The following is a 56,316-nucleotide window of genomic DNA, read 5'->3' on the forward strand; positions in this document are numbered from 1 at the left end:
AGATCGACTGGTCGGAGTCTCCGACCACGGTGAGCGAGGCACCGGGCTCCCCCGCATCCGCCGTGGGAGCGGGGTCGGGCTCGAAGATCATCATGCCGTTCGAGGCATACGGATCGGGGGCAGAGCCCGCAGCACCCGACACGGGGCGGGTCAGCTCATGGATCAGCGAGTACTGCGCGTGGTTCGTGTCCTGGTACTCGTCGACCAGGATGTGCCGGAACCGGCGGCGGTAGGTGTCGGCGACCTGCGGGAACGCTCGGAACAGGTACACGGTCTGTCCGATGAGGTCGTCGAAGTCGAAGGCGTTGGCCTTCTGCAGCTGCCGCTGATAGTCGGCGAAGACCTCGACGAAGACCCGCTCTGCCGGATCGCTCATGTTGGCCTGACGCGCATAGGACTCGGCATCGGAGAGCTCGTTCTTGAGCTTGGAGATGCGCGACTGCACGGCTGCCGGGGTGAGCCCGTAGGCGTCGGCCTCGTGCTCCTTGACCAGGCGCTTCAGCAGCGCACGCGAGTCGCCGGAGTCGTAGATGGTGAACGACTTCGTGTAGCCGAACTGCTGGGCCTCGCGGCGCAGGATGCGGACGCAGGCGGAGTGGAACGTCGAGATCCACATGCCGCGCGCGGCGTCGCCGATCAGCCCCTCGACGCGCTCGCGCATCTCGCCGGCCGCCTTGTTCGTGAAGGTGATCGCGAGGATCTGACTCGGCCAGGCCTCGCGCCCGCGCAGGAGGGAGGCGATACGGCGCGTGAGCACGCTGGTCTTGCCCGATCCCGCGCCCGCGACGATGAGCAGCGCCGGGCCGCGGTAGGTGACGGCCTCGAGCTGCTGCGGGTTCAGGCCGGCGAGGAGATCGTCCTGTCCTTCCGCCCCGGAGGAGCGGGGGCCGACGGATCCGGGGACGATGAGAGGAGCTTCGGTCATGGCCTTATGAGTCTAGGCGGCGGCACCGACACCGCGGCACGGGATGCTGCGTGAGGGAGGGGTGCGCGACCGCTCGCGCACCCCTCCCCGCTCAGGCGGTGCGCGTGCGGCGCCGCACGGCCACGGCGCCCGCGGCCAGCAGCATCAGCGCCAGCGCGATCGCGGCCACCGGCAGCTCGGCGCCGGTCGCGGCGAGCCCGCCCGCGCCGTCTGCGGCGGCGATGCGGATGTCCGCCCAGCCGAGGAGTGCACCGCTGTCGTCGAACACCGCGATGCGGTGCACTCCGAGCGGGGCGTCCGTGGGGATCGTCACGGCGATGGCCCCGGCGGCGTCGAGCGTGCCGGTTGCGATCCTTGACGGGTCGGAGTACATCCAGACCCCGACACCCTCGCCGGCCGCGTCCGCTCCGACCGTGACGGTCACCTTCTGCCCGCGGGTCGCGATGGACGGGTCGACGGTCAGACCGTTGCGGTTGCCGTCGACGAGGTCCGTGCCGGGCAGCGGCGGGTTTCCGCCGCCCGGGTTCTCGCCTCCCGGATTCTCGCCGTCGACACCCGGGAGGGTGCCGGTGCGCAGCGCCTCCGAGGCGAATCCGTCGGCGAACCACCACACCGGCCGCTCGCCGTCGACCGACAGCGAGGCCGGCGCGGTCGCGAAGCCCTCGTTGTTGATGTCGGGCATGCCCGCCGGACGCGCGTAGTGGGCGATGCCCGGCTGCACCGTGCCGTTCAGCGTGATCTCCGCGGAACGCCCCTGGCAGCCGTCGTCGCACACGGCCCACAGGGTGTTCCGCACGCCGTCGTAGTCGAGCGCCATGACGCCGGTGAGACCGGGAGCGATCTCCGACACGAGGGTGGCCGAGCCGTCGCCGCCGAGGGCGAAGGCGTACACGTGGCCGTCGTCCTCGACCGCGACCAGGAACAGCCCGCCGCCGTGACCGGCGTAGTCCGTCGGGTCGTACGCGGCGCCCGTGTTGTCGTCGAAGAGCTTCCCGGCGAGCGCGGCATCCGGCACCCACTGCACGGCCTCCATACCGAGGTTTGCACCGACGGCGGGCAGCAGCGCGGTGAGGTCCCATTCCTGCTGGGCGACCAGATCCCCGTTCGAGGCGTCCGGGTCGACCTTCAGGACGACGTTCTGGTTCACGCCCTTGGCGCCGTTGTCGCGCTCCGAGGCGACGTAGACGAACCCGTCCCCGTCGACCGTGATGCCCTCGGTGTCGGGGCCGGCCGCGCCCGGAGCCGCGGCATCCTTCTGGAAGCGGACGCGCTTGCCCGCATCCCAGCCGTCGACCTTCTCGACCGAGCCGTCGGCGTGCGCCTCGAGCTTCCAGATGCGGCCCTCGCCGTTGTCCACGGCCCAGAGGAACGCGCCGTTCTCGGTCTCCTGCACATCCAGGCCCGAGCTGTCCTCGAGGAAGGTCGGGACGTCGTCGAGCACGCGGACCTCCGCCGACCCCGGCCACGGAGAGACCGCGACCTCGCCGGCGCAGACGTTCGCGGTGCCCTTCGTGGACTCGGCCGTGACGGCGAAGGCGCCCGTCGTGTCGGGGCAGCGCCCCCAGGTGACGGCCGCGTGGCCTTCGCCCCAGGTCGTCTCGTCTATGAGCAGGTCGCCGTCGAACAGTCGCACCGCGTCGCCGCCGCCCAGGCCGAAGCCGAGCTGCGCCCGCTCGATCACCAGGTGCTCCCCCGCGCCGATGCTGGTGCCGGTCGGGATCGAGTACGCGTGGGTGTCGTCGTCGTCCTTCACCACGATGCCCGAGACGTCGAGGGCGGCATCGGTCGGGTTCACGAGCTCCACCCAGTCGTCCGGCGAGCCGCCGTCGGATTCGACCTCGTTGATCCGCACCGGGTTGCCGCACGCGTTGCGCAGACCCTTGGTCGAGACCGCGATGTCGACGAAGTCGCCGGTGGCATCGGCGCAGCGGGCGAGGACTCCTGCGGCGTGCGCGGCGTACACGTGCTCGTCGACGGTGTTGCCGTTCGCATCGCGGATCGTCACGGTGTCGCCGTTGCCGAGACCGAAGATGAAGTTCGCCGGCTGGTCGAAGACGAAGTAGGCGCCCGGGGGCAGCATCGTGCCGGCCGGCAGCGGAGTGGTCTCGGCCGCGTGACCTGCCGGGTCGCTGTCCATCACGGTCCAGCCGGAGAGGTCGACCGCCGTGCTGCCGGTGTTCACGACCTCGACCCAGTCGGTGGTGTCGCCGTTGGACTCGATCTCGTTGATGACGACGTCGGGCATCACGCACGAGTTCGCGGCATCCGGGGTCGGGTGCGCCAGCACGAACGCGCCGACGCCGTCGGGGCAGCGCGCCAGCGTGGCTGCGGCGAAGTCGCCGTCGATCGCGGCGTGCCCCTGCCACGGGAGTGTGTCGTCGATCTGGACTCCGGCGGCGTCGAAGAGTCGGATGCGGTCGGCGCTCCCGATGCCGATCGGCTCGCGGAACGCGGCCTCGACACCAGCGACGAGGCCGACCGTGCTCTCCGTGACGACGAGGAACCCGCCGGCGGCGATCTGCGTCCCGGCCAGGAACTGCCAGCGGTGGTCATCGGAGTTGTCGCGGATCTCATAGCCCGAGATGTCGAGCGCCTCGGTACCGGGGTTGTGGAACTCGACCCAGTCGGCGGGCTGCGAGTCGACCTCGTTGATCACGATGGATCCCGCGACGGGTGCGACCGAGCAGTCGTTGGCCGCGCCCGGGGTCGCTGCCGTCGCGTGCGCCCAGTCGCCCGTGCCGTCGGGGCAGCGCGCCCAGACCGAGAGCGGCGCGGTGTTCTCGTACGCATAGGAGTCGATCTCGGTGCCGCTGGGGTCGAAGAGCACGACCTCGTCGCCCTTGCCCAGGCCGAAGTCGAAGTCGACGTCCTTCACGAGTACGACGAACCCCCCGGGCTCGAGCGTGGTTCCCTCCGGCGCTGCGCCGAAGCTGTCGCGCTTCTCGTCGGCGATGGTCCAGCCGGCGAGGTCCACCGGCTCGGTGCCGAAGTTGTAGAGCTCGACCTGATCGGCGAGGCCGGTGGTCGCGTCGTCGTAGACGATCTCGTTCAGCACGAGACTCGGGGCGGCCGGACCCGCCGGCGCGGCCGAGGCGTCCTCGGCGGGGTGGATGCCGGGATCGGCGCCGATCGCGGCGAGGGGTGCGGCGAGCAGGGCGGCGGCGCTCAGTGCGCACACCGCCGCGACCGCTGCTGCGGACTGCAGGCGGGACATGGAGGACTCCTGGGTGGCTCGGTCGGAGGGTCGCCCCTCCCGGGGGACTCAGTCGGGTACCAGCCCAGACCAGCGACCCCGCATGGCCACCGGGAATCCCCCCGGTGCACGGCAGATGAACGGGAGTTGGCCGTTGCGCGTTCCGGCCGCACCTCCCGTCGGCTGCAACAACTCGGAACGACAGAAGGTGCGACCGGAGCATCCCGGCGAACGACGTCAGGCGATGCGGGTGCCCGGAGGCAGGCGACGGGCGGGCGTCCGCGTTCGCGCCCACGCCCCGGCGAACAGCGATCCGGCGATGACGACCTGCACCCCGAGTCCGACGAACCAACTGGGCACCGACGATTCCATGACCTCTTCCGGCGTACGGTAGCCGCCGTTCGGGTCGCACTCGTCCCAGCGCTGCTCGAGCGGCGACTGCTGCGCGCTGCGGACGCCGAGCTTGACCTGGCCGAACAGGTCGACCGGATATCCGTCGGGCGAGAACTCCGTGGGCGTCGCATCCGCGAGCACGACGAACGGGTTGGCCGACAGCGCCCACCAGACCAGGTCGAACCGCGGCACCTCGTAGGTGGTCGTCACGTCCCAGCGCTCGCAGTCGGGGGCGCCGTTCGCGTCGTACGGCCGCGAATAGCTGGTTGCCTCGCTGCGCACGGCCATGCCGCCGAGCCCGAACGCGATGAGCGTGCCGAACACGAAGGCGGCGACCACGAGATACGTCGCCGCGACCGAGAACAGCGGGCGGGCGATGAGGCCGCTCAGCCCGACGCCGATCGCCGCGACCACGATGATCACGGCCGCGAGCACCAGCAGCGAGACGAGCAGCACCAGCGGATTCGCTCCCCCGCCCAGCAACGACAGGGCGAGGAACGGCACCGCGACGAGGAGGAAGGCGCCGCCGGTCGCGACGGCTGCGACGAGCTTGCCGAGCATGATGTCGCCGGTGGACGCGGCGGTCACCTGGATCGCGGCGAGGGTCGCGGCATCCCGGTCGCCGTTGATCGCGTTCCCGCTGAGCGTCGGCGACACCAGGACCACGAGCAGCAGCACGACGTTGACGACGATCGAGTAGACGCCGGCGCCGACGAAATCGCCCCAGGAGTACACGGCGAACGCGAGCCCGGTCACCCCGAGCAGGATGAGGGCGAAGACGCCGAGCAGGACGTACCAGCCCACGCTCCGCAGCCGCTGGGTCAGTTCGAGTCGGGCGATGATCCCGATGTTCGCGAGGCTCATGCTCCCGCCTCCGTTCCGGTGGGCGCCGAAGGCGCCGAAGGCGCCGGGGGCGCGGGTGGGGGTGACGCCGGGGAGAGCGGTGCGTGCGAGAGGTTCAGGAACGTGTGCTCCAGGTCGCTCTGCGCGGGAGCGAACTCCGAGATCGGGAGCCCCGCCTCGACGAGCCGTCGCAGGGCATGCGCCGCGGAATCCTCCCCCGTGAAGCCGACGAGTACGGCGCCGCGGTCGTCGGCGAGGGCTTCGGGGGCGAGTCCGAGATTGGAGGCGACCTGCCACGTATCGGCGCTCATCCGCTCCGGGGTCGCACCTGCCAGACGGATCCGCCAGGGGCGCACCGCGGCCTGCGCAGGAGCCGCGTCGACGACCGCGCCTGCGACGAGGAAGACCGCGTCGTCGACGACCTCCTCCAACTCCGACAGGATGTGGCTCGAGATCAGCACGGTGCGCCCTTCGGCGGCGAGGCGACGCAGCAGCAGCCGGAGCTGCACGCGTGCCTCCGGATCCAGCCCGGACGCCGGTTCGTCGAGGAGCAGCACCTGCGGGTCGTGCACGAGGGCGCGGGCGAGTCCGAGCTTCTGCTTCTGCCCGCGGGAGAGCACCTTCGCCGGAGAGTCGGCGAGTTCGGCGAGCCCGACGAGCTCGAGCAGCTGCTGTGCCCGGGAGGCGGCATCCGGCTTCTCGATGCCGTAGAGACGAGCGGTCGTGACGATCGTCTCCCGCGCCGTGAGAGAGGGCCAGGCACCGAGCGCATCCGGCATCCAGCCCAGCAGACGTCGCGCGGCGAGCGGATCGACGGCGGGGTCGACTCCTCCGATGCGGATCGTCCCGGTGTCCGGCGCGAGCAAGGAGGCGAGCATCAGGAGCAGGGTGGTCTTGCCCGCACCGTTCGGTCCGACGAGGCCGGTCACTCGACCGGGCTCCGCACGGAGGGTCGCCGCCCGCACGGCCTGAACCGTCCCGAATGCTCTACTGACGTCTTGCACCACGATTCCGGTCATGCGGTCAGTCTGGCATCGCGGGCCGGTCGCGTCCGGGAGCTCGGGGCGGATGCTCAGGCAGCGCGTCGCGCGGGTGACACAATCTCCCCATGCGCACGATCCTCAACATCATCTGGGTCATCCTGGCCGGATGGGCCCTGTTCCTCGGGTACGTCCTGGCCGGCATCCTGCTGTGCATCCCGATCATCACGATCCCGTGGGCGATCGCTTCGTTCCGCATCGCCGCATACGCCATCTGGCCGTTCGGCCGAGAAGTCATCGCCAAGCCGACCGCCGGCGTGGGTTCGTTCCTCGGCAACGTGCTGTGGGTCGTCCTCGCCGGATGGTGGCTCGCGATCGGCCACATCGTCTCGGGCGTCCTGCTGTGCATCACGATCATCGGCATCCCGATGGGCATCGCCGATTTCAAGATGGTCCCGATCTCGCTCATGCCCCTCGGCAAGGAGATCGTCTCGACGCGCAGGGGCGCGTTCGACCGCACCCTCTGACTCGCAGCCCGCCTACACTGAGGCGATGGATGTCGCTCGCCTGATCGCCTGGGATCAGGAGCTCCGCTCGGCCCACTCCCGTCTGCGCGCCGCCCTCGCCGCGACTCACGAGGCGCTCTCCGAGGGCGAAGACGCTCCGCAGGCCACGTCCGAGCTCGTGCTCTACTGCATCGGCTTCTGCACGGCGCTGGACGGCCACCACGGAGCCGAAGACCGCATGCTCTTCCCGGCGCTGCGCGAGGAGCACCCCGAGCTCGGCGGGATCATCGACAAGCTCATGCAGGACCACTCGATGCTCGCGCACCTGCTCGCTTCGCTGCGGACCGCAGCTGAGAGGGGCGACGATGCCGCATCGATCGGCCGGCACCTCGACGGGATCGCCGCGATCATGGAGTCGCACTTCCGCTTCGAGGAGCGCGAGATCCTCGAACCGCTTCGCGCGATCGTGGTCGACGGCGACGTGAAGAGCGTTCTCGGACCGCTCTGACTCGCGGGAGTTCAGCCTCGGAAGAAGGCGACGCCCAGATCCGGATGGTCGACGAAGACCCCGTCGATGCCCTGACGCGCGATGACGCCCCACTCCGCCTCATAGTCGCCGTAGGCGCCGCGTCCGCCCCCACCGCGGAACTCGGCCGCGAGGAACGCGTTCTCGGGTCGGCAGGTCCAGGTGAACACCTTGAGGCCCCGCGCATGCGCGTCGGCCACGATGGTGTTGCCGCGCGCAAGCAGCATCTTCTTGCTCACGCTGATGCCGTCGACGCGGCCGACGAGACCGTCGAGGCCCTGCGGGGTCACGGTCGCTTTGTAGGTGAGCGCCTGCTTGCCTTCGGCCACCAGCCGGTCGTACGGCCGTCCGGTCGCCTCGATCAGGTAGATGTACGAGGCGACGATCCCGCGCTCGCGCAGCTCGCCGAGCACCGTCGACTCGAAGCACTCGATCACCAGGGGCAGCTCGCCCTCCGCCCATCCGGCCTCGCGGAGTTCGCGGTCGATGAGCGGGGCGAGGTCGAGACCGATGCCCGCGAAGTACGTGGCGTGCTTGACCTCGAGCACGACGCCGATCTCGCGACCGTACTCCGTCGATCCGTCGCGCACGATGTCGAGGACGTCGCGGAGGCGGAGGATCCCCTGGGCGTCGTCGAAGCTCGCGCTCGACACGCGCACCTCCGGCAGCCGCTCGCGTCCGCGGAGCGTCGACAGCTCCGCCCAGGTGAAGTCCTCGGTGAACCAGCCGGTCAGCGCCTGTCCGTCGACGCGCTTGGTCGTCTTGCGGTCGGCGAACTCCGGATGCGTCGCGACGTCGGTCGTGCCGGAGATCTCGTTCTCGTGCCGGACGACCAGGATCCCGTCCTTCGTGGCGACGACGTCGGGTTCCACGGCATCCACCCCCATGGCGAGCGCGAGCTCGTAGGAGGAGCGACTGTGCTCAGGTCGGTAGCCGGGCGCACCGCGATGCCCGATGACGAGGGGCGTTTTCCTGGGCACGCTCTCAGCGTAGAACACCCCGGCACCGCCGCCTCCCGAGTATCGTGGAGGAAAGAGACCTACTACCCCCCTTTGGAGTGAGGCCCACCAATGAGCAACTTCGCTTTCAACAACCCTGCATTCAAGCAGCAGGACCCGCGCAACGTCGCGACGTACCCGGGCGGACCTCAGGCTGCCCAGGGCGCGCAGAACGCCTCGCTCCAGCACGGGGCGATGGATGCCGCGGCCAACGCGCAGCTCGAGGGCATGTACGCAGCGCCCCCCGCCGGCGCCATCGAGACCGACCGGATGTCGGTCGAGGACACCGTCTGGAAGACGGCCGGCCTGTTCGGCATCCTGCTGGTCACCGCGGCCGTCGGCTGGGTGATGACCCTCGGCGGTCTCGCCGCACCGGCGTACAACCCGGCGAGCACCTTCCAGCCCAACATGCTTCCGTGGATCGTCGGCGCGCTCGGCGGTTTCGTGCTCGCGATGGTCATCACCTTCACGTCGCGCAAGAAGGTGCGTCCGGCGCTGATCTTCGCGTACGCGGCATTCGAGGGCCTCTTCATCGGAGGCATCTCGGCATTCTTCGAGGTCATCTACCCCGGCATCGTCTTCCAGGCGACGCTCGCGACCGTCTCGGTCGTCGGCGTGACTCTGGCTCTCTTCGCGAGCGGGAAGATCCGCGCGTCGAAGAAGGCGACCAAGATCTTCATGATCGCGATGATCGGCTACCTGGTCTTCTCGCTCCTGAACCTCGTCCTCATGTGGACCGGTGTGCTGCCCCAGGACCAGGCGTTCGGCATGCTCAGCGCGTCGATCATGGGCATCCCGCTCGGTCTCATCATCGGAGTGCTCGTCGTCATCATGGCCGCGTACTCGCTGGTGCTCGACTTCGACCAGATCCAGCAGGGCGTGCGCAACGGCGCCCCGCGCAAGTACGGCTGGCTCGGCGCGTTCGGCATCATGGTCACGGTCGTCTGGCTCTACGTCGAGATCCTCCGGATCATCGCGATCGTCCGCGGCAGCAACTGACCGCCGACGTCTCTCGAACAGCGACGAGGCCCGTCTCCCTGGGGAGGCGGGCCTCGTTGCATACCCGGGGACATGCGCGCAAGGGGTTGGCACGCGACCCGCGAAGTCGGCAGTGTGGTGGTCACGAAGCCCTGGCACCCCGGGGCTCCCGACACATAGGAGCTGACCATGAGTTTTCTCGGCTTTCTTCTTCTCGGCCTCATCGCCGGGGCCATCGCGAAGCTGATCCTGCCCGGGAAGCAGGGCGGCGGTTGGTTCATCACCCTGCTGCTCGGCGTCGTCGGAGCGCTGCTCGGCGGCTGGCTCGGCAGCCTGATCCTCAACCGCCCGCTCACCGAGTTCTGGGACCTGGGCACCTGGCTCCTCGCGATCGCCGGCTCGATCATCGTGCTGCTGATCTACGGTCTGATCGTCAACCGCGGTCAGAAGGTCAACGACTGACGCGCACGCCCCCGGGCGCTCCCGCGTCACCCCCGCCCGTCCCCTTCGGAAGCCTCGCTCCCGAAGGGGGCGGGTCATTTCTCTGCCCCGCGCGCCTTCCGCTCCAGCAGCGACCGTTCGCGATCGTTTCCGGCGAGTGCGGCGGCGACGACGAACTCGCTCCGTGCCTCGTCCTCGCGCCCGAGTCGACGCAGCAGTTCTCCCCTGGTCGCGGCCAGCAAGTGGTAGCCGCGCAGCGCTCCTGACGCCGACAACCGGTCGATGATGCGCAGTGCCGATGCCGGCCCGGTCGCCATCGCGACAGCCGCTGCGCGGTTGAGTTCGACGACGGGCGAAGGGGAGATCCGTCCGAGCGCCTCGTAGAGCAGCACGATGCGGTCCCAGTCGGTCTCGTCGACGGATGCCGCGACCGCATGGCATTCGGCGATCGCGGCCTGCAGGCAGTACGCCCCACGTCCGCGTCCGAGCGCATCGGCAGTCGCCAACGATGTGCGACCGCGGGCGATGCGCCCCCGATCCCACCGTCGACGGTCCTGGTCGGCGAGCAGCACGGGGTCGCCGTTGCGGTCCACACGCGCGGGGAAGCGCGCCGCCGTCAGCTCCATCAGCGCCAGCAGACCGTGCACCTCCGGCTCTCTCGGCATCAGGGCGGCGAGCACCCTGCCGATGCGGATGGCCTCGTCACTCAGCTCGGGCCTCATCCACTCCGGCCCGCTGCTCGCCGCATGGGCCTCGTTGAAGATCAGATAAAGCACCCCGAGGATGGCGCCGATGCGCTGCGTGCGCTCCTCACGGGGCGGCAGGTCGAAGGGGGCGTTCGCGGCAGCGAGGGTCTTCTTCGCCCGCACGATCCGCTGCTGCACGGTCGCGGTCGGCACCAGGAACGCGCGGGCGATCTCCTCGCTCGAAAGCCCGCCGACCACCCGCAGCGTGAGTGCTACCTGCGCCTCCTTCGAGAGCACGGGATGGCAGGCGATGAAGATCAGCCGCAGGACGTCGTCGTCGACCGCATCCGGATCCCACAGCAGCTCCGGCGATTCGGCCTGTTCCCGCTCCAGATCGTGCGCCAGCAGGGCCACACGCTCGTCGAGACGCTCCTGCCTGCGCCAGCGATCGACGGCCTTGCGCTTCGCGACCGTCGTCAGCCACGCCCCTGCGTTACGCGGAACTCCCTCGACGGGCCACTGCCGGAGCGCATCGACCAGCGCCTCCTGGGCGAGGTCCTCCGCGAGGCCGAAGTCGCCGACCATCCGTGTGAGGGCCCCCACGATCCGCGCGGACTCGATGCGCCACACCGCCGCGACGGCGCGCTCCGCCGACCCGTCATCGGGGGCGGAACGCGCCGTCTCGCCGTGTGCGGAGGCGTCCATCACTGCTGTGCGCGCTGGGCCTGCTCCTCGCGCCAGCCGGCTTCCTTCTCGATCCACTCGTTGTCGGCGGGGAAGTCCTCCACACCGGTGACCCGACGCACCTCGAGGAACGACCCGGCACCGAGGGGTGCGCGGCTCGCCCATTCGGCGGCCTCTTCGCGGGACGACACCTCGAGGATCCAGAAGCCGTTGAAGAGCTCCTTCGTCTCGCCGTAGGGGCCGTCGGTGATGAGCGGCTTCTCTGCGCTGAAGTCGACGACGAAGCCCTCGGCGGCGTCGGTCAGACCTTCGCCCGCGACCAGGACGCCGGCCTTGATCATCGACTCGTTGTACTTGCCCATGGCCTCGATGACCTGCTCGAACGGCATCTCCTTGTAGGCCTCGACGGCGTCGTCGGTCGCGCGCATGATGAGCATGAACTTCATGATGTTCTCCTTGTTCGTGGGCCGTCTCTCGACCCTCTCATCTCTGACGTCGAACGGGAACGCCTCGGATCGACATCACCGACGGACTTTCTTCGAGATCTCTCACCCGGTCCCCTCCACCGATCCTCCGGGAGCGGGAGCGCGGGTCAGCGACGAGGAGGAGCGGAGGCTGCCGCCGCGATCACGGCGGTGAGGGCGTCGAGCGAACGCTGAGGGCTCCAGGCCGCGGCGACCGATGGTGCCTCGATACTCAGCGCCTCGAGCCGGTCGCTGTCGGTCAGCAGCTGGCGCATCGCCACACCCAGCGCGTCGACGTCGCCGCTCGGCACCAGCACGCCGCCGCCCTGTTCCAGCACGTCGCGGATGCCGTAGCGCACGTCGTACGACAGCACAGGGGTTCCGTGCAGCAGCGCCTCGACCACGCCGAGCGGCTGCCCCTCGAACGCGGTCGACGTGACGAGGAGAGACGCCCGATCCAGCACCGTCCCCGGGGAGTCGGAGTATCCGGCCAGGACGACGCGGTCCCCCGCGCCGAGCTCTTCGATCACGGCCGTCAGGCGCTGCTGCTCAGGACCCCCACCCCAGATCTCCATCCGGGAGCCGGGGACATCGGCAGCGAGGAAGGCGCGGATCGCGTGGTCGACACGCTTGCCGGGGGCGAGGCGCCCGAGCACGACGACGAGTCCGTCCTCTCGCAGCTCGGCGCGGGGCACGACCGGCGCGATCGGATTCGGGACGACGCTGTGGAACGCCGCAGATCCGAACCGGGCGACCACGTCGTCGCGCTGAGTGGCCGTCGGCCAGATCACCGCGTCGAAGCGGTCGGCGAGTCGGAACCAGCGCGTCCAGAGCGTGTTCATCGACGCATCCGGAGTGTACGGCGCCTCGACGTGCATCGTGTGGATCGTGTGGAGGATGCGCACCCGGGGATCGGACCAATCAGCGATGAGCTCGCCGAGCTGGCGAGACTCGCAGATCACGATGATCCTGCGATCGCCGAATGCTGCGGTCACGTGCTCGAGCCAGGCTCGGTACAGTCCTCGGAATCCGTGCAGGGCTCCCGCGACCTCGCCCGCGGCGTCGTAGACGAGGACGGGCTCCTCGGTCAGGTGCCAGTCGGGGTTGCCCGGGATCACCGGGAGTGCTGCGAACGGTCGCCCCTCGGCATCCGTGAGCACCCGGTACTCGATATCGGGATCGGGGCTCACCGCACGGTCGGCGGTGGCACGCAGCCAGTCGGCCGCTCCCCCGCCCGGCGCCGCGGCCTCGTCGAACAGGTTGCGCATCCGGGACGGGTCGACGAGCGCGCCCTGCTCCGCGAACGTCCGTCGGTGCTCGGCGTGCTCAGCCGGCGTACCGGGGTCGAACGTCAGGAGCTGCGGACCCACTCCTTCCGCCACGCCGGCACCCGCCAGCTGCCGGGCGCGCGCGAGCGTCGCGATCGTGTACCCGCCGTCCAGCCCCGGGATCAACCGGCTGGAGAGCACCAGGTACTCGGCATCGGGCAGGCCCGACGCCGCATCGGGGAGCAACGCGCTCCCTACTCCCACTCGATCGCTGGCGCGATCGAGTGCCACGCTGTGCCCGTCACGAGCGCGAGCGCCGGTCACTTCGTGCCCGTCACTCCCACTCGATGGTCCCCGGCGGCTTCGACGTGACGTCGAGCACGACCCGGTTCACGTCGCGCACGCCGTTCGTGATGCGGTTGGAGATCTTCGACAGCACGTCGTACGGCAGACGCGTCCAGTCGGCCGTCATGGCGTCTTCGCTCGACACCGGACGCAGCACGATCGGATGACCGTAGGTGCGGCCGTCGCCCTGCACGCCCACCGAGCGCACGTCGGCCAGCAGCACGACCGGGCACTGCCAGATCTCCTGGTCGAGCCCGGCCTTCGTCAGCTCTTCGCGGGCGATGGCGTCGGCCTCACGCAGAATCTCGAGACGGTCAGCGGTGACCTCACCGATGATCCGGATGCCGAGACCGGGCCCCGGAAACGGCTGCCGGCCGACGATCGCCTCGGGGATGCCGAGCTCGCGGCCGATCGCGCGGACCTCGTCCTTGAACAGGGCGCGCAGCGGCTCGATCAGCTCGAAGTCGAGGTCGTCGGGAAGGCCGCCCACGTTGTGGTGCGACTTGATGTTCGCGGTGCCCGCACCGCCGCCGGACTCCACCACGTCCGGGTAGAGCGTGCCCTGCACGAGGAACTTCACCGGAGCGCCGCCGGAGGCCTTCGCCTCGGCGACGAGGTCGAGCTGCACCTTCTCGAACGCGCGGATGAACTCGCGTCCGATGATCTTGCGCTTCTCCTCGGGGTCGGTGACACCCTTCAGGTGACCGAGGAACGTGTCTGCGGCATCGACGGTGATGAGACGCACGCCGGTGGACTCGACGTAGTCCTTCTCGACCTGTTCGCGCTCGCCCTTGCGGAGGAGGCCGTGGTCGACGAAGACCGCGGTGAGCTGGTCGCCGATCGCCTTGTGCACGAGGGCCGTGGACACCGCGGAGTCGACACCGCCGGAGAGCGCGGAGATGACGCGGGCGTCGCCGACCTGCTCGCGGATGCGCTCGATCTGCTCGGCGATCACGTTGCCGCTGTTCCAGTCGGACGCGAGACCCGCGCCCTTGTGCAGGAAGTTCTCGAGCACGCGCTGACCGTGGTCGGAGTGCTTGACCTCGGGGTGCCACTGCACACCGTAGAAGCCGCGTTCCTCGTTCGAGAACGCCGCGACCTTGGTCGCATCCGTCGTCGCGAGCACGTCGAAGCCCTCCGGTGCCTTGGCGACCTGGTCGCCGTGGCTCATCCAGACGTTCTGCTCCGCGGGCTGGCCGCCGAGCAGCGTTCCACCGTCACCGGTGATGACGGCATCCGTCGCCCCGTACTCGCGCAGGCCGGTGTTCGCGACCTCGCCGCCCAGTGTCTGGGCCATGTACTGGAAGCCGTAGCAGATGCCCAGCGTGGGGACGCCGAGATCGAAGACGGCCGGGTCGAGCTTCGGCGCGCCCTCCTCGTACACCGACGAGGGACCGCCCGAGAGGATGATCGCGACCGGGTTCTTGGCGGCGATCTCGGCGGCAGTGGCGGTGTGCGGCACGATCTCGCTGTACACGCCCGCTTCGCGGACTCGACGGGCGATCAGCTGCGCGTACTGCGCGCCGAAGTCGACGACGAGCGCAGGACGCTGCTGGGTCTCGGACTGTTCGGTCAACGGACACCTTCCGGGGCGGGGGCGGAGGCCTCGGCGGCCTCTCGGGTGGCGAGATAGGTCTTGACCTCACGGGCGACGACCGCCTCCATGAAGAACGACAGCAGCGGGATGACACCGCCGAGCGCGAGGAGGATGAAGCGCGGGAAGCGCCAGCGCATCAGGCTCCACATGCGGAAGCACGCGAAGAGGTACACGACGTAGAACCAGCCGTGCGCCACCAGGATGAACAGCGAGAGGTTGAACCCGTCGCCCAGCGAGGTCATCTCGCAGGAGTTGGTCATCGGGGCGAACAGCGACCACCACTGGCAGTCGGGTCCGGCGAGCACGCCCGCGAACCAGAGCGGTCCTCCGGAGCCTCCCATGAAGAGCTCGAGGTGGATCGGCGTGTACTTCAGCACCATCTCGGTCAGCAGCAGGAGGAGCATGACTCCTGTGATGATCGACGCGATCTGGTAGAACTTCAGCGCACCGCGGATCGCCGGAAAGCTGGCGACTTTCGGTTCGGGCATGCGTCCAGTCTAGCCGCCGCGAAATCACGTCGAATCCGCCCGCAGACGCATCGGTCAGGAATCGAGAAGCACGTCGAGACACACCTCCGTAGCGTCGTCGACATGAACACCACAATCGATTCCCTCACCCTCGACGTCCCGGATGTGGACGCCGCCCGCTCCTTCTACGCACAGGCGTTCGACCTCGGCGATCGTCTGCACTTCCGCACCGCGGATGCCGAGACCTCCGGCTTCCGCGGCTACACCCTGTCGCTCGTCGTCTCGCAGCCCGCGAACGTGCACGCGCTCGTCGACGCGGCCGTCGCCGGGGGCGCCACCGTGATCAAACCGGTCTCGAAGTCGCTGTGGGGCGTCGGCGGGACGATCCAGGCGCCCGACGGCGCGATCTGGAAGGTGGCCACCTCGACGAAGAAGGACACCGCTCCCCCGAGCCGCGCGGTCGACGAGATCATCCTGCTGCTCGGCGCCGATGACGTGGTCGCCTCGAAGACCTTCTACGCGGACCGCGGGATCCCGGTGGGCAAGAGCTTCGGCCGCAGCTACGTGCAGTTCGAGACCGGAGCGAGCCCGATCGGACTGGGACTGTATCGGCACGTCTCCCTCGCCAAGGATGCGGGGGTGCCCGCGGAGGGATCCGGCTCGCACCGGCTCACGGTGAACGGCGTGCTCGGTGCGGCCGTCGACCCCGACGGCTTCGTATGGGCTCCGGTCGCGGTGTCCGCCTGAGACGGAGAGACGACGACGAAGGCCGCCGGGATCGCTCCCGACGGCCTTCGCCTGTGTCACCCGCTATCGGATCAGAACCATCGGGTCAGGAGGTCCCAGAGCCAGTCGAGGATCGCACCGATGATGCCGCCGGCGCGGTTGACCGTGACCGTGGCCGTGGCCGAATCCCCATCGGCCTGAGACGCCGCGACGGTGTACTTGCCCGACGGAGCGCTCTTGGGCACGGTGACGGAGGTGCTGAACGTGCCGTCGGCGCCGACCTGGACGGTACCGATCTGGACCGGCTTGCCCTTCTTCGGACGCAGCTCGATGCTCACGCTCTCGCCGGGGACGTAACCCTCACCGGTGACCTTGAGGCTCTTGCCCGCAGTCACCTTGGACGAGCCGAGGGCGATCGTGCCGGCGAACTCCTCCTCCCCGGCGATCGTGAACGGTACCTGCACGGTGGTCCCGGTTCCGGCGACCGCGACGGTGAGCGACTGCTCGCCGAAGACGCCCGAGGGAACCGTGAACGTCAGGCTCGCGCGTCCGCCCTCATCGGTCGTGTCGACCACCGTCGGGTCGACGGCTCCGGTGGCGAGCACGGTGTCGCCCAATGCGAGCGTCACCTCGCCCGGCGCCGGCTCGCCCGCGCTGAACGCCAGCGAGGAGAGCGACACCGTCACCTGGTCGCCGGCGCTGTAGCCGTCGGCGTCGGCGGGGCTGACGGCCACTCCGACCGCGCGCTGGGCGTAGTCGGGGCTCGCGGTCTTGTTCGCGTCGAACCAATCGACCATGGACTGCAGATCGATCTTGCCGGTGTCGCGCTTGCCGGTGCCCTCCTTGAAGGTGAAGAAGTTGTCTCCACCTGCCGCGAGGAACGAGTTGGCGGCGACCGTGTAGTTCGCCGCCGGATCGATCGGCGTGCCGTTGAGCGTGATGGACGTGATCCTCGAACCCGCTGCCGCGGCGGGGTCGTACGTGTAGACCAGCCCCTCCGAGACGCCGAGCTTCAGGAACGGACGCGCGGAGCCCGCCGGCTGCCACTGCTCCTCGAGGACGCCCTTCAGCTGCGCACCCGTGAGCGTCAGCGTCACCAGCGTATTGGCGAACGGCTGCACCGTCGCCGCCTCGCGATAGGTGACGTTGCCCGCGGGATCGGAGGCTCCGGCCGAGGCGTACGTGAGGTTCGCGCGGATGCCACCCGGGTTCATGAGTGCCAGGTCGGCGCCCGTGGACCACTTCTGCACGTCGGCGACGAAGTTGCCGATGGTGGACTCGCCACCGCGGTTCTCCGTCTTGCCGTCGCTCTGGCGCGCCCGGTTGAAGTCGGCGGTGATGTCGCCGACCTTGATCGCGCCGAGCACGTCGGCTTCGGCCTTGGCCTGGTCCACGATCGCCTGCACCTCGGGCACCGCCGGGTAGAGCGGCTTGCCGGCAGCGGTGAGGGGCTTGATCTCGTTGGTGATCGAGATCAGGTCCTTCGTCTTCGCGTCGACCTGGAGGTTCATCAGGCCCAGGTTCTCGCCGTACTGCCCCGCGGACACGACCGGACGGCCGTCGATCACGTGGTTGTACGCGAGGTGCGTGTGCGCCGACACGATGGCGTCCACGTCGTCATCGACCCCGTAGACGATCTCGCCGAGGGGCGAGTCCGGAGTGATGCTCGACAGCTCGACGCTGGATGCGCCCTCGTGCACGAGCAGGATGACGACATCCGCCTCGCCGTTGGACTCGTCGCCGTCGCGCAGGTCGTCGGCCACCGCGTTCACGGAGTCGACGATGCTGCGGACCTCGAGGTCCTCGATGCCCTCCGGGGAGACGAGCGAGTCGAGATCCTCGGTGACCGCTCCGACGAAGCCGACCTTCACACCGTCGAGCTCCTTCACCCAGGCCGGGGCGAGCGCGGGCTCGCCGGTCTCGGTGACGAACACGTTCGAGGAGATGTACTCCCAGTCCGCACGCTCCTGCACGCGATCGCGCAGGTCTTCCCAGCCCTGATCGAACTCGTGGTTGCCGGCTGCGCTGACGTCGAGACCGGCCGCGTTGAGCGCATCGATCGTCGGGTTGTCGTCGTTGATGAACGAGGTGAACGTCGATGCGCCGATCAGGTCGCCGGCACCGGCGAAGATCGTGTTCGGGTTCGCCTCACGGAACTGCTCCACGGCTCCCGCCAGGACGGCGGCGCCGGCTGCGGCACCGTCGGCCTCGATGCGACCGTGGAAGTCGTTGACCGTGACGACGTCGATGCTCACCGGCGGGATCTCCGCCGAGACGCCGACGATGATCGGGTCGTGGTCGCTGGACCGGTAGGGCGTTCCCTCCTCGGTGGCGCCGAACGCGTAGCCGCGGTCGCTCCACTCCGGCGAGTTGATGCCCCACACCCCGGCGCCCGTGATCGACGAGGCGAGCGACGGCGACGCGATCACGTGGTCGAGTGAGCCGAGTTCGCCGTCGAACGTGTACGTGTACTGGCCATCGGTCTTGTCGGCGACGAGGTCGCTCCACCCGTTCGAGGTGAACACGTCGATCGGGTCTTCCTTGCCATAGGCGTTGAAGTCGCCGATCAGCAGCATGTCGCCGCTGCCGGTGGTCTCCTCGAGCTCGGCGGTGAAGGCGAGGATCGCGTTCGCCTGCTTCACGCGGTCGGCGTTGAAGAAGCCCTGGCCGTCGGCCGGCTCCGCTCCCGCACCCTCGGGCGGCGACTTCGACTTCAGGTGGTTCGCCACGACCGTGACGACGCGGCCGTCGATGTCGAAGGCCTGCGCGATCGGCTCGCGGGCGTTGCCCCACACGGTCTCATCGGTGACGGTGGCGCTGTCGCCGACCGTCTTGACGGCATCCTTCTTGAAGATGATGGCGTTGGTGATGAAGTCGGTCGTCGCCGCGTCGTTCAGCGCGGCGGGCGTGGGCACGTAGTCCCACACGTCGCTGCCGGCGTCGGCGTTGAGGCCGGCGACCAGGTCCTTGAGGGCCGTGTCGACGGGCTTGCCGAGCTTCACCGAGTTCTCGATCTCCATGAGCGAGACGATCTCGGCCTCGAGTCCGTTGATCGCCGCGACGATCTTGGACTTCTGGATCGCGAACTGCGCCGCGTTCGCCGCGCCTCGGGCGTTGGAGTTCTCGCTCTTCAGCGTCGTGAAGTAGTTGTAGACGTTGAAAGACGCGACCTGCACGTCGCCGCCCACCTCGGGCGCGGAATCGGTGCGCGGGTTCGTCGCCTCGAATCCGACCTTGAGGTCGGCGGACGAGGAATCGTCGATCGGCACGACCGGCTGCAGACGCCAGTCGTTGAAGCCCCACTGCAGCACGTAGCCGTTGTCGCCGAAGTCGACCGTGTCGCCGTTGCGGACCACGGTGTCCTTCGTGAAGTACGGTTGCTCGCCCGGGTGTCCGCCGTTGGACACCTGGATGGACCAGCCGTCGTCGAGCAGGATGCGGTTGGCGCGGTTGGCCGCAGCGATCGCCGCCGCTGCGTCGCCGGGACGCGTGGTCTCCGTGCTCTTCACCGCGAGGTCGGCCCCGGCGTTGAGCCAGAGCGTGCCGAAGTTGAACAGCTGGTGGCTGGAGGCGAGACGGTAGGTCCCCTCCGGCGCCACGTACATGTTCTCGTACTGCTCACGGTCGGCTCCCTGCAGCGTGGCGGGCAGCGGAGTGACGGCGGGAACACCTGCGCCGGCGGTGACCACCGCGACGTCGGCGGCCGCGACCGGGTTGATCTGCGTCTGCCCGAAGTACTCGCTCACGGAGCCGGTGACCGAGACGAGGTCGCCGATCGCGAGCGTCGGGGTCAGCGCGTTGAGGAAGACGAACACGCCGTCCGACGCGCCGGGAGTCGCATCCGTCGCGCCGCCGGAGCCCTGGGTCTGGATGACGATGCCCTTGTAGCCGCCGGTGCGGTAGTCGGCGGTGACGACGCCCTCGACCTGCACGGTCTTGCCGCTCAGCGGAGAGACGTCGGTCGTGCCCTGCACCTCGGCGATCGTCGCCTTCGTCGGCTCCGTGCCGGGGTCGGTCCCGGGGTCGGTGCCGCCCGAGTTCTGCGGAGTGACCGTCGCCGACAGCGCGAAGTCCGCGCTGTTGTCGTCGGTGTCGACGCCGCCTGTGCGGTTGAGGGACTTCACGTCGGTGTTGCCCGCGGGCGCAGCCGCCGCCGCGGTCTCGAACGTGTTCGAAGTGCCGTAGCCGAGCAGGTCGACGACGCCGTCGACGCCCACGGTCGAACCGGGAGTGAGGGTCACTGCGGCGGTGCCCTCGACGAGTGCGAGCGTTCCGGTGGTTCCGCTCGGGGTCAGGGTGCTGACCGCGTCAGGGGCGGGGAGCTCGGCGCCGTTGGCCCCGTTGCTGTTGCCCTGCACCAGGTAGTAGCCGCCCGCCGGGATGACGCCCGTGAGCGGAGCGACGCCGTTGAAGGCGCCGGTTCCGGTCGCCGACCGGTACTGCAGCGACATTCCGTCGAGCGTGATCGGCGCCAAGGTCGGGTTGTAGAGCTCGACGAACTTGTTCTTGAACGCGGCCCCCGCGCTGCCGCCGGAGAGATACGCCTCGTTGATCACCACCCCCGTCCCGGTGGTGTCGGCTGCGGCGGGAACGGCGGCCAGCGGGCCGAGGCTCAGCGCGGCCACGCAGGTCACGGCGAGAGCGCCGATGCGCCCCCTGCTTCTACGGTGCGAGACAGGAACCCTGCGGTTCTCGTCTTCTGGAGCGGACATCATCGGTGCTGTCTCCTCGGTCGGGGGTCGACTTCTCGGGCTGCCATGGCACACAGGGGAAACTCCCAGGGTGCTCACATGGTGCGAGCATACGGAGCGGTCAGGGCATCCTCAATGGAGTTTTCCGATTGGACACCGAGCGCTCACCGGACGTCCGCGAAGACCCCTGACGAAGGTCTCTATCCGCCGAGCGCAGCGCGCAATTGCGCAGCATATCGCGCGCGAATGCGCGCGATGATCAGGCGGTTTCCGCGGCGGCCGCTTCTTCGAACTCCTCGACCTCGCGCTCCCAGGCATCCTTCGCGAGGCGGTACCAGAGATAGAACGCGAAGCCCGCGAAGATCGCCCACTCGACGGCGTAGAAGACGTTCAGCCAGTTGACCGGCGACATCTCCTCGGGTGCGGGCGACGAGATGTCGACCAGCCCCGCGGTCGCGGTGGTCGAGGCGAGATACGGGCGGTAGACGTCGAGTTCCTCGATATCGTGCCAGCGACTGAGGAGGGCGGCGGGCGACATCCGATCCAGCTGCTCCGGATCCGTGCGCGGCGGCACCCGCGGACCCTCGTCGGAGATGACGCGTCCCGTGACGGCGACCTCCGAACCGTCGGCGTCGGCCTCGAGTTCCTCCACAGCCGCATCCGCAGTGGCCCGATCAGGAGCCCAGCCCACTGCGACGGCGATCGAGACGCGCTCGTCGACGCGCAGCTGACCGGTGACCCAGTAGCCCTGGACGTCGTCGTTGAAACGGCTCGACACGACGATGAAGTCTTCCGGCACCCAGGCGCCGGCGGTCTCGACGCGCTGCCCCACGAGTGGCTCGGGGAGGTACTCCCCCGGCTCGAGGACCTCGGTGAGCTGCTGCACCTGCTCGGTGGCGCCCGGAGCAGGCGGATCGGTCTCGATCGCGCGCTCCAGCTGCCACTGGCCGAGCCAGGCGAAAACGCCCGCGACGAGGAGGCAGAGCAGGAGCATCCCGATCCAGCGTCCCCGGAGCATGACCTCGCGGAGGGTCGGGGGGAACAGAGCAGGAGCGGTCACGGTGGTGCGCAGGACCTCAGGCCTCGTACGGTGCGAGCACGACCTCGACCCGCTGGAACTCCTTGAGGTCGGAGTATCCCGTGGTCGCCATCGACTTGCGCAGCGCGCCGATCAGGTTCGCGGTGCCGTCGGCGACGGGTGCGGGGCCGTAGAGGATCTCCTCGAGCGTGCCGATGCCGCCGACCTCGACGCGGTGGCCGCGCGGCAGCTTCGGGTGGTGCGCCTCGGGGCCCCAGTGGAACCCCCGACCGGGGGCGTCGGTGGCGCGTGCGAGCGCGACGCCGAGCATGACCGCGTCCGCTCCCATCGCGAGTGCCTTGACGATGTCGCCCGAGGTGCCGACGCCGCCGTCGGCGATCACGTGCACGTAGCGTCCGCCGGACTCGTCGAGGTAGTCGCGGCGCGCAGCGGCGACATCGGAGACCGCGGTCGCCATCGGCGCGTGGATGCCGAGGGTCGCACGGGTCGTCGACGCGGCGCCCCCGCCGAAGCCGACGAGCACGCCCGCGGCACCGGTGCGCATCAGGTGCAGGGCCGCGGTGTAGGTGGCCGCACCGCCGACGATCACCGGGACGTCGAGGTCGTAGATGAACTTCTTGAGGTTCAAGGGCTCGGCGACGCTCGAGACGTGCTCGGCCGAGACCGTGGTGCCGCGGATCACGAACAGGTCGACGCCGGCGGCGGCGACGGTGTCGTAGTACTCCTGGGTGCGCTGCGGCGTGAGGGATCCGGCGACGGTCACGCCGGCCTCGCGGATCTCGGCGAGACGCCGGGTGATGAGCTCGGGCTTGATCGGCTCGGAGTACAGCTCCTGCATCCGCACCGTCGCCTTGCCGTCGTCGAGTCCGGCGATCTCCGCGAGCAGCGGCTCCGGGTCTTCGTACCGCGTCCACAGGCCCTCGAGATCGAGCACACCGAGACCACCCAGCTGGCCGAGCATGATCGCCGTCTGCGGGCTCACGACCGAGTCCATCGGCGCACCGAGCACCGGGATGCCGAACCCGAAGGCGTCGATGGTCCAGGCCGTCGACACGTCCTCCGGGTTGCGCGTGCGCCTCGACGGCACCACCGCGATGTCATCGAACGTGTACGCGCGACGTGCGCGCTTTCCTCGGCCGAGCTCGATCTCCATGGTCACCCCTCCAGCCTACCCGGCGACCGAACGCGCGCACTGCCGGGCCCTCGGACACCCCGCTCCCGAGGGGTCAGGAAACGCCGCACCGGGCCTCAGCGTCGGGGCGTGCTTTGACCCCTCGGGAGCACACTCAGCGCACTCGAGCGACCCGCTTCTCATCCCACACCGGCGCATCGGCCTCGTAGACCTCGCCGTCCGATCCGAACACGAGGAACCGGTCGAACGAACGCGCGAACCAGCGGTCGTGCGTGACCGCGAGCACCGTCCCGTCGAAACGCGCGAGAGCGTCCTCGAGCGCCTCGGCGGACTCCAAGTCGAGGTTGTCGGTCGGCTCATCCAGCAGGAGCAGCGTCGCCCCCGACAGCTCCAGGAGCAGCACCTGGAACCGCGCCTGCTGGCCTCCCGAGAGCGACTCGAACGTCTGCAGGGCCTGACGCACGAGACCGTAGCGGTCGAGGGCGGAACTCGCGGCATCCCTCGGCATCCCGGCCCGGCGGTCGTCGCCGCGGTGGAGGATCTCCAGGAGCGTGCGCCCGACGAACTCCGGATGCGCATGCGTCTGCGCGAACAGCCCGGGCACGACCCGCGCGCCGAGCGTGGCGGCGCCGGTGTGCGCGACTGCGCTCAGCTCCTCGCCGGTGGAGGTCACGTGACCGAGCGTCGCATCCGGGTCGCTGCCCCCGCGAGCGAGGAGCCGCAGGAAGTGCGACTTTCCCGATCCGTTCGACCCGAGGACGGCGACACGGTCGCCGTACCAGACCTCGACGTCGAACGGACGCATGAGACCGGTCAGCTCGAGCCGCTTCGTCACGACGGCCCGCTTGCCCGTACGCGCGCCCCGCAGCCGCATGTCGAAGTCCTGCGCGGGCGGGCGCTCTTCGGGCGGTCCCGCCTCCTCGAACTTGCGCAGCCGCGTCTGGGCCGCCTGATACCTCGAAGCGAAGCCATCGTTCGCCGACGCCTTCACCTTGAGGTTCGCGACGAGGACGCGCAGCTTCTCGTGCTGCTCGTCCCACCGTCGACGCAGCTCGTCGAGCCGGTCCATCCGGTCGGTGCGGGCCTGCTGGTAGGTCGCGAAGCCGCCGCCGTGCACCCACGCCGTCGCCCCCGCCGCTCCGGGCTCGAGAGTGATGAGCCGGTCGACTGCACGTGCCAGCAGTTCGCGGTCGTGCGACACCAGGAGCACGGTCTTCGGAGTCTGCCGCAGCTGCTCCTCGAGCCATCGCTTGGTGGGGACGTCGAGGTAGTTGTCGGGCTCGTCGAGCAGCAGCACCTCATCGGGTCCGCGCAGGAGAGCTTCGAGCGCGAGCCGCTTCTGCTCCCCGCCGGAGAGCGTCGTGAGCTCCCGATACCGGGCGCGCTCGAACGGCACACCGAGCGCCGCCACGGTGCACTGATCCCAGACGGTCTCGTGCTCGTAGCCGCCGGCATCCGCATATTCGGCGATCGCCGACGCGTAGGCCATCTGCGTGTCGTGCTCATCGCGTTCGATCAGCGCGTTCTCCGCGGCTTCGAGGGCTTCAGCCGCCGTGCGGATGCGCCGAGGAGCGACTCGCACCAGGAGCTGGTGCACGGTCTCGCCGGCCTCGCCGTGACCGACGAACTGGTCCATGACGCCGAGACCGCCGTCGATCGTGACCACGCCGTCATCGGCAGCCTGGTCGCCTCGGATGATGCGCAGGAGGGTGGTCTTGCCCGCGCCGTTCGGACCGATCAGCGCGCTCGTCGAGCCCGAGCCGATCCTGAAGGTCGCCTCGTCGAGAAGCGGTCTGCCATCGGGGAGCGTCAGTGAGACGCCGGAGACATCGATATAGCCCACGGTGCGTGGCCGTCCTTCCGCCCGCGCATGCCGAGCCGACCAGGCTATCAGGTGGGGCCGCGATGCTCCGATCCGTGCTCAGGCGAGTGCGCTCGACGTCGGCACCGCGCCCGCGAACAGATCGAGCACGGGGCAGTGCGCATCGACGACCGAGCGCAGGTTCTCGTACTGCTCGACGCTGTCCGGTCCCGTGATGTCCACCGACACCCGCACATCGTGGAATCCGGCCCGACCGGACTCGTCGATGCCGAACAGCTTCCGCACGTCGAGATCCCCCTCCGCCGTGATCTCGATCTCGTCGATCGTGAGCCCGAGCGCCTGGGCGTAGAGCCGGTAGACGACCACCTGACACGAGATGAGCGCGCCCAGGGCGTACTCGACCGGGCTGGCCGCCACGTCATCGCCGGCCAGTGCGCCCGGCTCGTCGACGAGGAAGCGGTGCTTTCCCGCACGGATCTCGGTGGCGACCGAGCCGATTCCGCGCCCGCTGACCCGATAGGTGAGCTGCGCGTTCGCGTCGTCCGCCGCGATCCGCTCGTTCCATGCGGCTCCTGCATCGGTGAGGCGCTGGGCGCGCTCGGCGGGAGTGACGTCGGCGACACCGGCGAGCTGGTCCTGGAGAAGAGTCATGGCCCGACGGTAGCGATTCGGACGCTCCGGGCTCGCGGCAGCCGTCATCCACGGTCATCGGCCGACATCGACGGCAACAGTCCGTGGTCAGTCGGCGCGACTGAGGCTCCTCAACACCTCGGTGCGGGGAGCCGCCGGCAGGACGAACCGGAACTCCGTGCCCACCCCCTCCTGGCTCGTCACGTCCATGGTCCCGCCGTGCGCGAGCACGATGGCCCGGGTGATCGTGAGCCCGAGACCCACTCCCGGCACCGCGTTGCGCGTGGCGGTGGATGCCCGGAAGAAGCGGGTGAACAGCATCCCCTGCTCGTCTTCGGGGATCCCGACGCCGGTGTCCGCGATCGAGAACTCGACCCCGCCGTCGACCTGCCGGACGCGAGCGGTGACCTTGCCGCCCCGCGGGGTGAACTTGATGGCATTGGACAGGAGATTGTCGATGGCCTGCCCGACCCTGCCGGCGTCGACGACCACCGGGACGGCGTCGGCACCGACCTCCGCCACGAGCTCGATCCCCTCCCGCTGCGCATGCGGTCTCGCCGAGGACACGGCGGACCGCACCAGCTCGGCGACATCGGAGTCCTCGCGATCCAGCGGGAACCGGCCCGACTCCACCTGAGCGGTGAAGAGCAGGTCGCCGACGAGGTTGAGCAGTCGCTGCGCGTTGCGCTCGATGATCCCGACGAACTCCTGCTGGTCGTCGGTGAGCGGCTGGGCCGGATCGTTCTGCAGCAGGTCGAGGAAGCCGATGATCGCGCTCAGCGGCGTTCGCAGCTCGTGCGAGATCATCCCCACGAACTCGTCCTTCATGCGCGCGACCTCCACCGCCCTGGTCTCGTCGGTCAGCACGAACAGGTATCCCTGCTGCGCTCCCGCGCCGTCCTTGTGCGGGCTCACGGTGACGCGAGCCGGTACTGTCGTGCCCCCGGCCGTCACCACCTCGAGGTCGCCGTCCGTCGCCTGCTCGGCGTCGGCCCGCGCGAACAGCCCCCGGATGCCGCTGGGGAGTTCTGCGTACCCCGGCGGCACCGCATCGGAGGGCGCGGAGGACTCGGGGTGCTCCTCCGCCAGAACGGACAGCACCGAGGTCGGGAAGAACCTGTCGATACGCACGCCGGTGAGCGCCTCTTCGACCGAGAGCCCGAGAAGTCGGACAGCCCCGGGGTTCCAGGCGGTCACGGTGCCGTTGCAATCGGTCGCGATCACCGCCTGCGCCGTGATCGACGACCAGAGGCTCTCGAACGAGTCGAGGAGTTCCCGGTACTGGTGCTCCTTGTCGCGCAGTTGCACGATCATCGCGACGTTCTCGGACAGCGCCTTGGTGCGTTCGGCGACCAGTTCCTCCGCCTGCTCGACACGCATGCGCTGCTGCCGGGAGAGCTGGTTGACGACGGCGGCGACCGCGGCGAACACGAGCGGACCGACGACACCTCGCAGCCAGTCGACGGAGCTGTCCGGCGGGTCGGCGAAATACGGCATCAGGAGAGCGAGCGACGTCAGCCCGCCGACGACGAAGACGTACCGGATGCCGGGAGCCGCGGCGATCCACACGACCGGCAGGAGGACGAGGGAGGAGAAGAGCGACGTGGCGCCGCCCGTCCCGGTGCGGAACAGCCCGAGACCGACGATGTCGACGATGGGGACGAGGAGGACGACCCATCCGTCCTGCACACCTCGCGCGGTGAGCACCGCCGCGAGAACCGTCGCGGCGAGGACGAGGGCGATCCCGCCCGTGGCCGGCAGGAAGTGGGTGAGCGGAAGATCGGGGATCCACCAGGTCAGTATCGCCGCGATGACGGTGGCGATGACCGTCGGCGCCTGCTTGAGCATCGCGCTCGGGTTGTCGAAGACCTGGTACCAGCGGTTCTCGGCACGATCCAGCGGCGTCGCCCTCATCGGTGCACCTGTTCCACGATCGCGTGCAGATGCGCTCCCGTGATCGGCTTCGGGAGCGCGGCGTCGGCAGGCGGATAGTCTGCGGCGTCGAGCACCGAGCTGATCACGAGGAAGCAGTCGGGGAACCGCGCCTGCACCAGCCGCGCACACTCCTGCCCCGAGATGCCGGGAAGGAGGAGGTCGAGGACGGCGAGGACGGGGTCGATGTCTGCGAAGGCGGCGATCGCGGACTCGGCGTCTCGCGCGATGAAGACGTCGAAGCCCTCGCGATCGAGATAGCGGCGCAGCAGCGCCGCCTGATCCGGGGCGTCCTCGACGACGAGGGCCAACGGCCTCCCGGTCATCGAAGGAACAGCTCTCGCACGATGACGACGATGACGACGACCGCGAGGGCGAGGGCCGCCTGCGGGATCAATCGCCGCTCCCGGCGGGCATCCGCGGCGATCTCCTCCACTTCGGTGTCGTGTGACGGGGCTGCGGTCATGAGTCGACACGTCCGATCTTCTCGGTCTTGATCCAGGAGGCGTCCGCTCGACGCCATTCTTTGATGTACGAATCCACGGTGATCGCGCAGAGCAGCGAGCCGTAGCCGCAGATGTAGAGCAGCAGCCCGGCGAAGAACTGCCCGCCGGGGAGGGGTTCGACCGCGCGGGCCAGCCAGACCCCGAGCAGGGAGATCGGTCCCCACAGGTAGAAGACCACGGCCCAGATGAAGCGGGTCTGATCGGTCACGGCCAGTCCGAGCTCCCGCAGGGTCGACTCGAACAGCCAGGGGAACAGTGCGACGGCCATCAGGATCAACGCGCCGAGACCCGGGAACATCACCGCCTCGCGCCACGAGTGCCTGCCGGTCCGCGGATCCAGTTGCACCGCGTAGACCATGGAGAACAGGTACACGCACGCCGCGAGGATCCACATGGCGCGGAACACGAACTCCGCGATGTCGCTGTGCAGGACGAGCAGCGCGAGCATTCCGACCGCAGCCAGGATCATGAACACCGGCAGGAGCAGGATCGTGAACCACGCGAGGCCGAAGGTGAAACTGCCCAGGTGGTGGGTCCGGCTCGGGCGGAACCAGAGCTTGCGGTAGATCGACGTCAGCTGCACGTTGCCCCGCGCCCAGCGCAGTCGCTGCTTCCAGAGGCTGTCGACCGTCCTGGGCTCCTCGGCGAGCACGACGGCGTGCGGCTCGAAGACCATCCGGCGCCCCTTGAGCTGCCCTTCGAACGTGGTCATGGTGTCTTCGGCGAGGGTCCCCGTCGGGATCCGTCCGCCGATGGCCTCGAGATTCGCACGGGAATGCAGCTGCGCGCCGCCGGCGAGGCAGGCGATCGCGCCTCCCACGTTCTGGACCCGCCGCGCGGAGAGCTGACCCATCACATACTCGATCGCGATGAACCGCGTGAGGTAGTTGCGGTCACGGCTGCCCTCGGCGATGTAAGCCGTGACGGCCCCGACCTTCTCGTCGGCGAGGTGCCTGCTGAGCTTGCGGAGCGAGTCGCGCGCGAAGATGACGTCGGCGTCCATGATCAGCACGGCTTCGGTCCAGGGGTCCGCGAGGACCACGTCGAGGCCGTGGTTGAGGGTGTGCGCCTTGCCCTCGCCGCCCTTCTCGCGGCGCAGGTGCACCACTCGCCCGGGGTGCGCCTCGGCCTTGGCCGCGACGATCGACGGGGTGTCGTCGGTGGAGGCGTCGTCGACCACGAAGACGCGCAGCCGTTCGGCGGGATACTCCAGCTGGAGCAGGCGATCGATCGCCGGGCCGATCACGAGACCCTCGTTCCATGCCGGGATGATCACCGCGACGTTCGGGTGATACGGCGCCGCCTTGCTGTAGTGATTGCGGAAGGCATGCAGCGGCAGCGTGAGGAACTGCAGAGCCGTGTTGAGCACGGGGAGCGTGCCGACCAGGACGAAGAGCAGGAGCACGACGACGAGCACCGTCTGCAGCCAGGAGAGATCGGCCATCAAGGGGCCTCCTCCAGCGCGTCGAGCAGCGGGATCACGCGGGAGTACCGACCGACATCGCCGGCTTCGTGGCTGTCCGTGGACGCGACGAGCTCACCGCCCGCGCGGCGCAGAGCCGACAACGCGCCGACGCCCGGGCAGCCCCACTTCTCGTTCACCTCGACCAGGGTGCCGGTCTCTGCGGCGGCCTGCGCCCAGGCGTCCGTCCGCTGCGGGCCCAGGTCGGCCTCCGAGAGCCCGATCTTCGGCAGGATCGAGAAGCAGTGGGCCAGCTGATTCCCCGGATGCCGGCGCATCGTGGCGACGAGAGACTCGACGAACTGGTCGAGGACATCGGCCGGCGCCCAGCCTGCGGCCATGCGCTCGCGCACGGAGGAAGGCCCCAGCGGCCCGTCGACACCGGGGAACTGGTGGTCGGCGATCAGGATCCGGTCGATGCCGTCCGGGAGCGCCGGGATGTCGAGGGTGCCGGTGACGTCGAGGATCTTCGCCTCGACGCCCGTCAGCACGGTGAGCCCGTCCGGCACCCGGAGCGCGCGGACCGCCGCGAGGTACTCGGGAACCCAGGTGGTGCTCTGGCGCACGTGGTCGACCAGGCGCAGGGTGGTGAGCCCGGCTTCCGCGGCCGCGTCGACGTTCTGCGCGAGCGTCGAGACGGCGTCGTCCGAGTACGTCGAGTGGACGTGGTGATCGCCGCGGAGCACCGCGTGGGTCACAGCTCCTCCTGGTGACCCGCATGGTCGGAGACGAGGAGGTCTTCGACCTCCACGATCACGTCCTCCAGGAACCGCACCGACGCGACCTCGCGGAACGGGACCTGCACCGGCAGCTCGCGCCCCAGGAACAGGTCGGCCACGAGCGACGGGATGTCGACGCCGGCCGCGATGGTCAAGGGCAGGGCGCCCGGGAAGCGGGGATTGACCTCGAGCAGCACCGCGCGGCCGGTGCGATCGCGACGCAACTGCACGTTGGCGACACCGACCAGTCCGATCGCGCGCGCGATCGACGCCGCCGTCTCCTCGAGCTCGGGGTCGAGGACGGTGCGCCCGGCGATGGCGACACCGGAATCCACCCTGGCCCGGGTGCGCGGCACCGCGGCCACGACGTGGCCCGCGGCATCGGCGATGACGTCGACCGAGTACTCCTCCCCCGGGAGGAAGTCCTGCACGATCAGACCTTCGTCCGTCGGCAACGCCTCGAGGGCCGCACGATCGGGCACCAGACGCACGCCGCGGCTGCCTGCCCCCTGTCGCGGCTTGGCGAAGACCGGGAACTCCCAGCCGATCGCCTCGGCGTCGCTGCCGGCCAGAACCGTGCGCGGGGTGTGCCCGGTGGGTGCGCAGCGCTCGGCGAGGGCGAGCTTGTCGAGCGCGGTGTTCAGGGTGTCGGCCGACGGCGCGGCCAGCACCGCGGGCGCCAGCTCATCCCGTCGTTCGGCGAGGGCGATGAGTTCGACATCGACCGTCGAGATCACCAGGTCGAGCTCGTCGGCGGCGACCATGCGGGCGATCGCAGGCACGAAGTCCTCGTCCCGCCCCGGCGGAACCAGGCGACGCTGGGCCGGCGGAACCAGATAGATCCCACTCGCCCACCCGTCCATGTCCGCCGCGAACACGGTCAGGTCGGAGCGACGGAGGAGGGAGCGGATCACGGCCACTCCGGCCGGACCGCCGGCTCCGGTCACCAGTACACGCTGCGTCATCAGCTCTCCCGTCGGGTGTATTCGTGGGCGCCGATGAACTCGGCCGTCTCGCGCACCACCTCGAGCGGTTCGACGGCGGTCCCACCGCCGAAGCGCGACCAGTACCGCGCCGTGGCGGTGACGAAGTCCGGCTCGAGGTACTCGCGGCTCGCGGTCTGGGAGCCGAAACGCTCCAGGAGCCGGAGTTTGTCGTCGAGATAATGATCGATCCGGACGAACCGCGTGGGGCGGAAGTCGATCGTCGAGGAGGGGCTCTGGTAGCAGGCGACGGTGCCGACGCGCCGGGTCGCCACGATGGTGGCCTCGCTCACCGCGCGGTGGTCCTGGTGGCGGTCGTGGCTCGAGTGCGTGTAGACGATCGTGGGCTGGATCTCCTGCACCACCTCTTCGATCAGGCGCACCGTGGACCCTCCCCCGGAGATCTCGGTGTCCACGAGGTCCTTCATGAAGAGACGGGCGCCCAGCATCTCGGCAGCAGCCAGCGACTCGTCCTGACGGTTGTCGGCATCTCCACCGCGGGCGCCCCGGGAGAGGGTCAGGATCGTGATCTCGTCCTGGGCCCCCGCGTGTGCCGCGAGCAGCCCTCCGACACCGATCTCGACATCGTCGGGATGCGCGCCGATCGCCAGCACCACCTCACGGGGCTTCGCCTCTTCACGTCGACGCCGACCTTCCTCGATCAGCCGGGTGACGGACTCGACCAGGCGCGCGTTGTCGAGCGGTTTGGTGAGGAACTCGTCGGCCTGTGCACGCAGTGCAGAGACGGCGTACTCGACGGAGACGTGGGCCGTCATCACCACCACGGGCACGTTCGGGACCGTGCGCCGCAACTCGGCGAGCAGTTCCAGTCCGCTGAGTCCGGGCATCTCGATGTCCGTGACGACGACGTCGGGACGGAACGCGGTCACTCGCTCGACGGCGGTCCGGCCGTCCTCCGCGAGTTCGACGACGCAGCCGGCACGCCTCTCGAGCACGGTCTTCACGAGCAGGGCGACATCGGGGTCGTCGTCGACGACGAGAACGCGAGGGGGTTCCTCGGACATGTAGAGCTCTCCTTGGGGAGGTTCCCTGCCGATGGGGATCGGGACGCGATCTCGGCGCCTTCATTCACCGGGACCGCAGGGAAAGTCGAGCGGGATATGTCGAGTCTGGCATATCGGGATGCCGCGGCGGCTCCACTTCTACGAGCCGGTGCGAGCCGCCCGCTTCTCCTGCTGATACACGCGGATGGCCTCGTACCGCTCGGCGGAGCGCGCGCGCCGCTTCGCCGCCTCATCCTCGCGGTTCTTGGGTGGGGCGTTGGTCACGAGCTCGTCGAGGAGGCGGCTCACGACATGCGCGATCTCATCGACGGCCCGGTCGAAGACGGCCTGGTTCGCTCTCGACGGCGCCGTCGAGCCGGAGATCTTGCGCACGAACTGCAGAGCCGCGTCGTGGCACTCCTCCTCGGTCACGGCCGGTTCGAGGTTGTTCAGCGGGACGATGTTTCGGCACATACCGTGCACGTTACGCCTGGCGGGGGCCGCGGCGTAAGGGGCGGCGTCCCCGGTCGCGAGGACGGCGAAGGGATGGTGCGGGCCTCCTCGTCCTCGCTACGCTCTGGCTACCGGAACTGCACTCACGTTCCTCCGTTCACCCATCGACAGGACAGAACATGACGAACCCCCCGTTCCCCGAGCAGCCGACCCCCGACTCTTCGCATCCCGCCGCGCCGCCACCCGCCGGGGCGCCTACTCCCCCGCCGCCCTCTGCTGCGGCGCCGGCCTGGGACACCACCCCGAATGCGGCTCCGGCCGCGGGCTACCCGGACTCGGGGGCCCCCGCCTACGCGCAGCCGGCAGCGACGCCGCCGGGACGCGTGCTGTCGATCGTCGGTCTGGTGCTCGCGTTCCTGGCGGCGCCCGTCGGCCTCGTCATCAGCATCGTCGCCGCCGTGAAGCTCGGCAAGGCCGGCCAGCCGAAGGGACTCGCCATCGCCGGCATCGTCGTCGGCGCGATCATCACGATCTTCTGGATCATCATGTTGATCCTCGCCATCACGGTGTTCGCCGCACTCGGCGGGATGTGCGCGGAACTGGGCCCCGGCGTGTGGCAGGTCGACGGCGTGACCTACACCTGCGGCTGACCCGCCCCTGAACCGAACAGAAGAGGGACCGGATGCGATGCGCATCCGGTCCCTCTTCCCGTCTGTCGACTACTTCTTGTAGTTCGGTGCCTCGACCACGATCTGCACATCGTGCGGGTGCGATTCCTTGAGCCCCGCCGAGGTGATCCGGACGAACTTGCCACGGGTCTTGAGCTCTTCGATGGTGCGCGCGCCGACGTAGAACATCGACTGCCGCAGGCCGCCGACCAGCTGGTAGGCGACGGCGGCGAGCGGACCGCGATACGGCACCTGCCCTTCGATGCCCTCGGGGATCAGCTTGTCGTCGCTGGGCACGTCGGCCTGGAAGTAGCGGTCCTTGGAGTAGGAGGTCTGCTTGCCCCGGGTCTGCATCGCACCGAGCGAACCCATCCCCCGGTACTGCTTGAACTGCTTGCCGGACTGGAAGACGATCTCGCCCGGGGACTCGTCGGTACCGGCCAGGAGAGACCCGAGCATCACCGCGTCAGCGCCGGCGACGAGAGCCTTGGCGATGTCGCCGGAGTACTGCAGACCGCCGTCGGCGATCACGGGGACACCGGCGGGACGCGCCGCGAGAGAAGCCTCGTAGACCGCGGTGACCTGGGGGACGCCGACACCCGCGACGACGCGCGTGGTGCAGATGGACCCGGGACCGACGCCGACCTTGACCGCGTCGACACCCGCGTCGATCAGAGCCTGGGCGCCCTCGCGGGTCGCGACGTTGCCGCCGATGATGTCGATGTGCTCGAACGAGGTGTCGGCCTTCAACCGGCGGACGAGGTCGATGACGCCCTGGGACTGACCGTTGGCGGTGTCGACCACGAGCACGTCCACACCGGCGTCGCGCAGCGCCTCGGCACGCTCCCACGCGTCGCCGAAGAATCCGATCGCCGCACCGACGCGCAGGCGACCCTGGTCGTCCTTGGTCGCCAGCGGGTACTTCTCGCTCTTGTCGAAGTCCTTGATGGTGATGAGGCCGGCGAGCTTGCCGTCGTCGTCGATCAGCGGCAGCTTCTCGACCCGGTGCTTCGCGAACAGGGCGATGACCTCGCCCGCGGCGACGCCGACGCGTGCCGTGACGAGGTTCTCGCTCGTCATCACGTCTTTGACGAACGTGGTCTGACGCTCGAAGCCCGAGACGAACCGCATGTCGCGGTTGGTGATGATTCCGACCAGCTTGCCGTCGGCGTCGACGACGGGAAGACCCGAGATGCGGTACTTGGCGCACAGGTTGTCGACCTCTTCGACGGTCGCATCCTGCGTGGTCGTGATCGGGTCGGTGATCATGCCCGACTCGCTGCGCTTGACGCGATCGACGTGTGCCGCCTGGTCGGCGATGGAGAGGTTGCGGTGCAGGATCCCGATGCCGCCCTCGCGGGCCATCGCGATAGCCATGCGCGACTCGGTGACCGTGTCCATCGCGCTCGAGAGCAGAGGGGTGGCGACCGAGATGCGGCGCGTGATCCGCGACGATGTGTCCGCCTCGCTGGGGATGACGTCGGTGTGCCCGGGAAGGAGCAGCACGTCATCGTACGTCAGTCCGACGAAGCCGAAGGGATCGTGCTGTTCCATGGATTCTCCTTCTGCGCGAGTCGCGCAAGTCCGAGTGCGAGGGGGTGGTCGACGTCGGCCGGTGCGGGGCCGCGGCCCGTATGAAGATTCTAAGCGAGACACGCCCGAGAACATTCCCAGAGCCCCGTCGTTATCGGACCGTTGGCCCGGGCGGTAGGCGATTCGCAGATCGCACACTACGCTCAAGTGCGTCGTCCATCCCTGCGGTTCACACCCGATGCCGCAGAGACAGCACTCACAGTGGAGGTTGCGTGGGACCCACAACAATCGCCGTGCAGCGAAAGCGACCCTGGGTGGTCGCCTTCCTCGGCATCCTCATGGCGCTCAGCGCCTTCCTCTTCCTGCCGCCCTCATCGGCGTCGGCCGAGACGACGGACGACGGGCAGGAAGTCACGGACTTCTACTTCGCCGGAGTCGTCACCAACGCCGATGAACCCGTCGAGGGCGTCGTCATGTCGATCGAGGGAAACGGCTTCGACGCCGAGACCGAGACCGACGCCGAGGGCAAGTGGCGCCTCTACGTGCCGGAGAAGGAGACGTACACCCTCACGGTGGACGAATCCACACTCCCGGACGGCGTGATCGTGGATGCCACGCAGCTTCCGGAGGGCATCCAGCCCGTCTCCGGGAGCACGGCGTCGTTCGAGCTCGAGTTCGGACTGACCGGCACCAAGATCGTCAACTTCTTCCTCGGCGCGGGAGAGCGGGTCACCGTGTCGTTCTTCGATCAGCTCCTCTCTCGTCTCGTCGGTGGTCTGAACTTCGGACTCCTCCTGGGCCTCGCCTCGATGGGTGCCGCACTCATCTACGGGACCACGCGGCTGTCGAACTTCGCCCACGGCGAGATGGTCACGTGGGGCGCGGTGGTCGCCCTGCTCTTCACCACGTTCTGGCACCTGCCGATCTGGCTCGGCATCATCGCCGCGGTCATCGGCGGCGCAGCCCTCGGCTGGGCACTGGATGCGGGGATCTGGAAACCCCTGAGACGACGAGGTCTCGGAGTGGTGCAGCTGATGATCGTGAGCATCGGACTCTCCCTCGCCCTCCGCTACGGCATGCAGTACATCATCGGAGGCAACACGTATCAGCTGCCGGGCTCGAGCCCGACGCCGATCAAGCTCGGACCGATCTCCCTCTCGTACATCGACATGATCGGGATGGCGACGAGCATCATCGTGATCCTCGGGGTGGCGTTCTTCCTCACCCGGACCCGCACCGGAAAGGCGACACGCGCGATCTCGGACAACCCGCAGCTCGCCGCCGCATCCGGCATCGACGTCGACAAGGTGATCCGCACCGTGTGGATCCTCGCCGGTGCGCTCGCCGCGATCTCCGGCATCCTCTGGGCGTATTTCCGCCCCGGAGTCAAGTGGGACATGGGCATGCAGATGCTGCTGCTGATGTTCTGTGCGATCACGCTCGGCGGTCTCGGCTCCGCGATCGGCGCCCTGATCGGCTCGATCATCGTGGGTATGGCCGTCGAGGTGTCGACCTTGTTCGGCGTACCGACGGACCTCAAGTACGCGACCGCGCTGGTCGCGCTGATCCTGATCCTGCTGGTCCGACCGCAAGGCATCCTCGGACGAAAAGAAAGGTTGGGCTGACGCATGGACTTCGGCAGCATTTTCGGCAACACCGCCTCCTATCTCTTCAGCCCGACCACCATCGCGTACGCACTCGCGGCAACGGGTCTCGCCGTGCACTTCGGGTACACCGGACTGCTCAACTTCGGCATGGCCGCGTTCATGGCCATCGGTGCCTACGGCTACGCGATCTCGATCCTGACGTTCGGCTTCCCCTGGTGGGCGGCGCTCCTCGTCGGCCTGCTCGGCGGAGCGGTGTTCGCTCTCGTGCTCGGCATCCCCACCCTCCGTCTGCGCGCCGACTACCTCGCCATCGCGACCATCGCAACCGCCGAGGTGGTGCGCCTGCTGTTCGTGACCGAGCTGTTCAAGGACTGGACGAACTCGGCGGGCGGACTCTCGGGTTATCACCAGAGCTTCCGCGACGCGAACCCGTTCCCTCCCGGCACGTACGGCTTCGGACCGTGGACCTACAACGCGACCGACCTCTGGGTCCGAGTCGTGGGTCTGATCAGCCTCGCAGTGGCGGTCCTCGTGGTCTGGGCGCTCATGCGCAGCCCGTGGGGCCGGGTGCTCAAGGGCATCCGCGAGGACGAGGACGCGGTGCGCTCGCTCGGCAAGAACGTCTTCGCCTACAAGATGCAGGCTCTCGTGGTCGGTGGTGTGATCGGCGCCCTCGGCGGCGTCGTGTTCATCCTGCCGTCCGCGGTGATCCCCGGCAGCTACTCCACGTCGCTGACCTTCTTCCTGTGGACCATCCTCCTGCTCGGCGGCGCGGCCACCGTGCTCGGACCGACGCTCGGCGCCGTGCTGTTCTGGGTGGTGTTCGCCTTCCTCGGCGCCCTCCTTCCCGCGATGGCGAACGCCGGCTACCTTCCGATGTCCGGCGCACAGGCCGACGTCGTGCGGTACATCGTGATCGGTGTCGTGCTGATGCTGATCGTCATTTTCCGCCCTCAGGGCATCCTCGGAAACAAGAGGGAGATGACCTTTGTCAAGTAATGACGACGCGGCGGTCACGCCCGCGAAGATCACGCCCCGCGCCAAGACCGGAGGCCTGGCGTCCGGCCCCGCGGCTCCCGGCGTCAAGAAGGTCGACCCGATCCTCATCGTCGATGCCGTGGAGCGTCGCTTCGGCGGTCTCACCGCCGTCGACGTGGATCACCTGGAGATCCCCCGCGGCGCCATCACGGCGCTGATCGGGCCGAACGGCGCCGGCAAGACGACCCTGTTCAACCTGCTCTGCGGCTTCGACAAGCCGAACAGCGGCACCTGGTCGTTCGACGGGACGAACCTGTCGGGCATCCCGTCCTTCAAGGTCGCACGCATGGGTCAGGTGCGCACGTTCCAGCTCACCAAGTCGCTGTCGCTGCTGACGGTGCTCGAGAACATGAAGCTCGGCGCGAAGGATCAGCGCGGCGAGGGCTTCTGGGCGGGACTGTTCCCGTTCCTCTGGCGCAAGCAGGACCAGGAGATCGAGGTGCGCGCGCACGAGCTGCTCACCCGGTTCAAGCTCGACGCCAAGGAGCAGGATTTCGCGGCGTCGCTCTCGGGCGGCCAGCGCAAGCTCCTCGAGATGGCCCGCGCCCTCATGAGCGACCCCACGCTCGTCATGCTCGACGAGCCGATGGCCGGGGTCAACCCCGCCCTCACGCAGTCGCTGCTGGAGCACATCCTCGACCTCAAGGATCTCGGGATGACGGTGCTGTTCGTCGAGCACGACATGCACATGGTCCGTCACATCGCCGACTGGGTCGTCGTGATGGCCGAGGGCCGCGTCGTGGCCGAGGGTCCGCCCGATCAGGTCATGGAGGATCCCGCCGTCGTCGACGCCTACCTGGGAGCCCACCAGGACCTCGACCTCGGTGCCGTCACCGGCCGCCTTCCGGTCATCTCGGAAGAGGACGCCATCCGCATCCGCGAGCAGATCGAGACCGAGGTCGAAGCCGAGGTCGAGGCCGAGGACATCGAGGAGGAGAAGGCATGACCGACGCACCCGTCGAACGGAACGAGATCAAGAACGACGACGTGATCGTCGAGCTGACGGATGTGCACGCGGGGTACCTGCCGGGAGTGAACATCCTCAACGGCGCGAACCTCGTGGCGCGCAAGGGCGAGCTGATCGGCATCATCGGCCCGAACGGCGCCGGAAAGTCGACGCTGCTCAAGGCGATCTTCGGAATGGTCGAGATCCGCTCGGGAGATGTCACGGTGAAGGGCGAGAGCATCGTCGGCCTCAAGGCCGACAAGCTCGTCCGCCGCGGCGTGGCCTTCGTGCCGCAGACGAACAACGTGTTCCCGTCGCTGACCATCCAGGAGAACCTGGAGATGGGTCTGTACCAGAACCCGAAGATCTTCGCCGAGCGCCTCGAGTTCGTCAGCAGCATCTTCGGCGAGCTGGGCAAGCGCCTCAAGCAGCGCGCAGGTTCCCTCTCCGGCGGCGAGCGGCAGATGGTCGCCATGTCGCGGGCGCTGATGATGGACCCGTCGGTGCTGCTGCTCGACGAGCCGTCGGCAGGCCTCTCCCCCGTGCGTCAGGACGACGCGTTCATCCGCGTCTCCGACATCAACAAGGCGGGCGTGACGACGATCATGGTCGAGCAGAACGCACGGCGCTGCCTGCAGATCTGCGACCGCGGCTACGTGCTCGATCAGGGCAAGGACGCCTACGAGGGCTCCGGACGCGAGCTGCTGAACGACCCCAAGGTCATCGGCCTCTACCTCGGCACACTCGGCACCGACGCCGCCTGAGCCGCGCACGACGAAGGCCCCGGATGCCGAGCATCCGGGGCCTTCGTGTCTGCGATTACTTGATCCGCGTGGTGGTGTTGTCCGCGCCGAACTCGTAGACGCCGATGGCTGCACCCTTCGGGTCGTTGTTCTCGTCGAACGTGATGTCACCGGAGAGACCGTTGTAGTCGGCCGTGCCGCCGCCGTTGATGATGTCGGCGCACTCGGCGAACGTCGTGCACTTCTCGCCGTCGCCGTCGCCACCGGAGACGGTGATCATCTGCTCGGCCATGTCCGCACCCTCGACCGAACCCGCGGCGAGTGCCGACAGGGCGATCAGGATCACGGCGTCGTACGCCTCTGCGGAGTAGGTCACGGCGTCGATCGGCTCGTTGCCGTCGGCGGTCCAGACCTCGTTCAGCTGGTCGAGGAAGTCCTGCGGCAGCTCAGCGCCGGCGCGGGTGCCCTTCGAGCCCTCGAGGCTGACCGAGACGTCGGTGCCCCAGTCCTTCAGGTTGCCGTCCACCAGGTACAGCGAACCCGTGTCGACGCCGGCGTTGCCGAGCAGCGGCGCGATGGTCGCGAACTGGTCGTACGAGACGACGGCGACGGCATCCGGCTTCGCAGCGGCGATCGACGACACCTGCGCGTTGAACTGACCGTCACCCTGGTTGTAGGAGACCGCTTCGACGACCTCGCCGCCGGTGCCCTCGAACGTCGCCTTGATGGCTTCGAAGAGGCCGGTGCCGTAGGGGTCGTTCTGGTAGATGATGCCGAGGGTCTTGTGCCCGTCCTCGGCGATCTGGTTGCCCAGCACCTCGCCCTGCAGGTTGTCGCTCGGCGCCGTGCGGAAGTACAGCGGGTTGATGCCCGTGAAGTCCGGCGACGTGTTCGACGGCGACACGGTGAGGATGCCCGCACCGGCGTTGCCGTCGAGGATGAGCTTGGTGACGCTCGACGAGGCGGCTCCGACCATCGCGGTGATGCCCGCGTTCTGCAGGTTCGTGATCGAGGTCTCGTACGCCTTGTTGTCGAGGTCGCCCTCGTCGGCGGTGGTGAGGTCGATGGTCACGCCGGCGTCGGCCTCGTTGATCTCGTTGACGGCCAGCTGGACGCCGGCTTCCATCGGCGCCCCGAGGAACGCGAGCGAGCCGGTCGCGGGAAGCAGCGAGCCGAGCTTCAGAGTCAGATCGGCGGCCGGCTTGTCACCGCCCTCTGTCGGCTCGGCGTTCGGCGTGCTGCTGCAGCCGGCGATGACGATGGCGGATGCGCTGAGCAGCGCGATCCCGGCGAAGACCTTCGCGGTGCGCGAGCCCTTCAGTGCGTTCATGATGCTCCCTTGCGTAACTGAACGTGGATTTGTGACCACAGTCGGGTGCTCTAACACTAGGCCGTGATGCGCGTGCAGAGGGGTCGCAAGTATCTCGGTGCGTTAACGATCCGACACCGGGTTTCCGTGGCGGCGAACCTCGGGATCAGACCGGTTCGGTCCGCGGGATCCCGCGTCCCCGCCCCGCGGCGAGGAGGAGGTCGACGATGAAGACCACGATCGCGATCCAGACGATGATGAATCCCGCCCAGCGTTCCGCGGGCATCGGCTCATGCAGCACCGCGACGCCGATGAGGAACTGCATCACCGGGGTGATGAACTGGATCATCCCGATCACGGTGAGGTTGATCCGCCGGGTCCCGGCGGCGAAGAGCAGCAGGGGAACGGCCGTGGCGACACCGGCGAAGGCGAGCAGCAGGGCATGCGTCCAGCCGTTCGCGCCCATCGTGATCCCCGTCGTCTGCGCGACGACGATCAGCTGCACGACGGCGATCGGGATCAGCCAGAACGACTCGAGGGTCAGGCCGCTGACGGCATCGACCGCGGGGCCGATCTTCTTCTTGATGAGTCCGTAGACCCCGAAGGACGCCGTCAGCGAGAGCGCGATCCACGGGAAGTCACCGTAGGCCACGATGATCACGACGACGGCGATCGCCGCGATCGCGATGGCCGCCCACTGCAGCCTGCGGATGCGCTCCTTCAGGACGAAGACGCCGAGCAGCACGGTGGTGATGGGGTTGATGAAGTAGCCCAGGCTCGTCTCGACGACGTTGTCGCTGAGCGTCCCGATCAGGAACACCTGCCAGTTGACGTAGATGAGGAGACCGGCGAGGGCCGTCCAGCCCAGCAGCTTCGGGTGCCGGAGGATCACACCGAACGCCGCCCACCCGCGCGTGACCGTGAGGAGCAGGAGACAGAAGACGAAGGACAGCAGCACCCGCCAGGCCACGACCTCCCACGGGCCGGTGGGAACCAGGAGGAGGAAGTAGAGCGGGAGCACGCCCCAGAGGAGGTAGGCGGCTCCGGCGTAGGCGACTCCGGCGGACTGCGTGGCGCGGGTCGTCTCAAGGGGCACCGCACAACCCTATGCCCGGGGCAGTGGTGCGAATCGCGCCGCGGAGGGCTCGGGCCGGAGATTGGCAGGAAACGGATGCCGCCTGGCGGAACGCAGAAGAGGGCCCGGATGCGGTGAGCATCCGGGCCCTCTTCGAGGACCGAGTTCCTCCCCCTCGGAGAGGGGCGGGAACGGCTTCAGTCGATCAGCGGACGACGACGGCGAGGACGTCGCGAGCCGACAGGACGAGGTACTCGTCTGCGCCGAACTTCACCTCGGTGCCGCCGTACTTGCTGTACAGGACACGGTCGCCGACGGCGACGTCGATCGGAACGCGGTTGCCGTTGTCGTCGATGCGGCCGGGGCCGACAGCCACGACCTCGCCCTCCTGGGGCTTCTCCTTGGCGGTGTCGGGGATGACCAGGCCACTCGCGGTGGTCTGCTCGGCCTCGACCTGCTGGATGACGATGCGGTCCTCGAGCGGCTTGATGGAAACCGACACGGTCTACCTCTTCTTTCTTGACGCTGACACGAAAGACTTGTTCGCACTCTCAACCCGAGAGTGCTAATGCCAGTGTAGGCGGTCGGCTGGCACTCATGCAATGCGAGTGCCAGTGCGCGCGGGGCGTCCTGTCGAGCGGGACGGGGAATTAGGCTGAGGCGGTGGAGATCTCCGAGCTGCGCGCCCTGTTGACCCCCGCCGGTCTCGAGCTGCTCGACGCGGTCGGGGAGATCGGATCGACCGCGGACGTCGCCCGCGCCGTCTCGCGGCTGCGCGCGGCGGGCCATTCCCCCGAGTTGGTCTCCGCGGTGGTCGGGCAGGCCCATCTGCGCTCCAAGGCAGCGTCCAAGTTCGGACCCTTCGCCGCTCGGATGCTGTTCACCCGCGCCGGGCTCGAGCAGGCGACGAGGCTCGGCGTCGCGGCGCGGCACGCGCAGCGGATCCGTCGAGCGGGGCTCACCGAAGTCTCCGATCTCGGATGCGGCATCGGCGGCGACGCGCTCGCCTTCGTCGGCGCCGGACTCGAGGTGCTCGCCGTCGACGCCGACGAGGTCACCGCGGCGATCGCGGCCTACAATCTCGCCCCGTTCGGCGACAGCGCGGTGGTGCACCATGGCACCGCGGAGGAAGCCCTCCCCGCCGGTGACCAGGCGGGGTCCCGCGCGATCTGGATGGATCCGGCCCGACGCACGTCGGGGCACAGCGAGACCCGACGCGTCTCCGCCGACGACTACTCCCCCTCATTGGACTGGGCCTTCGATGTCGCGGCCCGCTTTCCGACCGGAATCAAGCTCGGTCCGGCACACGACCGGGATGCGCTTCCCGCTGATGCCGAGGCGCAGTGGGTGAGCGCCGACGGCAGCGTCGTCGAGCTCGTCGTCTGGAGCGGCGTCCTGGCGCGCGAGGGCGTCCGGCGCGCCGCGCTCGTGATCCGCGACGACCGTTCGCACGAACTCACCGCGCCCGCGGACGCCCCCGACGAGCCGGTGCGCGAGCTCGGAGCTTTCCTGCACGAGCCCGACGGTGCGGTCATCCGCGCGCGCCTGATCGGAGACGTCGCCCGGAGCCTCGATGCGGGGATGCTCGACGAGCACATCGCCTATCTGACGTCGGACGCCGCGCTGACCAGTCCGTTCGTGCAGTCGTTCCGGGTGCGCGAGACCCTGCCCGCGAACACGAAGGCCATCAGCGCCGCGCTGAAGGCGCACGGGATCGGGCGCCTGGAGATCAAGAAGCGCGGCGTCGACGTCGACCCCGCGGCATTCCGGAAGAAGCTCGTGCTGCGCGGCGACCAGGAGGCGACGCTGATCCTCGCGCGTGTGGGCGATCAGCGTCGCGCGATCCTCGCCGACCGGGTTCCCGCGGCGAGCTGACCGACTCTCAGCCGTCCGCGCCGCGGTTCGGCGTCTCGACCTCGATCGGGTCGCCGGGCGGCGACTGGATCACGACCGAGTCTCCGGGGGCCACCGCGGTGACGCCGGCGGCCTCGGTGATCGTGAGGTACGGCGTCTGCTGGGTCGTGAACCGCAGATCGAGCACGGAGATCGATGCCACGTCGCCGGCGGCGTCGACATCGACGATCTGTGCGCCCAGGCCCGCCTGCAGGGCGGTCTCGAAGGGTTCGCACGACGCCGACCCCCAGGCGTCGACGATCAGACAGCGCACCGACGCCCCCTGGGTGGAGAGACGATCGGCGAGCCAGACGGGCTCACCGCGGAAATCGCCGATGACCGAGAGCCCGAGCTCATACCCTTCGGCGAACAGCGCCTCGGCACGCGTGCGCTCCGCGTCCGAGAACTGGTTCGCGAGCGCGGGCCCCGCTCCCCAGCGCTGGATGCCGGCCATCGGCTCGCCGGCTGTCGAGAACAGCAGCGTGGCGTACACGACGTCGCCTGCCGCGGCATTCTCTTCCTCCCCCTCGGAGGGCGGCACGGGCAGGGAGGCGGACAATCCGAAGGCGATCTCGTCGGTCGGCAGACAATCGGTCTGCGACTGCACGCCGACGTCGAGGATCAGGCAGCGGACTTCGCCATCGTCCTGCGTCGCGTACCAGACCAGCGCCTGCTCGTCCTGCGCGATCGCGTGCACGGAGCCGGGGTCGAACGCCTCGGCGGCGAGTTCGGCTCGGCGCTGCTGCTGCTCGTCGGTCAGCGGGAGGCCGTTGCGCGGAGAGAACAGCGCCCAGCCGGCGCCGATGCCGATCACGAGCAGGACGGCGGATGCCGCGACCGCCGCCGCGACCCGCCGCAGCAGCGGGTGCCGGGGACCGGGGCGCGCCGGCACGGGAGCATCCGGGCCCGGCTCGTCAGGTTCGTCCGATTCCGCGACGACGAGCGGCTCCTGTGACGCGACAGGGGGCGTCCCGCGCGCATCGCGCTCGGGGTCCGCGGACTGCGAGGCTTCCGGGACGAGGTCGGAGCGGCGCGCGTCTTCGAGCGCACGCAGGCGCCGCGACTCCGCCTCGGTCAGCGCACCGCCGCGGCCATAGGCCTTGCGCTGCAGGGCCCGCCGTTCCTCGGCCTCTGCCTCAGTCTCCGCCGGCACCGCCGACGCCTCCCTCGCGCGTGATGACGAGGTATGCCGGACCCTGGGCGGACCCCATCTCGAGGTGGGTCACGGCGCCGGTGTCGGTGTCGACGACGTTGAGGACGAGACTCGACGCCTGCTCCTGCATCGTCTCGGGATCGGCGCAGGTCATCGGGGACTCCGGGGTGGACCCGTCGTGGATGAGGCACCGGTTCTGCGAGTCGACCTGCACGCCGTTCCAGACCGGCACCTCGCCGTCGTAGCCGACCACCCAGAGGGAGCTGGCGTCGAAGCCCTCCTCGACCAGACGCGCCGCTGTGTCGGCCTCCTGCTCGTTCGCGTAGGTGATGCCGCTGGAGACCGGGTCGTAGTCGTACGCGGTGACCGCCACCGCCGGATCGCCGGTGGCGGTGAGCAGCATCTGCACATTGACCTGGCGCTGCAGATCGTCCGACGCTCCGACCGTGATCGACCCGTAGATCCCGGTTTCGGCGACCCGGTCCGTGCGATCGCAGGAGGGCAGGGACACCGCTCCCGTGCTCAGGATCACGCACGTCCGGGCCCGCGAGTCCTTGGTGGCCGCCCAGACGACCACGCCCTCCTCGACCGCGAGCGCACGGACCGAACCCGCGTCGTAGACGCCCCCGGAGATCAGGTCGTCCTGCCATTCCTGCTGCTCGGCCGTGAGCTCCACCGACGCGACGCCGGAGCGTCCGAATGCGAGCCAGCCGACTCCCAGCCCGACCAGGAGCACGGCCACGGCCGCGATCGCGACCGGTCGCCACCGCGTGCGGAGCAGGGACCAGAGGGACGGTGCCGGCGACGAGGGCGTCTCGTCCCCGTGCGCCTCTGCGGACTCCGGACCGCCGTCATCGGTCTCGGGCGCCACGAGAACGCTCGCGTCGCCGCCCCCTGCTCCGGCAGGAGCGCGCTCCGCCGACGGCGGCTCAGAAGGCGAGGGCACTCGGGGCTCGGCCGGCTCGTGCTCGGCGGCCTCGGGAGCAGGCGCCACCCGGCGGGCCTGGAGTTCCCGCAGCCGGAGGGCGTCGGCGTCGGTGAGCACGGCGTCGCGCCCGTAGGCCCGCGCCTGCAGGGAACGCAGTTCCTCGAGCTCTTCGGCGTGCAGCATCCGGTCAGCCGAGCTTCTCGAACTGCATGCCCGCCCAGACCAGCCAGCCCAGGCTGTAGACCGTCGCGCAGAGCCCCAGCACGAGCGCCCACCGAGCGATCGCGCGGCTCTCGACGGGACGACGCAGGGACATGATCGCGGCGATGACGGCCACGACGGCGACCGGGATGCCCCAGCCGACGAAGAACGATGCGCCGAGGGCCACGATCGCGGCGAGCAGCGCCCACGGCGCGAGCCGGGTGTCGTCGATCGCAGCGGCGTCGGTCGTCGGCTCCCACTCCGTCTCGTCGGGCGCGTCGATGTCGGGGCCGCTCACGACCACCGGCTCGATGCCGACGGGTCCCGTGGGCAGCTTCGTGTAGCCCTCGCGACGGGCGCCGGGGAGCCGCGCCGCGCCGGCCGGGTGCTCGACCTCATCGCTGGGACGCTCGATGCGCGCAGACGGGGTCGGCGGCCCCTTCGCGTCGGGTGCGGCGGGGGTGTCACTCATACCGACACCGCCTCCGCGATCTGGATCTCCGTGACCGGAAGCGTCGAGTCCGCACCGAACGCGAGTGTCGACGGGCGGCGTCCCGACGAGATCAGCTCGGCGGCGAGCGCCGCGATCATCGCGCCGTTGTCGGTGCACAGCGACAGCGGCGGAATGCGCACGGTGACACCTGCCGCCGCCGCCCGCTCGAGAGCGACCTGCCGCAGACGCCGGTTCGCGATCACGCCTCCGCCGAGCAGCAGACGCGGCACGCCGAGGTCCGCGCACGCGGCGAGCGCCTTCGTCACGAGCACGTCGACGACGGCTTCGCGGAAGCTCGCGGCGACGTCGGCGATCGGCACCTCGATGCCGTCGGCCTCGCAGCGCTCGACCCAGCGAGCCACGGCCGTCTTCAATCCCGAGAACGAGAAGTCGTAACGGTGCTTCGCCAGGTCGGACGCGCGGGAGAGCCCGCGCGGGAACCGGATCGCGTCAGGGTCGCCTTCTGCGGCTGCGCGGTCGATCTCCGGGCCACCGGGATACGGCAGCGACAGGAGGCGGGCGACCTTGTCGAACGCCTCCCCCGCGGCATCGTCCATCGTCTCGCCCAGCAGCCGCACGTCGGTGGTGAGGTCTCGCACGTGCAGCAGCGAGGTGTGACCACCGGAGACGAGCAGTGCGATGGTCGGGTATTCGAGCGGTCCCGAGTCGGGCGCCAGGATGTCGGCCGCGATGTGCCCCACCAGGTGGTTCACCGCATACAGCGGCTTGTCGATCGAGACGGCCAGACCCTTCGCGGCCCCCACCCCGACCATCAGGGCACCCGCGAGACCGGGACCGCTCGTCACCGCGACAGCGTCGAGGTCTTCCAGACCCACCCCTGCTTCGGCGAGAGCCGCATCGATCGCGGGCTGCAGCGCCTCGAGGTGCGCCCGCGCGGCGACCTCCGGCACGACCCCGCCGTATCTTGCGTGCTCGTCCATGCTGGACGCGATGGTGTTCGAGAGCAGGGTGCGACCGCGGACGATGCCGATGCCCGTCTCGTCGCAGCTCGTCTCGATTCCGAGGACCAGCGGTTCGCTCATGCCTTCGCCTCCTCGGCCGCGGCGGCGGTCGCCGGGTGCCTGCGCAGCTCGAGACGCATCACGATCGCGTCGACGTCATCCGGCTGATAGTAGTGCGGACGCCGGGCGATCTCCTCGAATCCTTCGGCCAGGTACAGGCCTTCGGCGGAGGGGTTGTCGGCCCTGACCTCGAGGAAGACCTCGCGTGCGCCCCGCTCGGCCGCTGCCGCGAGCAAGGCGCGCAGGAGCGCGCGACCTCTCCCCTGTCCGCGGTGTTCGGCGAGGAGGGCGATGGTCTGGATGTCGGCATCGGCACTGCCGCGGAGAGCGCGCACCCCGCCGTAGCCGATCACGGAGCCGTCGTGCTCGTCGACGAGATACCGACCGTGCGGGCTGGCGAGCTCGGCCGCCATCGCCTCGGAGCTCCAGGCATCCGTGGGGAAGGACCGGTTCTCGATCGCCATGATCGCGTCGAGGTCTTCGGGCGCGGCGTCGCGGAGGGTCATGTTCCCACCTTCTTCGGCGCACCGGGGAGGGTCACGTCGGGGTGACGCATGTAGAGGGGTTCGTCACCGGTCAGTGCGCGGCCGGCGGCGAGAGCCCGTGCGCCCACCCTGGCCAGATCCCGCGCCGACAGGGTCGCCACGTCGATGCGACGGATGCCGTCCAGGTGCGCGTCGGCGTCGGCAGCCCGCACCAGCACCGTGTCGGCGGCGACATGCGGGATCCCGTCGGCATCCACACCGTCGAAGACCGTGATGGCGACCTCGCGTCGACGCGCATCGGTGACGATCGCGAACGGCTGCGTCTCGGTCTCCAGCGCAGTGAGTGCCGCCGCGAAGTGGCTCGGGACGGGGATCACCGGGATGCCGCGGCCGAGGGCGAAGGCACGCGCGGCGGCGATGCCGATGCGCAGTCCGGTGAAGGGTCCCGGTCCCATGCCCGCGACCACATGCGTGACGTCGCCGTCGCCGGCCTCACGGAGCGCCTCGACGAGCAGATCGCCGATGACTTCGGCATGACCGAGCGGGTCGGTGGCGGCGGCTTCGGCGCGTCGCCCCTCGTCGGCATCGATGAGGGCGACAGCCGTGCCCAAGGAGGTGTCGACGGCAAGGATCACGCTTCCAGATTAGCCGTGGTTCCGCTGGGAGAGCGGTCAGCGGCGAGAGGAGGATCGTGCGTCAGCCGAGCGGAGCGCGGAGCGGATAGTCCTGGTCCTCGAGGATCACCTGCGACGCCGCTCCCGTGGTGCGGTTGACGATCACGGGAGCCAGGAGGTTCACGCTCACCCCGTCGGCCGCGGGATGGGCGACCACGAGGATCAGCGCGTCGTCGGGCGAGCCCAGCGCCAGCCCGTCCGCCTGCTCGTCCGTGAGGATCGGCGCGTACTCGCTCAGCACGGTCTGCGGGTCGACGAGATACAGACGCAGTTCGGGGTCCTGGACCGCTCGCATCGAGAAGAGTCCATCGGCCCCGTCGACCGGCGCGAGCGCGAAGTCGACGTGCGGCGCCAGCCCGGGCGGCGGAGCGAGGAAGCTCAGCGCCGCGGTCATCGCAGGAAGTCCATGAGCGAGGGCTGGAGCACACGCGCGTTCACGGCGAGCGCGGAGCGGTACACGAGCTCCTGCGCCTGCAGCCGCACGAGCACCTCGATCGAATCGACATCCTCCACCGCCGTCCTGCGGGACTCGAGGGACACGGAATTCTGCACTGCCGCCTCCTTGGCGCGTTCGATCTGAGACTGCCGGGTGCCGACCGAGCCCTGCACGCCGAGCATGGCGGTGCGACGGGAGTCGATCTCGGCCAAGCGGGGGCCGACGTTCGTGCCGGAGCGGAGATCGGCGACGATCTTGTCCACGAGCGCGAACACCGAGTCGTCGCCGGTGCCGAAGACGGCCGCGCCGTCGGTGTCGACACGCACGGACGCCCCGTCGGACACGCGGCGGGTCACCTCGGCACCGGGCACTCCGCTGTAGCTGTAGTCCGCGGCGAACGCCGCGGTGTCCGATGTGCCCGCGAACACCGAACGGCCGAGCAGCCGGGTGTTCGCCTGCGCGAGGAGCTCCTTGCGGATTCCTTCGAGCTCGACGGCCAGGGCCTCCTTCGCCGTGGCGTCGAGCGCTCCGTCGTTCGCCCCCTGCGCGGTGAGGTCGCGGATCCTTCCCAGCAGCGAGGTGCTCGCGGTGATCGCCCCGTCGGCCGCCGTGACCCACGCGAGTCCGTCGTCGATGTTGCGCGCGTACTGGTCGTTGCGACGCTGCTCGGCATGCAGCGCGAGCGCGGTCGCGGCCGCGGCCGGGTCGTCGGACGGCGCGGCGAAGGCGCGCTGAGAGGTCGCCTGCTCCTGCAGACGCGCCAGCTCCGTGAGGTTGGACTGCAGCTGACGCATGGCCGTCTGCGTCATGGATGACGAGGTCACTCGAGAGATCACGATGCTCCTTCGCTCAGCGTCCGACGAGGCCCGTGCGGTTGATGAGGACGTCGAGGGCCTCGTCCACCGCGGTCATCACTCGGGCCGCGGCCTGGTAGGCGGTCTGGTAGGTGAGCAGACTGATCGTCTCCTCGTCGCCGTCGACGGCTGCGACGGACTGCTGCGCCCCGACCGCGGCCACGGCGGCCGCATCGGAGACCTTCGCTCGCTGCACGTCAGCGGCGGTGGCCACTCCGAAGCGGGTGACGTGGTCGGACCAGAGGGCATCGGGCGAGGTCGCACTCCGACCGATCTGAGAGATCAGGTCGGCGTTGGTCGCGTCCCAGGCGCCGGCACCGGGAGCGGCGAGCGCCAGCTCCGACGGCGCGGTCACGGCGACCCTCAGGCCGAGTGCCGCCGAGCCGGTCGTCGGAACGGTGAAGAAGTCTCCGCCCGGCTGCCCGGAAGAGGTGACGCCCGCGCGATGCTGGGTGTTCAGGGCGTCGGCCAGCGCCGTCGCCACCGCGTCGTACGTCGAGGCGAGCTGCGCGAGCATCCCACCGTCCGCGGCCGGAGCGAGGACCGCGAGCGACCCGCCGAGTTCGCCGCCGTCGATCGACGCGGGAAGGTCCGGAGCGGATGCCCAGGACACGGTGAAGCGCTGACCGGCGTCGATCGTTGCCGGTCCGTTCAGAACGAGGTGGCGGGCATCGGAACCGGCGACGAGCGCGTTGCCGCCGACCCGCACGGTCATCGTCCCGTCGCTCTCCACCGTCGCGGCGGCACCCGACATGCGGGCGACGTTCTGGGCGAGGACGCTGCGCTGGTCGATGAGCTCGTTGGCGGAGCGTCCCGAAGCGAGAGCATCGCGGATCTCGCCGTTGAGCACCGCGATCTGGTCTGCCGCCGCATTCACCTGGGTCACCGTGCGATCGGCCGCGGCGCGCGCGTCGTTCCACTGGCTCGCGACCGTGCGATACCCACCCGCGATCTGGGAGGCGAGCTCCTTCGCCGATTCCAGGATGCTCGAGGCCGCAGCGCCCGAGTCGGGAGTGTTGGCGAGGTCCTGCCATCCCGACCAGAACTTCGACAGCCTGGCCGCCAGCCCGTTCTCGGTGGGCTCGGCGAGCGAGGCCTCGATCGTGGTCGCGGCGACCGCGCGCGTGGACCAGAAGCCCGATGCGGCGAGGGAATCGCGAACCCTGGCGTCGAGCAGAGCGTCACCGAGCCGGGCGACTCCGTCGATCGAGACGCCGTGCCCCGGCAGGGCCCCCACACTGAAACGCCCCGTCTGCGCGACGGCGGCGACGGCCGAGGTCAGCACGCGCTGCCGCGTGTACCCCTCGGTCTTCTGGTTGGCGATGTTCTGCCCGACCACGTCCATGCCGCGTCGGGCGGCGGCCAGTCCGCTGGCCGCCGTGTTCAATCCGCTGAAGGTCGACATGATCCCCTTCCGGTCACATCTCGGTATCGATGATGCGCGCTGCGTCGTCGCGAGCGCGGTCACCGTTCGTCGTGTACTCGCCGGTGTCGTGCCCCAGTGCGGCGATCGTCTCCTGGGTCGCGCGGAGCACGCCGCTGAGCTGCTCCGCGTTGGCGTCGCGCATCTGCTCGACCTCGGCGGCGAGCTTGGTCAGCGCACGCATGTGGTCTGCGAAGACCTCCTGCCAGGCCCCCTCGGGCGCATGCTCGATCAGTTCGCGGATCGTCGCACCTTCGGGAGCCCCCCACTCCTCGGCGACGGTCGCGACCTCGACGGTGCGTGCCAGTCCTGCGCCCCGCAGCCGGTCGAGTACCTGATCGATCTCGCGCGCGGCAAACTGTATCCATTGGGATCGTCCGGCGGCGAGCAGCAACTGCTGCTCGTCGAGCTTGAAGAGAAGCATCTCGAGCAGTTCACGCTCGCGCCACAGCTGTATCGATAGTTCGTTGGCTCCCATGATCCCCTTTTCCCCAGTGATCGCCACGCCTTGTAACGCGGCCAAAGGTCACTATCGGCTGCCGCGCCCCTAAGGTTACTATGTGGAACGGCGGTGGGTAGTTCTCCCCATGTACATATCTCGGTATATGTGATATATGCATCTACTCATCTCCTCGGAGCTTCCGGAGTGCATCCAGAGAGGTGGATCATCCCCCATGTCGTCGCGCGCTGAGCGCAATCTCCTCATAGAGAGCAACCTCCCTCTGGTCGGATACCTCGCCGCCGAGACCCATTCCCGCGCCACTCACATCCCCCGTGACGAGCTCGCGGCCGTCGGTGCGCTCGCGCTCGTGACCGCCGCCGAGGCGTTCGATCCTGCACTGGGCGTCCCCTTCGGCGCGTACGCGCGCCGCCGCATCCTCGGCGCCTTCGCCGACGAGATGCGCTCGATGGACTGGGCGTCCCGCGGCATCCGCAAGCGCATCAAGGAGACGGTCGCCGTCCGCGACACCCTCACCGCCGCGCTCGGCAGAACCGCGACGGCCGCCGAGGTCGCCACGGCGATGGGCGTCGCGAAGGCGATCGTCGTCGAAGCGCTCGGCGACGCCGCGCGCAGCGTGACCACGATCGACGACCCCTCCGCCCGCGACGTGGCCGCCGAGATCCCGCTTCCCGAGGAATCGGCACTCGTCGGCGAACGGCGCGAGGTGCTCGAGCGGGCCGTCGCCGCCCTCCCGGAGCGCATGCGCCGGATCGTGCAGGCGGTGTACTTCGACGAGCGACCGGTCAAGGAGATCGCCGAGGAGCTGGGCGTGACGCACTCCGCGGTCTCGCAGCAGCGCTCCGAGGCGATCAGGCTCCTGCGCGATGCGCTGGACCGATACTTCGCCGAGGGACAGGCCCCTGCCACCACGACACGGGTCTCCGCCGGAGCACGCGACGCGTACTTCTCGCGGATCGCCGATGCGGCAGGGTCCCGGATCGCGGACATCTTCCGCGAATCCGCCCCCGCCTGACCCGCGCGCTCGACTAACGGACGCGCGCCCTCCGCCGATAGGTGTGTGCGGGAGACCACGGATGGTCCCCCGGTACGAACAAATCACGGAGGAGACCCTCATGGGTATGCAGATCAACACCAATGTGTCGGCGCTCAACGCCTACCGCAACCTGTCCAGCACGCAGAACGACCTGTCGAAGTCGCTCGAGAAGCTCTCGAGCGGTCTGCGCATCAACCGCGCGGCGGACGACGCTGCAGGCCTCGCGATCTCCGAGGGCCTGCGCTCGCAGGTCAACGGCCTGAACGTCGCGGCCCGCAACGCCCAGGACGGCATCTCGGTCATCCAGACTGCAGAAGGCGCCCTGACCGAGGTCCACTCGATCCTGCAGCGCGTTCGCGACCTGACCGCTCAGGGTGCGAACGACTCGAACAACGCGAAGTCGCGCGACGCGATCCAGAAGGAGATCAACACCCTCGGTGATGAGCTCACCCGGATCGCCGAGAGCACGAACTTCAACGGCATCAAGCTGCTCTCGGGCGGCACGACGCTGACGTTCCAGGTCGGCGCGGGCGCCGTCGCCGCCGAGGACCAGATCTCGGTGGCCCTGACCAACTTCGCCGACCTCGGCGCGGACATCAAGGGCTACGCGGCGACGATGACGACGGCGGCGACGTACGGCGCCGCACTCGCCGATCTCGACACCGAGATCCAGGCGGTCTCGACCGCACGCGCCGGCTACGGTGCACTGCAGAACCGGTTCGAGTCGACCATCAACAGCCTCAACGTGTCGGCGGAGAACCTCGCCGCCGCCGAGAGCCGCATCCGCGACACCGACATGGCGTCCGAGATGGTCAAGTTCACCTCGGCGAACATCCTGTCGCAGGCGGGCACGGCCATGCTGGCCCAGGCCAACCAGGCCAACCAGGGCGTGCTCCAGCTGCTGCGCTGAACCACGCCGTAGGAGGTCCGGGTGGCGGCGTCCACCGCCACCCGGGCCTCCTCCGCACTGCACCTGAATCGGAAAGGCGCGCATGTCCCTCTCACTCGACGGTCTCGTCTCCGGCCTGAAGACCACGGAGGTCATCAAGGCCCTGATGGACGTGCACGCCATCCCGCGCTCGCTGCTCAAGGCGAAGATGGATGACAAGAACGGCATCGTCACCCAGCTGCAGACGCTGAACACCGCGATCCAGAATCTCGCCACGGCCGCCGAGAAGGCCGCGTCGCGCGACGGACTGGCCCGATTCACGACATCGTCGTCGTCGACCTCGGTCACCGTCGCCACTCGCGCCGGCGCCGCTCCCGTCTCGGCGGAGATCGTCGTAGACGCGGTCGCGAAGAACCACACCATCGTCTCGGCAGCCTCGAACGGGTGGCCCGTCGATCCGCCGGTGATCACCCTTGAGAACGCCAAGGGCGAGCGTCTGCAGATCGAGGCCGACGGCGTCTCGATGCAAGACGTCGCCCAGGCCATCAACGAAGCGGGCTTCGGAGTCGTCGCCTCCGCTGTGCCCGCGGGCCGCGATGCCGACGGCAACCCCCTGCACCGCCTGCAGCTGCGCGCGGCCGACTCCGGCGAAGGCGGTCAGTTCCGCGCCCATCGCGGCGATGTCGCCGCGGTCGAGGCCGGCACCGCGTCCGACCTCGCGACCGAAGCGGGAGCGGCCGTCATCGCGGTGGGCGCCGACGCACGGCTGCGACTGTGGGCGGGCACCAGTGCCGAACAGGTGCTGACCTCGTCGAACAACACCTTCACCGACCTGTTCGACGGTGTCGACGTGACGGTGTCCGGGGTATCCGCCGACCCCGTCACGGTCGGTGTGACCATCGACACCGAGGCCCGCACGAAGGCCTCCGCCGACTTCATCGCCGCGGTCAAGGACATCCTCACACGCATCGACAACGGATCGAAGGCCACCGTCGCCGCGAACCCGGGCGACAAGACGACCCTGGGCGTGTTCACCGGCGACAGCACCGTCCGCTCGCTGCGGACGGCGATCGCCGACGCCATCCAGTATCCGGTGGACGGCGTCTCCCCCTCCTCCATCGGCATCTCCACCGACATGTACGGTGTGCTGACCTTCGACGAGGAGAAGTTCGCCGAAGCCCTCGCGAAAGACCCGGATGCGGTCGCCGGACTGTTCTCCGACGTCGCCGCGCGCGTGCAGGACACCGCGAAGGTCTACTCCGACAAGTACGAAGGCCTGCTCACCTCCCGAATCACCGGCCAGGAGAGCGAGGTCAAGAGCCTCGGCGAGCAGATGGAGCGCTGGGACGTGCGCCTCGCCCAGCGGAAGGCGACGCTCGAGCGCACCTACGCCCGCCTCGAGGTGATGCTGTCGCAGCTGCAGTCGCAGTCGACCTACCTGTCGTCGCAGATCGCCGCCCTTCCGACCTCGAGCTCGGGGAAGTGAGCATGAACGCCGCCCTGCGTGCGCAGCAGCGCTACCGTGACGATGCCGTCCTCTCGGCACCACCCGAGCGTCTCGTGACGCTGCTGTACGACCGGCTGCTGCTCGACATCGAGCGCGGCGAGGCCGCCCAGCGGGCCGAGGACTGGACCGAGGCGAACGCCCAGCTCCAGCACGCGCAGGCCATCGTGTCGGAGCTGACCTCGTCGTTGACCGACGACTGGAACGGCAGCGCCGACCTGCGCTCGCTGTACGTGTTCCTGTCGCAGACCCTCATCGGCGCGAACATCGGCCGCGACCCCGAGCGCACACGCGCCTGCCACGGGATCGTCGCCCCGCTGCGGGAAGCCTGGCACGAAGCCGCGCGGACCGTCGCGGAGACGCGTTCGTGAGCGCAGACGACGTGACCGCAGACGATGTGACAGCGGAGTGGACCGACCTGCTGGATCGCCTCGAGCTCGACGCCGACCGGATCCTCGCGGCCGCCCCCGGAACCGCGGACACGGCCGTCATCGAAGCGTGGACACCACCCACCACTCCCCTGCCCCCGGCGCTCATCGACCGGGCCCGCCACGTGATCGAACGTCAGCGCCTCGCGATGGAGCGCGCCCGCACGGATCTCGACGGCCTCCGACAGCACCTCAGCGTGGTGGATCGGATCCCGGGGACCCGGCGCCCCGATGCTCCCGCATTCCTGGACGTGGACGGCTGAGACCGCTCGGCCGGCGTGGCCTCGGCGTCCCACGAGACGATCCGTGACCACCTATCGTCGTCTGGAGTCGCGTGATCTGCGCCGCGTGTTCACGAGACTGGCGATCAATCCAGTGAGCAACAGAAGGCCCGAAACGAGCCAGAGGATTGCCGCAATATTGCTGAGGGGAGAGACCTGTCTCAAGAGCATCGGGCCGATCAGATATCGCCGCTGTGCTACCTGCGGTCGACGGCTGAGACCGCTCCCTAACGCGGTGCGCGACCCTGCCGATAGAGCAGGGAGAGCACGGATGGCTCGCAAGACTCGGCCAGGGATCGGCCACACCACCACACACGGGGAGCGGTCGTGTTCGATTCTGTGACCATCAACGCGCTGACGAGTGCGCTCGACGGCCTCGCGCTGCGCCAGCGTGCGATCTCCGACAACATCGCCAACATCAACACCCCGAACTATCACGCCAAGCGCGTGCAGTTCGAGGAGGCGCTCGCCCGCTCGATCGATGCGGGCGACGGGCGGGTCGGCGCGACCGTCGGCACCTCCCTCGAGCCGACGCGCCTGAACGGCAACAACGTCAACCTCGACACCGAGACCCTGTCCAGCATCGACACGATGCTGCGCTACCAGTTCGCGACGCAGGCCGTGAACGGCTCGTTCACGTCGATGCGCACCGCGATGAGGACCTCATGACCTTCGACGCGATCGGCATCGCCGGCACCGGCCTGACCGTGCACCGCAAGTGGCTCGACGCCATCAGCGACAACATCGCCAACATCAACACCGCCACGGCGAGCAACGGTGCGGCCTTCCGTGCCCGCTACATCCTCGCCCAGACGAGCGACCAGTCGCCCGGGGTGTACGTGGC

Annotated in this window: 55 protein-coding genes (2 of these 55 cut by a window edge); 18 read left to right on the forward strand and 37 right to left on the reverse strand. The window is 69.3% G+C overall.

What is annotated here, in order from left to right; translation table 11 throughout:
- The 4 genes from CQ045_RS04065 to CQ045_RS04080 all read right to left on the reverse strand — a co-directional run.
- On the reverse strand, positions 1 to 925 hold the beginning of the coding sequence (locus CQ045_RS04065) for an ATP-dependent helicase (RefSeq protein WP_105721423.1). Its footprint begins 1,550 nt before the window's first position; 925 of the gene's 2,475 nt are visible here — the first part of the coding sequence; the start codon lies at positions 923 to 925; its stop codon lies off the left edge, out of view.
- A gap of 91 nt (positions 926 to 1,016) precedes the next feature.
- On the reverse strand, positions 1,017 to 4,139 hold the full coding sequence (locus CQ045_RS04070) for a lamin tail domain-containing protein (RefSeq protein ID WP_105721424.1): 3,123 nt from the start codon (positions 4,137 to 4,139) through the stop codon (positions 1,017 to 1,019).
- A gap of 216 nt (positions 4,140 to 4,355) precedes the next feature.
- Positions 4,356 to 5,375, reverse strand: a complete 1,020-nt coding sequence (locus CQ045_RS04075) for an ABC transporter permease (protein ID WP_105721425.1) — start codon at positions 5,373 to 5,375, stop codon at positions 4,356 to 4,358.
- A complete protein-coding gene (locus CQ045_RS04080; protein WP_105721426.1) occupies positions 5,372 to 6,373 on the reverse strand; it encodes an ABC transporter ATP-binding protein in 1,002 nt (333 codons plus the stop codon). The genes CQ045_RS04075 and CQ045_RS04080 overlap by 4 nt, the downstream gene beginning before the upstream one ends.
- Positions 6,374 to 6,462: 89 nt before the next feature.
- Between CQ045_RS04080 and CQ045_RS04085 the strand changes: the two genes are divergently transcribed.
- Positions 6,463 to 6,861, forward strand: a complete 399-nt coding sequence (locus CQ045_RS04085; RefSeq protein ID WP_105721427.1) for a YccF domain-containing protein — start codon at positions 6,463 to 6,465, stop codon at positions 6,859 to 6,861.
- 25 nt (positions 6,862 to 6,886) lie between these two features.
- On the forward strand, positions 6,887 to 7,348 hold the full coding sequence (locus CQ045_RS04090; protein ID WP_105721428.1) for a hemerythrin domain-containing protein: 462 nt from the start codon (positions 6,887 to 6,889) through the stop codon (positions 7,346 to 7,348).
- Positions 7,349 to 7,359: 11 nt separating this feature from the next.
- Here CQ045_RS04090 and CQ045_RS04095 read toward each other — a convergent pair whose 3' ends face one another.
- Positions 7,360 to 8,346: a glycerophosphodiester phosphodiesterase family protein gene (locus CQ045_RS04095; protein ID WP_105722118.1), complete on the reverse strand. Its 987-nt coding sequence runs from the start codon at positions 8,344 to 8,346 to the stop codon at positions 7,360 to 7,362.
- Positions 8,347 to 8,436: 90 nt separating this feature from the next.
- On the opposite strand from CQ045_RS04095, the gene CQ045_RS04100 reads away from it, so the two are divergent.
- Both CQ045_RS04100 and CQ045_RS04105 read left to right on the forward strand, forming a co-directional pair.
- Positions 8,437 to 9,363, forward strand: coding sequence for a Bax inhibitor-1/YccA family protein (locus CQ045_RS04100; protein ID WP_105721429.1), 927 nt, complete (start codon positions 8,437 to 8,439; stop codon positions 9,361 to 9,363).
- Between the two features lie 168 nt (positions 9,364 to 9,531).
- A complete protein-coding gene (locus tag CQ045_RS04105) occupies positions 9,532 to 9,804 on the forward strand; it encodes a GlsB/YeaQ/YmgE family stress response membrane protein (protein ID WP_105721430.1) in 273 nt (90 codons plus the stop codon).
- 74 nt (positions 9,805 to 9,878) lie between these two features.
- On the opposite strand, the gene CQ045_RS04110 is transcribed toward CQ045_RS04105, so the two are convergent.
- The 5 genes from CQ045_RS04110 to CQ045_RS04130 form a co-directional block, all read right to left on the reverse strand.
- On the reverse strand, positions 9,879 to 11,174 hold the full coding sequence (locus CQ045_RS04110; RefSeq protein ID WP_105721431.1) for an RNA polymerase sigma factor: 1,296 nt from the start codon (positions 11,172 to 11,174) through the stop codon (positions 9,879 to 9,881).
- Entirely contained in the window at positions 11,174 to 11,599 is a 426-nt protein-coding gene (locus tag CQ045_RS04115; protein WP_105721432.1) for a YciI family protein, read from the reverse strand. The genes CQ045_RS04110 and CQ045_RS04115 overlap by 1 nt, the downstream gene beginning before the upstream one ends.
- 146 nt (positions 11,600 to 11,745) lie before the next feature.
- Positions 11,746 to 13,176 carry a glycosyltransferase gene (locus CQ045_RS04120; protein WP_258130944.1) on the reverse strand — a complete coding sequence of 477 codons (1,431 nt, stop codon included), beginning with the start codon at positions 13,174 to 13,176 and terminating at the stop codon, positions 11,746 to 11,748.
- A 43-nt stretch (positions 13,177 to 13,219) separates the two neighbouring features.
- Entirely contained in the window at positions 13,220 to 14,806 is a 1,587-nt protein-coding gene (gene guaA, locus CQ045_RS04125) for a glutamine-hydrolyzing GMP synthase (protein ID WP_105721433.1), read from the reverse strand.
- On the reverse strand, positions 14,803 to 15,315 hold the full coding sequence (locus tag CQ045_RS04130) for a DUF3817 domain-containing protein (RefSeq protein ID WP_105721434.1): 513 nt from the start codon (positions 15,313 to 15,315) through the stop codon (positions 14,803 to 14,805). Before CQ045_RS04130 ends, guaA begins: the two co-directional genes overlap by 4 nt.
- 102 nt (positions 15,316 to 15,417) lie before the next feature.
- On the opposite strand from CQ045_RS04130, the gene CQ045_RS04135 reads away from it, so the two are divergent.
- Positions 15,418 to 16,041, forward strand: a complete 624-nt coding sequence (locus tag CQ045_RS04135) for a glyoxalase (protein WP_105721435.1) — start codon at positions 15,418 to 15,420, stop codon at positions 16,039 to 16,041.
- A gap of 71 nt (positions 16,042 to 16,112) precedes the next feature.
- Here CQ045_RS04135 and CQ045_RS04140 read toward each other — a convergent pair whose 3' ends face one another.
- The 13 genes from CQ045_RS04140 to CQ045_RS04195 form a co-directional block, all read right to left on the reverse strand.
- On the reverse strand, positions 16,113 to 20,735 hold the full coding sequence (locus CQ045_RS04140) for an ExeM/NucH family extracellular endonuclease (protein WP_105721436.1): 4,623 nt from the start codon (positions 20,733 to 20,735) through the stop codon (positions 16,113 to 16,115).
- Positions 20,736 to 20,970: 235 nt separating this feature from the next.
- On the reverse strand, positions 20,971 to 21,729 hold the full coding sequence (locus tag CQ045_RS04145; RefSeq protein ID WP_181156475.1) for an SURF1 family protein: 759 nt from the start codon (positions 21,727 to 21,729) through the stop codon (positions 20,971 to 20,973).
- A gap of 58 nt (positions 21,730 to 21,787) precedes the next feature.
- Positions 21,788 to 22,903, reverse strand: a complete 1,116-nt coding sequence (locus CQ045_RS04150) for a GuaB3 family IMP dehydrogenase-related protein (RefSeq protein WP_105721438.1) — start codon at positions 22,901 to 22,903, stop codon at positions 21,788 to 21,790.
- A 133-nt stretch (positions 22,904 to 23,036) separates the two neighbouring features.
- Complete coding sequence (locus CQ045_RS04155) at positions 23,037 to 24,725, reverse strand: ABC-F family ATP-binding cassette domain-containing protein (RefSeq protein ID WP_105721439.1); 1,689 nt, start codon at positions 24,723 to 24,725, stop codon at positions 23,037 to 23,039.
- A gap of 78 nt (positions 24,726 to 24,803) precedes the next feature.
- Positions 24,804 to 25,355, reverse strand: coding sequence for an OsmC family protein (locus CQ045_RS04160; protein ID WP_105722122.1), 552 nt, complete (start codon positions 25,353 to 25,355; stop codon positions 24,804 to 24,806).
- Positions 25,356 to 25,442: 87 nt separating this feature from the next.
- A complete protein-coding gene (locus CQ045_RS04165; RefSeq protein WP_105721440.1) occupies positions 25,443 to 27,248 on the reverse strand; it encodes a cell wall metabolism sensor histidine kinase WalK in 1,806 nt (601 codons plus the stop codon).
- A complete protein-coding gene (locus tag CQ045_RS04170) occupies positions 27,245 to 27,592 on the reverse strand; it encodes a response regulator (protein WP_105721441.1) in 348 nt (115 codons plus the stop codon). Before CQ045_RS04170 ends, CQ045_RS04165 begins: the two co-directional genes overlap by 4 nt.
- Positions 27,589 to 27,732 carry a hypothetical protein gene (locus CQ045_RS18745; protein WP_181156439.1) on the reverse strand — a complete coding sequence of 48 codons (144 nt, stop codon included), beginning with the start codon at positions 27,730 to 27,732 and terminating at the stop codon, positions 27,589 to 27,591. The genes CQ045_RS04170 and CQ045_RS18745 overlap by 4 nt, the downstream gene beginning before the upstream one ends.
- Positions 27,729 to 29,216 (reverse strand): glycosyltransferase, encoded by a 1,488-nt coding sequence (locus CQ045_RS04175; protein WP_105721442.1) that lies wholly within the window; start codon positions 29,214 to 29,216, stop codon positions 27,729 to 27,731. The genes CQ045_RS18745 and CQ045_RS04175 overlap by 4 nt, the downstream gene beginning before the upstream one ends.
- Positions 29,216 to 29,932 carry a PHP domain-containing protein gene (locus CQ045_RS04180; RefSeq protein WP_105721443.1) on the reverse strand — a complete coding sequence of 239 codons (717 nt, stop codon included), beginning with the start codon at positions 29,930 to 29,932 and terminating at the stop codon, positions 29,216 to 29,218. The genes CQ045_RS04175 and CQ045_RS04180 overlap by 1 nt, the downstream gene beginning before the upstream one ends.
- The gene (locus tag CQ045_RS04185; protein WP_105721444.1) at positions 29,929 to 30,918 is read right to left on the reverse strand and encodes an ATP-grasp domain-containing protein; all 990 of its coding nucleotides are present in this window, start codon (positions 30,916 to 30,918) and stop codon (positions 29,929 to 29,931) included. Before CQ045_RS04185 ends, CQ045_RS04180 begins: the two co-directional genes overlap by 4 nt.
- Complete coding sequence (locus CQ045_RS04190; RefSeq protein ID WP_105721445.1) at positions 30,918 to 31,961, reverse strand: response regulator; 1,044 nt, start codon at positions 31,959 to 31,961, stop codon at positions 30,918 to 30,920. The genes CQ045_RS04185 and CQ045_RS04190 overlap by 1 nt, the downstream gene beginning before the upstream one ends.
- Before the next feature lie 138 nt (positions 31,962 to 32,099).
- Complete coding sequence (locus CQ045_RS04195) at positions 32,100 to 32,414, reverse strand: DUF2277 domain-containing protein (RefSeq protein WP_105721446.1); 315 nt, start codon at positions 32,412 to 32,414, stop codon at positions 32,100 to 32,102.
- Positions 32,415 to 32,572: 158 nt separating this feature from the next.
- On the opposite strand from CQ045_RS04195, the gene CQ045_RS18610 reads away from it, so the two are divergent.
- The gene (locus tag CQ045_RS18610) at positions 32,573 to 33,043 is read left to right on the forward strand and encodes a DUF4190 domain-containing protein (RefSeq protein ID WP_146115181.1); all 471 of its coding nucleotides are present in this window, start codon (positions 32,573 to 32,575) and stop codon (positions 33,041 to 33,043) included.
- A gap of 69 nt (positions 33,044 to 33,112) precedes the next feature.
- Here CQ045_RS18610 and guaB read toward each other — a convergent pair whose 3' ends face one another.
- Positions 33,113 to 34,615 carry an IMP dehydrogenase gene (gene guaB / locus CQ045_RS04205; RefSeq protein ID WP_105721448.1) on the reverse strand — a complete coding sequence of 501 codons (1,503 nt, stop codon included), beginning with the start codon at positions 34,613 to 34,615 and terminating at the stop codon, positions 33,113 to 33,115.
- Positions 34,616 to 34,932: 317 nt separating this feature from the next.
- On the opposite strand from guaB, the gene CQ045_RS04210 reads away from it, so the two are divergent.
- The 4 genes from CQ045_RS04210 to CQ045_RS04225 are packed head-to-tail and all read left to right on the forward strand — an operon-like array spanning position 34,933 to position 38,949.
- Positions 34,933 to 36,219: a branched-chain amino acid ABC transporter permease gene (locus CQ045_RS04210; RefSeq protein WP_105722124.1), complete on the forward strand. Its 1,287-nt coding sequence runs from the start codon at positions 34,933 to 34,935 to the stop codon at positions 36,217 to 36,219.
- Between the two features lie 3 nt (positions 36,220 to 36,222).
- A complete protein-coding gene (locus CQ045_RS04215; RefSeq protein ID WP_105721449.1) occupies positions 36,223 to 37,200 on the forward strand; it encodes a branched-chain amino acid ABC transporter permease in 978 nt (325 codons plus the stop codon).
- Positions 37,190 to 38,185, forward strand: a complete 996-nt coding sequence (locus CQ045_RS04220) for an ABC transporter ATP-binding protein (RefSeq protein ID WP_181156440.1) — start codon at positions 37,190 to 37,192, stop codon at positions 38,183 to 38,185. Before CQ045_RS04215 ends, CQ045_RS04220 begins: the two co-directional genes overlap by 11 nt.
- Positions 38,182 to 38,949 (forward strand): ABC transporter ATP-binding protein, encoded by a 768-nt coding sequence (locus CQ045_RS04225; RefSeq protein WP_105721450.1) that lies wholly within the window; start codon positions 38,182 to 38,184, stop codon positions 38,947 to 38,949. The genes CQ045_RS04220 and CQ045_RS04225 overlap by 4 nt, the downstream gene beginning before the upstream one ends.
- Before the next feature lie 55 nt (positions 38,950 to 39,004).
- Here CQ045_RS04225 and CQ045_RS04230 read toward each other — a convergent pair whose 3' ends face one another.
- The 3 genes from CQ045_RS04230 to groES form a co-directional block, all read right to left on the reverse strand.
- Positions 39,005 to 40,258, reverse strand: coding sequence for an ABC transporter substrate-binding protein (locus CQ045_RS04230; RefSeq protein ID WP_105721451.1), 1,254 nt, complete (start codon positions 40,256 to 40,258; stop codon positions 39,005 to 39,007).
- Positions 40,259 to 40,403: 145 nt separating this feature from the next.
- Positions 40,404 to 41,333: an EamA family transporter RarD gene (gene rarD, locus CQ045_RS04235; RefSeq protein WP_105721452.1), complete on the reverse strand. Its 930-nt coding sequence runs from the start codon at positions 41,331 to 41,333 to the stop codon at positions 40,404 to 40,406.
- A gap of 184 nt (positions 41,334 to 41,517) precedes the next feature.
- On the reverse strand, positions 41,518 to 41,814 hold the full coding sequence (gene groES / locus CQ045_RS04240; RefSeq protein WP_028502311.1) for a co-chaperone GroES: 297 nt from the start codon (positions 41,812 to 41,814) through the stop codon (positions 41,518 to 41,520).
- A 161-nt stretch (positions 41,815 to 41,975) separates the two neighbouring features.
- Between groES and CQ045_RS04245 the strand changes: the two genes are divergently transcribed.
- Positions 41,976 to 43,187: a class I SAM-dependent methyltransferase gene (locus tag CQ045_RS04245; protein WP_105721453.1), complete on the forward strand. Its 1,212-nt coding sequence runs from the start codon at positions 41,976 to 41,978 to the stop codon at positions 43,185 to 43,187.
- Positions 43,188 to 43,194: 7 nt separating this feature from the next.
- On the opposite strand, the gene CQ045_RS04250 is transcribed toward CQ045_RS04245, so the two are convergent.
- The 10 genes from CQ045_RS04250 to CQ045_RS04295 form a co-directional block, all read right to left on the reverse strand.
- Positions 43,195 to 44,358, reverse strand: a complete 1,164-nt coding sequence (locus tag CQ045_RS04250) for a hypothetical protein (protein WP_105721454.1) — start codon at positions 44,356 to 44,358, stop codon at positions 43,195 to 43,197.
- Positions 44,342 to 45,469 carry a hypothetical protein gene (locus CQ045_RS04255; RefSeq protein WP_105721455.1) on the reverse strand — a complete coding sequence of 376 codons (1,128 nt, stop codon included), beginning with the start codon at positions 45,467 to 45,469 and terminating at the stop codon, positions 44,342 to 44,344. The genes CQ045_RS04250 and CQ045_RS04255 overlap by 17 nt, the downstream gene beginning before the upstream one ends.
- A 4-nt stretch (positions 45,470 to 45,473) precedes the next feature.
- Positions 45,474 to 45,959 carry a hypothetical protein gene (locus CQ045_RS04260; RefSeq protein WP_105721456.1) on the reverse strand — a complete coding sequence of 162 codons (486 nt, stop codon included), beginning with the start codon at positions 45,957 to 45,959 and terminating at the stop codon, positions 45,474 to 45,476.
- Entirely contained in the window at positions 45,956 to 47,023 is a 1,068-nt protein-coding gene (gene tsaD, locus CQ045_RS04265; protein ID WP_105721457.1) for a tRNA (adenosine(37)-N6)-threonylcarbamoyltransferase complex transferase subunit TsaD, read from the reverse strand. Before tsaD ends, CQ045_RS04260 begins: the two co-directional genes overlap by 4 nt.
- Positions 47,020 to 47,508, reverse strand: coding sequence for a ribosomal protein S18-alanine N-acetyltransferase (gene rimI, locus CQ045_RS04270; protein ID WP_105721458.1), 489 nt, complete (start codon positions 47,506 to 47,508; stop codon positions 47,020 to 47,022). Before rimI ends, tsaD begins: the two co-directional genes overlap by 4 nt.
- A complete protein-coding gene (tsaB, locus tag CQ045_RS04275) occupies positions 47,505 to 48,122 on the reverse strand; it encodes a tRNA (adenosine(37)-N6)-threonylcarbamoyltransferase complex dimerization subunit type 1 TsaB (RefSeq protein WP_105721459.1) in 618 nt (205 codons plus the stop codon). Before tsaB ends, rimI begins: the two co-directional genes overlap by 4 nt.
- 61 nt (positions 48,123 to 48,183) lie before the next feature.
- Positions 48,184 to 48,555 carry a flagellar assembly protein FliW gene (locus CQ045_RS04280; protein WP_105721460.1) on the reverse strand — a complete coding sequence of 124 codons (372 nt, stop codon included), beginning with the start codon at positions 48,553 to 48,555 and terminating at the stop codon, positions 48,184 to 48,186.
- On the reverse strand, positions 48,552 to 49,433 hold the full coding sequence (flgL, locus tag CQ045_RS04285) for a flagellar hook-associated protein FlgL (protein WP_105721461.1): 882 nt from the start codon (positions 49,431 to 49,433) through the stop codon (positions 48,552 to 48,554). The genes CQ045_RS04280 and flgL overlap by 4 nt, the downstream gene beginning before the upstream one ends.
- Positions 49,434 to 49,446: 13 nt before the next feature.
- The gene (gene flgK, locus CQ045_RS04290) at positions 49,447 to 50,856 is read right to left on the reverse strand and encodes a flagellar hook-associated protein FlgK (RefSeq protein ID WP_105721462.1); all 1,410 of its coding nucleotides are present in this window, start codon (positions 50,854 to 50,856) and stop codon (positions 49,447 to 49,449) included.
- Between the two features lie 13 nt (positions 50,857 to 50,869).
- Positions 50,870 to 51,397, reverse strand: a complete 528-nt coding sequence (locus CQ045_RS04295; protein WP_258130947.1) for a flagellar protein FlgN — start codon at positions 51,395 to 51,397, stop codon at positions 50,870 to 50,872.
- A gap of 151 nt (positions 51,398 to 51,548) precedes the next feature.
- On the opposite strand from CQ045_RS04295, the gene CQ045_RS04300 reads away from it, so the two are divergent.
- From CQ045_RS04300 to CQ045_RS04330, 7 genes are all read left to right on the forward strand, one after another.
- On the forward strand, positions 51,549 to 52,349 hold the full coding sequence (locus tag CQ045_RS04300) for a sigma-70 family RNA polymerase sigma factor (protein WP_105721464.1): 801 nt from the start codon (positions 51,549 to 51,551) through the stop codon (positions 52,347 to 52,349).
- A 100-nt stretch (positions 52,350 to 52,449) separates the two neighbouring features.
- A complete protein-coding gene (locus tag CQ045_RS04305) occupies positions 52,450 to 53,280 on the forward strand; it encodes a flagellin (RefSeq protein WP_105721465.1) in 831 nt (276 codons plus the stop codon).
- 82 nt (positions 53,281 to 53,362) lie between these two features.
- Positions 53,363 to 54,745 (forward strand): flagellar filament capping protein FliD, encoded by a 1,383-nt coding sequence (gene fliD / locus CQ045_RS04310; RefSeq protein ID WP_105721466.1) that lies wholly within the window; start codon positions 53,363 to 53,365, stop codon positions 54,743 to 54,745.
- Positions 54,746 to 54,747: 2 nt separating this feature from the next.
- On the forward strand, positions 54,748 to 55,134 hold the full coding sequence (gene fliS / locus CQ045_RS04315; protein ID WP_105721467.1) for a flagellar export chaperone FliS: 387 nt from the start codon (positions 54,748 to 54,750) through the stop codon (positions 55,132 to 55,134).
- On the forward strand, positions 55,131 to 55,454 hold the full coding sequence (locus CQ045_RS04320) for a hypothetical protein (protein WP_258130948.1): 324 nt from the start codon (positions 55,131 to 55,133) through the stop codon (positions 55,452 to 55,454). The genes fliS and CQ045_RS04320 overlap by 4 nt, the downstream gene beginning before the upstream one ends.
- A 345-nt stretch (positions 55,455 to 55,799) precedes the next feature.
- Complete coding sequence (locus tag CQ045_RS04325; protein WP_105721468.1) at positions 55,800 to 56,141, forward strand: flagellar basal body protein; 342 nt, start codon at positions 55,800 to 55,802, stop codon at positions 56,139 to 56,141.
- Positions 56,138 to 56,316, forward strand: partial view of a flagellar basal body rod protein FlgC gene (locus tag CQ045_RS04330; protein WP_105721469.1) — the 5' portion only. It continues 214 nt past the right edge of the window; the window shows 179 of its 393 coding nt (coding positions 1-179); it begins with the start codon at positions 56,138 to 56,140; the stop codon falls past the right edge of the window. Before CQ045_RS04325 ends, CQ045_RS04330 begins: the two co-directional genes overlap by 4 nt.

The sequence above is a fragment of the Microbacterium sp. MYb66 genome, assembly GCF_002979435.1.
Taxonomy (GTDB): domain Bacteria; phylum Actinomycetota; class Actinomycetes; order Actinomycetales; family Microbacteriaceae; genus Microbacterium.

Coding starts and splice junctions, on each gene's coding strand:
- CQ045_RS04105 (WP_105721430.1), top strand. CDS start 9,532: ATGAGTTTTCTCGGCTTTCTTCTTCTCGGCCTCATCGCCGGGGCCATC.
- CQ045_RS04165 (WP_105721440.1), bottom strand. CDS start 27,248: ATGAGGGCGACGCCGCTGGATCGTGCCGAGAACCGCTGGTACCAGGTC.
- CQ045_RS04075 (WP_105721425.1), bottom strand. CDS start 5,375: ATGAGCCTCGCGAACATCGGGATCATCGCCCGACTCGAACTGACCCAG.
- CQ045_RS04195 (WP_105721446.1), bottom strand. CDS start 32,414: ATGTGCCGAAACATCGTCCCGCTGAACAACCTCGAACCGGCCGTGACC.
- CQ045_RS04110 (WP_105721431.1), bottom strand. CDS start 11,174: ATGGACGCCTCCGCACACGGCGAGACGGCGCGTTCCGCCCCCGATGAC.
- CQ045_RS04085 (WP_105721427.1), top strand. CDS start 6,463: ATGCGCACGATCCTCAACATCATCTGGGTCATCCTGGCCGGATGGGCC.
- CQ045_RS04280 (WP_105721460.1), bottom strand. CDS start 48,555: ATGACCGCGGCGCTGAGCTTCCTCGCTCCGCCGCCCGGGCTGGCGCCG.
- CQ045_RS04260 (WP_105721456.1), bottom strand. CDS start 45,959: ATGAGTGACACCCCCGCCGCACCCGACGCGAAGGGGCCGCCGACCCCG.
- CQ045_RS04150 (WP_105721438.1), bottom strand. CDS start 22,903: ATGGAGATCGAGCTCGGCCGAGGAAAGCGCGCACGTCGCGCGTACACG.
- CQ045_RS04300 (WP_105721464.1), top strand. CDS start 51,549: ATGTCGTCGCGCGCTGAGCGCAATCTCCTCATAGAGAGCAACCTCCCT.
- CQ045_RS04130 (WP_105721434.1), bottom strand. CDS start 15,315: ATGCCCGAACCGAAAGTCGCCAGCTTTCCGGCGATCCGCGGTGCGCTG.
- fliS (WP_105721467.1), top strand. CDS start 54,748: ATGAACGCCGCCCTGCGTGCGCAGCAGCGCTACCGTGACGATGCCGTC.
- CQ045_RS04070 (WP_105721424.1), bottom strand. CDS start 4,139: ATGTCCCGCCTGCAGTCCGCAGCAGCGGTCGCGGCGGTGTGCGCACTG.
- CQ045_RS04080 (WP_105721426.1), bottom strand. CDS start 6,373: ATGACCGGAATCGTGGTGCAAGACGTCAGTAGAGCATTCGGGACGGTT.
- CQ045_RS04090 (WP_105721428.1), top strand. CDS start 6,887: ATGGATGTCGCTCGCCTGATCGCCTGGGATCAGGAGCTCCGCTCGGCC.
- CQ045_RS04185 (WP_105721444.1), bottom strand. CDS start 30,918: ATGACGCAGCGTGTACTGGTGACCGGAGCCGGCGGTCCGGCCGGAGTG.
- CQ045_RS04115 (WP_105721432.1), bottom strand. CDS start 11,599: ATGAAGTTCATGCTCATCATGCGCGCGACCGACGACGCCGTCGAGGCC.
- CQ045_RS04305 (WP_105721465.1), top strand. CDS start 52,450: ATGGGTATGCAGATCAACACCAATGTGTCGGCGCTCAACGCCTACCGC.
- CQ045_RS18610 (WP_146115181.1), top strand. CDS start 32,573: ATGACGAACCCCCCGTTCCCCGAGCAGCCGACCCCCGACTCTTCGCAT.
- flgK (WP_105721462.1), bottom strand. CDS start 50,856: ATGTCGACCTTCAGCGGATTGAACACGGCGGCCAGCGGACTGGCCGCC.
- CQ045_RS04140 (WP_105721436.1), bottom strand. CDS start 20,735: ATGATGTCCGCTCCAGAAGACGAGAACCGCAGGGTTCCTGTCTCGCAC.
- tsaD (WP_105721457.1), bottom strand. CDS start 47,023: ATGAGCGAACCGCTGGTCCTCGGAATCGAGACGAGCTGCGACGAGACG.
- CQ045_RS04210 (WP_105722124.1), top strand. CDS start 34,933: ATGGCGCTCAGCGCCTTCCTCTTCCTGCCGCCCTCATCGGCGTCGGCC.
- rimI (WP_105721458.1), bottom strand. CDS start 47,508: ATGACCCTCCGCGACGCCGCGCCCGAAGACCTCGACGCGATCATGGCG.
- CQ045_RS04215 (WP_105721449.1), top strand. CDS start 36,223: ATGGACTTCGGCAGCATTTTCGGCAACACCGCCTCCTATCTCTTCAGC.
- CQ045_RS04135 (WP_105721435.1), top strand. CDS start 15,418: ATGAACACCACAATCGATTCCCTCACCCTCGACGTCCCGGATGTGGAC.
- CQ045_RS04225 (WP_105721450.1), top strand. CDS start 38,182: ATGACCGACGCACCCGTCGAACGGAACGAGATCAAGAACGACGACGTG.
- CQ045_RS04175 (WP_105721442.1), bottom strand. CDS start 29,216: ATGGCCGATCTCTCCTGGCTGCAGACGGTGCTCGTCGTCGTGCTCCTG.
- CQ045_RS18745 (WP_181156439.1), bottom strand. CDS start 27,732: ATGACCGCAGCCCCGTCACACGACACCGAAGTGGAGGAGATCGCCGCG.
- CQ045_RS04230 (WP_105721451.1), bottom strand. CDS start 40,258: ATGAACGCACTGAAGGGCTCGCGCACCGCGAAGGTCTTCGCCGGGATC.
- CQ045_RS04100 (WP_105721429.1), top strand. CDS start 8,437: ATGAGCAACTTCGCTTTCAACAACCCTGCATTCAAGCAGCAGGACCCG.
- fliD (WP_105721466.1), top strand. CDS start 53,363: ATGTCCCTCTCACTCGACGGTCTCGTCTCCGGCCTGAAGACCACGGAG.
- CQ045_RS04145 (WP_181156475.1), bottom strand. CDS start 21,729: ATGCTCCGGGGACGCTGGATCGGGATGCTCCTGCTCTGCCTCCTCGTC.
- CQ045_RS04255 (WP_105721455.1), bottom strand. CDS start 45,469: ATGCTGCACGCCGAAGAGCTCGAGGAACTGCGTTCCCTGCAGGCGCGG.
- guaB (WP_105721448.1), bottom strand. CDS start 34,615: ATGGAACAGCACGATCCCTTCGGCTTCGTCGGACTGACGTACGATGAC.
- CQ045_RS04160 (WP_105722122.1), bottom strand. CDS start 25,355: ATGACTCTTCTCCAGGACCAGCTCGCCGGTGTCGCCGACGTCACTCCC.
- CQ045_RS04190 (WP_105721445.1), bottom strand. CDS start 31,961: ATGTCCGAGGAACCCCCTCGCGTTCTCGTCGTCGACGACGACCCCGAT.
- CQ045_RS04170 (WP_105721441.1), bottom strand. CDS start 27,592: ATGACCGGGAGGCCGTTGGCCCTCGTCGTCGAGGACGCCCCGGATCAG.